General features: G+C 62.9%; 68 protein-coding genes and 2 pseudogenes (1 of these 70 cut by a window edge). 46 read left to right on the plus strand and 24 right to left on the minus strand.

Annotated features, from left to right (window positions below; translation table 11 throughout):
* Positions 1 to 640: pseudogene (locus L284_RS47640) on the minus strand (IS3 family transposase); the annotation flags it as partial.
* 14 nt (positions 641 to 654) lie between these two features.
* Between L284_RS47640 and L284_RS48855 the strand changes: the two are divergent.
* Positions 655 to 1,725 (plus strand): hypothetical protein, encoded by a 1,071-nt coding sequence (locus L284_RS48855; RefSeq protein ID WP_235054547.1) that lies wholly within the window; start codon positions 655 to 657, stop codon positions 1,723 to 1,725.
* A gap of 294 nt (positions 1,726 to 2,019) precedes the next feature.
* Here the strand turns inward: L284_RS48855 and L284_RS49115 are convergent.
* Positions 2,020 to 2,385 (minus strand): annotated as a pseudogene (locus L284_RS49115) (DUF3037 domain-containing protein); the annotation flags it as partial.
* Positions 2,382 to 3,116, minus strand: a complete 735-nt coding sequence (locus L284_RS48075) for a HipA family kinase (protein ID WP_152524742.1) — start codon at positions 3,114 to 3,116, stop codon at positions 2,382 to 2,384. The gene L284_RS48075 and the pseudogene L284_RS49115, both read right to left, overlap by 4 nt.
* A gap of 677 nt (positions 3,117 to 3,793) precedes the next feature.
* Here L284_RS48075 and L284_RS42445 point away from each other — a divergent pair.
* Positions 3,794 to 4,447 (plus strand): SOS response-associated peptidase, encoded by a 654-nt coding sequence (locus L284_RS42445; protein ID WP_021235500.1) that lies wholly within the window; start codon positions 3,794 to 3,796, stop codon positions 4,445 to 4,447.
* 98 nt (positions 4,448 to 4,545) lie between these two features.
* On the opposite strand, the gene L284_RS48860 is transcribed toward L284_RS42445, so the two are convergent.
* Positions 4,546 to 4,926: a hypothetical protein gene (locus tag L284_RS48860; RefSeq protein ID WP_235054549.1), complete on the minus strand. Its 381-nt coding sequence runs from the start codon at positions 4,924 to 4,926 to the stop codon at positions 4,546 to 4,548.
* A 97-nt stretch (positions 4,927 to 5,023) separates the two neighbouring features.
* Between L284_RS48860 and L284_RS48425 the strand changes: the two genes are divergently transcribed.
* A complete protein-coding gene (locus L284_RS48425) occupies positions 5,024 to 5,197 on the plus strand; it encodes a hypothetical protein (protein WP_021235502.1) in 174 nt (57 codons plus the stop codon).
* 332 nt (positions 5,198 to 5,529) lie between these two features.
* Here L284_RS48425 and L284_RS42455 read toward each other — a convergent pair whose 3' ends face one another.
* From L284_RS42455 to L284_RS42465, 3 genes are read right to left on the minus strand one after another with little or no spacing between them, the layout of a single operon-like run.
* Positions 5,530 to 5,820, minus strand: coding sequence for a hypothetical protein (locus L284_RS42455; protein ID WP_031342916.1), 291 nt, complete (start codon positions 5,818 to 5,820; stop codon positions 5,530 to 5,532).
* Between the two features lie 39 nt (positions 5,821 to 5,859).
* Positions 5,860 to 6,915: a phage portal protein gene (locus L284_RS42460; protein ID WP_031342917.1), complete on the minus strand. Its 1,056-nt coding sequence runs from the start codon at positions 6,913 to 6,915 to the stop codon at positions 5,860 to 5,862.
* On the minus strand, positions 6,912 to 8,798 hold the full coding sequence (locus L284_RS42465; protein ID WP_021235506.1) for a terminase large subunit domain-containing protein: 1,887 nt from the start codon (positions 8,796 to 8,798) through the stop codon (positions 6,912 to 6,914). The genes L284_RS42460 and L284_RS42465 overlap by 4 nt, the downstream gene beginning before the upstream one ends.
* Before the next feature lie 128 nt (positions 8,799 to 8,926).
* Here L284_RS42465 and L284_RS42470 point away from each other — a divergent pair, with 128 nt between their 5' ends.
* The 11 genes from L284_RS42470 (at position 8,927) to L284_RS42515 (ending at position 15,200) form a co-directional block, all read left to right on the plus strand.
* On the plus strand, positions 8,927 to 9,748 hold the full coding sequence (locus L284_RS42470; protein ID WP_021235507.1) for a GPO family capsid scaffolding protein: 822 nt from the start codon (positions 8,927 to 8,929) through the stop codon (positions 9,746 to 9,748).
* A 42-nt stretch (positions 9,749 to 9,790) separates the two neighbouring features.
* Positions 9,791 to 10,843, plus strand: a complete 1,053-nt coding sequence (locus L284_RS42475) for a phage major capsid protein, P2 family (RefSeq protein ID WP_021235508.1) — start codon at positions 9,791 to 9,793, stop codon at positions 10,841 to 10,843.
* A gap of 42 nt (positions 10,844 to 10,885) precedes the next feature.
* Positions 10,886 to 11,740: a phage terminase small subunit gene (gene gpM, locus L284_RS42480; protein ID WP_031342920.1), complete on the plus strand. Its 855-nt coding sequence runs from the start codon at positions 10,886 to 10,888 to the stop codon at positions 11,738 to 11,740.
* A gap of 118 nt (positions 11,741 to 11,858) precedes the next feature.
* Complete coding sequence (locus L284_RS42485) at positions 11,859 to 12,341, plus strand: head completion/stabilization protein (RefSeq protein ID WP_021235510.1); 483 nt, start codon at positions 11,859 to 11,861, stop codon at positions 12,339 to 12,341.
* Entirely contained in the window at positions 12,341 to 12,571 is a 231-nt protein-coding gene (locus L284_RS42490; protein ID WP_021235511.1) for a tail protein X, read from the plus strand. Before L284_RS42485 ends, L284_RS42490 begins: the two co-directional genes overlap by 1 nt.
* Before the next feature lie 3 nt (positions 12,572 to 12,574).
* Positions 12,575 to 12,907, plus strand: a complete 333-nt coding sequence (locus L284_RS42495; protein WP_021235512.1) for a hypothetical protein — start codon at positions 12,575 to 12,577, stop codon at positions 12,905 to 12,907.
* A gap of 4 nt (positions 12,908 to 12,911) precedes the next feature.
* Positions 12,912 to 13,484 (plus strand): hypothetical protein, encoded by a 573-nt coding sequence (locus tag L284_RS42500; protein WP_021235513.1) that lies wholly within the window; start codon positions 12,912 to 12,914, stop codon positions 13,482 to 13,484.
* Complete coding sequence (locus L284_RS42505) at positions 13,475 to 13,879, plus strand: hypothetical protein (protein WP_021235514.1); 405 nt, start codon at positions 13,475 to 13,477, stop codon at positions 13,877 to 13,879. The genes L284_RS42500 and L284_RS42505 overlap by 10 nt, the downstream gene beginning before the upstream one ends.
* Positions 13,866 to 14,033: a hypothetical protein gene (locus L284_RS0124750; RefSeq protein ID WP_021235515.1), complete on the plus strand. Its 168-nt coding sequence runs from the start codon at positions 13,866 to 13,868 to the stop codon at positions 14,031 to 14,033. Before L284_RS42505 ends, L284_RS0124750 begins: the two co-directional genes overlap by 14 nt.
* Entirely contained in the window at positions 14,017 to 14,535 is a 519-nt protein-coding gene (locus L284_RS42510) for a phage tail protein (RefSeq protein WP_021235516.1), read from the plus strand. Before L284_RS0124750 ends, L284_RS42510 begins: the two co-directional genes overlap by 17 nt.
* On the plus strand, positions 14,532 to 15,200 hold the full coding sequence (locus tag L284_RS42515) for a phage virion morphogenesis protein (RefSeq protein ID WP_021235517.1): 669 nt from the start codon (positions 14,532 to 14,534) through the stop codon (positions 15,198 to 15,200). Before L284_RS42510 ends, L284_RS42515 begins: the two co-directional genes overlap by 4 nt.
* 3 nt (positions 15,201 to 15,203) lie before the next feature.
* On the opposite strand, the gene L284_RS48080 is transcribed toward L284_RS42515, so the two are convergent.
* Positions 15,204 to 15,767, minus strand: a complete 564-nt coding sequence (locus tag L284_RS48080; protein WP_152524743.1) for a hypothetical protein — start codon at positions 15,765 to 15,767, stop codon at positions 15,204 to 15,206.
* Positions 15,768 to 15,943: 176 nt separating this feature from the next.
* Between L284_RS48080 and L284_RS42520 the strand changes: the two genes are divergently transcribed.
* From L284_RS42520 to L284_RS42590, 18 genes are all read left to right on the plus strand, one after another.
* Positions 15,944 to 16,951, plus strand: a complete 1,008-nt coding sequence (locus L284_RS42520; protein WP_031342926.1) for a baseplate assembly protein — start codon at positions 15,944 to 15,946, stop codon at positions 16,949 to 16,951.
* Entirely contained in the window at positions 16,948 to 17,499 is a 552-nt protein-coding gene (locus tag L284_RS42525; protein WP_021235519.1) for a phage tail protein I, read from the plus strand. Before L284_RS42520 ends, L284_RS42525 begins: the two co-directional genes overlap by 4 nt.
* 11 nt (positions 17,500 to 17,510) lie before the next feature.
* Positions 17,511 to 19,688, plus strand: a complete 2,178-nt coding sequence (locus L284_RS47015) for a gp53-like domain-containing protein (RefSeq protein ID WP_021235520.1) — start codon at positions 17,511 to 17,513, stop codon at positions 19,686 to 19,688.
* A gap of 12 nt (positions 19,689 to 19,700) precedes the next feature.
* On the plus strand, positions 19,701 to 20,084 hold the full coding sequence (locus L284_RS42535; protein ID WP_021235521.1) for a tail fiber assembly protein: 384 nt from the start codon (positions 19,701 to 19,703) through the stop codon (positions 20,082 to 20,084).
* 10 nt (positions 20,085 to 20,094) lie between these two features.
* The gene (locus L284_RS42540; RefSeq protein ID WP_021235522.1) at positions 20,095 to 20,358 is read left to right on the plus strand and encodes a hypothetical protein; all 264 of its coding nucleotides are present in this window, start codon (positions 20,095 to 20,097) and stop codon (positions 20,356 to 20,358) included.
* 174 nt (positions 20,359 to 20,532) lie between these two features.
* Positions 20,533 to 21,348, plus strand: coding sequence for a DNA adenine methylase (locus L284_RS42545; RefSeq protein ID WP_031342928.1), 816 nt, complete (start codon positions 20,533 to 20,535; stop codon positions 21,346 to 21,348).
* Between the two features lie 138 nt (positions 21,349 to 21,486).
* Positions 21,487 to 21,849: a helix-turn-helix domain-containing protein gene (locus L284_RS47020; protein WP_021235524.1), complete on the plus strand. Its 363-nt coding sequence runs from the start codon at positions 21,487 to 21,489 to the stop codon at positions 21,847 to 21,849.
* On the plus strand, positions 21,833 to 22,447 hold the full coding sequence (locus L284_RS42550) for an ImmA/IrrE family metallo-endopeptidase (protein ID WP_081674125.1): 615 nt from the start codon (positions 21,833 to 21,835) through the stop codon (positions 22,445 to 22,447). Before L284_RS47020 ends, L284_RS42550 begins: the two co-directional genes overlap by 17 nt.
* A 131-nt stretch (positions 22,448 to 22,578) precedes the next feature.
* Positions 22,579 to 22,707, plus strand: coding sequence for a hypothetical protein (locus L284_RS48950; protein WP_268745358.1), 129 nt, complete (start codon positions 22,579 to 22,581; stop codon positions 22,705 to 22,707).
* A 153-nt stretch (positions 22,708 to 22,860) separates the two neighbouring features.
* Positions 22,861 to 23,415, plus strand: coding sequence for a phage baseplate assembly protein V (locus L284_RS42555; protein WP_021235527.1), 555 nt, complete (start codon positions 22,861 to 22,863; stop codon positions 23,413 to 23,415).
* Positions 23,415 to 23,762: a GPW/gp25 family protein gene (locus L284_RS42560; protein WP_021235528.1), complete on the plus strand. Its 348-nt coding sequence runs from the start codon at positions 23,415 to 23,417 to the stop codon at positions 23,760 to 23,762. The genes L284_RS42555 and L284_RS42560 overlap by 1 nt, the downstream gene beginning before the upstream one ends.
* Positions 23,763 to 23,777: 15 nt before the next feature.
* Entirely contained in the window at positions 23,778 to 24,950 is a 1,173-nt protein-coding gene (locus L284_RS42565) for a phage tail sheath subtilisin-like domain-containing protein (protein ID WP_021235529.1), read from the plus strand.
* Between the two features lie 39 nt (positions 24,951 to 24,989).
* Positions 24,990 to 25,502, plus strand: a complete 513-nt coding sequence (locus L284_RS42570; RefSeq protein ID WP_021235530.1) for a phage major tail tube protein — start codon at positions 24,990 to 24,992, stop codon at positions 25,500 to 25,502.
* A 71-nt stretch (positions 25,503 to 25,573) separates the two neighbouring features.
* Positions 25,574 to 25,924: a phage tail assembly protein gene (locus L284_RS42575; RefSeq protein ID WP_021235531.1), complete on the plus strand. Its 351-nt coding sequence runs from the start codon at positions 25,574 to 25,576 to the stop codon at positions 25,922 to 25,924.
* An 8-nt stretch (positions 25,925 to 25,932) separates the two neighbouring features.
* The gene (locus L284_RS47645; protein ID WP_021235532.1) at positions 25,933 to 26,073 is read left to right on the plus strand and encodes a GpE family phage tail protein; all 141 of its coding nucleotides are present in this window, start codon (positions 25,933 to 25,935) and stop codon (positions 26,071 to 26,073) included.
* On the plus strand, positions 26,074 to 28,596 hold the full coding sequence (locus L284_RS42580; protein WP_031342931.1) for a phage tail tape measure protein: 2,523 nt from the start codon (positions 26,074 to 26,076) through the stop codon (positions 28,594 to 28,596).
* An 11-nt stretch (positions 28,597 to 28,607) separates the two neighbouring features.
* Positions 28,608 to 29,021 carry a phage tail protein gene (locus L284_RS42585; RefSeq protein ID WP_021235534.1) on the plus strand — a complete coding sequence of 138 codons (414 nt, stop codon included), beginning with the start codon at positions 28,608 to 28,610 and terminating at the stop codon, positions 29,019 to 29,021.
* Positions 29,018 to 30,028: a contractile injection system protein, VgrG/Pvc8 family gene (locus L284_RS42590; protein WP_021235535.1), complete on the plus strand. Its 1,011-nt coding sequence runs from the start codon at positions 29,018 to 29,020 to the stop codon at positions 30,026 to 30,028. Before L284_RS42585 ends, L284_RS42590 begins: the two co-directional genes overlap by 4 nt.
* Here the strand turns inward: L284_RS42590 and L284_RS42595 are convergent.
* The 3 genes from L284_RS42595 to L284_RS47030 all read right to left on the minus strand — a co-directional run bounded on the left by L284_RS42595 (position 30,025) and on the right by L284_RS47030 (position 31,901).
* On the minus strand, positions 30,025 to 30,720 hold the full coding sequence (locus tag L284_RS42595; protein WP_160172149.1) for a zinc ribbon domain-containing protein: 696 nt from the start codon (positions 30,718 to 30,720) through the stop codon (positions 30,025 to 30,027). The two genes, L284_RS42590 and L284_RS42595, sit on opposite strands and share 4 nt — an antisense overlap.
* Before the next feature lie 92 nt (positions 30,721 to 30,812).
* Positions 30,813 to 31,229 (minus strand): HIRAN domain-containing protein, encoded by a 417-nt coding sequence (locus L284_RS47025; RefSeq protein ID WP_081674127.1) that lies wholly within the window; start codon positions 31,227 to 31,229, stop codon positions 30,813 to 30,815.
* Positions 31,230 to 31,238: 9 nt separating this feature from the next.
* Positions 31,239 to 31,901 (minus strand): XRE family transcriptional regulator, encoded by a 663-nt coding sequence (locus tag L284_RS47030; protein WP_021235538.1) that lies wholly within the window; start codon positions 31,899 to 31,901, stop codon positions 31,239 to 31,241.
* An 84-nt stretch (positions 31,902 to 31,985) separates the two neighbouring features.
* On the opposite strand from L284_RS47030, the gene L284_RS47650 reads away from it, so the two are divergent.
* From L284_RS47650 to L284_RS42630, 8 genes are all read left to right on the plus strand, one after another.
* On the plus strand, positions 31,986 to 32,315 hold the full coding sequence (locus L284_RS47650) for a transcriptional regulator (RefSeq protein ID WP_081674128.1): 330 nt from the start codon (positions 31,986 to 31,988) through the stop codon (positions 32,313 to 32,315).
* Positions 32,312 to 32,800, plus strand: coding sequence for a hypothetical protein (locus L284_RS42605; protein WP_021235539.1), 489 nt, complete (start codon positions 32,312 to 32,314; stop codon positions 32,798 to 32,800). The genes L284_RS47650 and L284_RS42605 overlap by 4 nt, the downstream gene beginning before the upstream one ends.
* 1 nt (position 32,801) lies before the next feature.
* A complete protein-coding gene (locus L284_RS0124770; protein WP_081674130.1) occupies positions 32,802 to 33,098 on the plus strand; it encodes an ogr/Delta-like zinc finger family protein in 297 nt (98 codons plus the stop codon).
* A gap of 109 nt (positions 33,099 to 33,207) precedes the next feature.
* Entirely contained in the window at positions 33,208 to 33,414 is a 207-nt protein-coding gene (locus L284_RS42610) for a hypothetical protein (RefSeq protein ID WP_021235541.1), read from the plus strand.
* The gene (locus L284_RS42615) at positions 33,411 to 33,626 is read left to right on the plus strand and encodes a hypothetical protein (RefSeq protein ID WP_021235542.1); all 216 of its coding nucleotides are present in this window, start codon (positions 33,411 to 33,413) and stop codon (positions 33,624 to 33,626) included. The genes L284_RS42610 and L284_RS42615 overlap by 4 nt, the downstream gene beginning before the upstream one ends.
* A gap of 59 nt (positions 33,627 to 33,685) precedes the next feature.
* Positions 33,686 to 36,379, plus strand: a complete 2,694-nt coding sequence (locus L284_RS42620) for a toprim domain-containing protein (RefSeq protein WP_021235543.1) — start codon at positions 33,686 to 33,688, stop codon at positions 36,377 to 36,379.
* Between the two features lie 16 nt (positions 36,380 to 36,395).
* The gene (locus L284_RS42625; RefSeq protein ID WP_152524744.1) at positions 36,396 to 36,893 is read left to right on the plus strand and encodes a hypothetical protein; all 498 of its coding nucleotides are present in this window, start codon (positions 36,396 to 36,398) and stop codon (positions 36,891 to 36,893) included.
* A gap of 17 nt (positions 36,894 to 36,910) precedes the next feature.
* A complete protein-coding gene (locus L284_RS42630; protein WP_021235545.1) occupies positions 36,911 to 37,150 on the plus strand; it encodes a DUF2312 domain-containing protein in 240 nt (79 codons plus the stop codon).
* Between the two features lie 28 nt (positions 37,151 to 37,178).
* Here L284_RS42630 and L284_RS48955 read toward each other — a convergent pair whose 3' ends face one another.
* Positions 37,179 to 37,310, minus strand: coding sequence for a hypothetical protein (locus L284_RS48955; protein WP_021235546.1), 132 nt, complete (start codon positions 37,308 to 37,310; stop codon positions 37,179 to 37,181).
* Positions 37,311 to 37,455: 145 nt separating this feature from the next.
* Between L284_RS48955 and L284_RS42635 the strand changes: the two genes are divergently transcribed.
* Together L284_RS42635 and L284_RS42640 are read left to right on the plus strand one after the other, a co-directional pair.
* The gene (locus tag L284_RS42635; protein WP_021235547.1) at positions 37,456 to 39,078 is read left to right on the plus strand and encodes a recombinase family protein; all 1,623 of its coding nucleotides are present in this window, start codon (positions 37,456 to 37,458) and stop codon (positions 39,076 to 39,078) included.
* A gap of 279 nt (positions 39,079 to 39,357) precedes the next feature.
* Positions 39,358 to 39,561: a hypothetical protein gene (locus L284_RS42640; protein WP_021235548.1), complete on the plus strand. Its 204-nt coding sequence runs from the start codon at positions 39,358 to 39,360 to the stop codon at positions 39,559 to 39,561.
* A gap of 226 nt (positions 39,562 to 39,787) precedes the next feature.
* On the opposite strand, the gene L284_RS42645 is transcribed toward L284_RS42640, so the two are convergent.
* Positions 39,788 to 40,501, minus strand: a complete 714-nt coding sequence (locus tag L284_RS42645; RefSeq protein WP_152524745.1) for a hypothetical protein — start codon at positions 40,499 to 40,501, stop codon at positions 39,788 to 39,790.
* Between the two features lie 341 nt (positions 40,502 to 40,842).
* Complete coding sequence (locus L284_RS42650; protein ID WP_040714110.1) at positions 40,843 to 41,496, minus strand: SOS response-associated peptidase; 654 nt, start codon at positions 41,494 to 41,496, stop codon at positions 40,843 to 40,845.
* A gap of 172 nt (positions 41,497 to 41,668) precedes the next feature.
* On the opposite strand from L284_RS42650, the gene L284_RS42655 reads away from it, so the two are divergent.
* The 3 genes from L284_RS42655 to L284_RS48085 are packed head-to-tail and all read left to right on the plus strand — an operon-like array spanning position 41,669 to position 42,664.
* Positions 41,669 to 41,920, plus strand: coding sequence for a hypothetical protein (locus tag L284_RS42655; RefSeq protein ID WP_021235551.1), 252 nt, complete (start codon positions 41,669 to 41,671; stop codon positions 41,918 to 41,920).
* A gap of 11 nt (positions 41,921 to 41,931) precedes the next feature.
* Complete coding sequence (locus L284_RS49040; protein WP_021235552.1) at positions 41,932 to 42,297, plus strand: hypothetical protein; 366 nt, start codon at positions 41,932 to 41,934, stop codon at positions 42,295 to 42,297.
* A 25-nt stretch (positions 42,298 to 42,322) separates the two neighbouring features.
* Positions 42,323 to 42,664 carry a hypothetical protein gene (locus tag L284_RS48085; protein WP_152524746.1) on the plus strand — a complete coding sequence of 114 codons (342 nt, stop codon included), beginning with the start codon at positions 42,323 to 42,325 and terminating at the stop codon, positions 42,662 to 42,664.
* A gap of 12 nt (positions 42,665 to 42,676) precedes the next feature.
* Here the strand turns inward: L284_RS48085 and lysC are convergent, their stop codons facing one another.
* From lysC to L284_RS42675, 5 genes are read right to left on the minus strand one after another with little or no spacing between them, the layout of a single operon-like run.
* Complete coding sequence (gene lysC / locus L284_RS49175; protein WP_152524747.1) at positions 42,677 to 42,964, minus strand: Rz1-like lysis system protein LysC; 288 nt, start codon at positions 42,962 to 42,964, stop codon at positions 42,677 to 42,679.
* A complete protein-coding gene (locus L284_RS42660) occupies positions 42,891 to 43,283 on the minus strand; it encodes a hypothetical protein (RefSeq protein ID WP_021235554.1) in 393 nt (130 codons plus the stop codon). Before L284_RS42660 ends, lysC begins: the two co-directional genes overlap by 74 nt.
* On the minus strand, positions 43,280 to 43,645 hold the full coding sequence (locus L284_RS42665; protein ID WP_021235555.1) for a phage holin family protein: 366 nt from the start codon (positions 43,643 to 43,645) through the stop codon (positions 43,280 to 43,282). Before L284_RS42665 ends, L284_RS42660 begins: the two co-directional genes overlap by 4 nt.
* A 16-nt stretch (positions 43,646 to 43,661) precedes the next feature.
* Complete coding sequence (locus L284_RS42670) at positions 43,662 to 44,255, minus strand: hypothetical protein (protein WP_021235556.1); 594 nt, start codon at positions 44,253 to 44,255, stop codon at positions 43,662 to 43,664.
* A gap of 10 nt (positions 44,256 to 44,265) precedes the next feature.
* Positions 44,266 to 44,568, minus strand: coding sequence for a hypothetical protein (locus tag L284_RS42675; RefSeq protein ID WP_235054552.1), 303 nt, complete (start codon positions 44,566 to 44,568; stop codon positions 44,266 to 44,268).
* A 53-nt stretch (positions 44,569 to 44,621) separates the two neighbouring features.
* On the opposite strand from L284_RS42675, the gene L284_RS42680 reads away from it, so the two are divergent.
* The gene (locus L284_RS42680; protein WP_021235558.1) at positions 44,622 to 44,909 is read left to right on the plus strand and encodes a hypothetical protein; all 288 of its coding nucleotides are present in this window, start codon (positions 44,622 to 44,624) and stop codon (positions 44,907 to 44,909) included.
* Between the two features lie 2 nt (positions 44,910 to 44,911).
* Here the strand turns inward: L284_RS42680 and L284_RS42685 are convergent, their stop codons facing one another.
* From L284_RS42685 to L284_RS42700, 5 genes are all read right to left on the minus strand, one after another.
* Positions 44,912 to 45,502 carry a hypothetical protein gene (locus tag L284_RS42685; protein WP_021235559.1) on the minus strand — a complete coding sequence of 197 codons (591 nt, stop codon included), beginning with the start codon at positions 45,500 to 45,502 and terminating at the stop codon, positions 44,912 to 44,914.
* Positions 45,503 to 45,585: 83 nt separating this feature from the next.
* A complete protein-coding gene (locus L284_RS42690) occupies positions 45,586 to 46,317 on the minus strand; it encodes a hypothetical protein (protein WP_152524748.1) in 732 nt (243 codons plus the stop codon).
* Positions 46,317 to 46,652: a hypothetical protein gene (locus L284_RS42695; RefSeq protein WP_152524749.1), complete on the minus strand. Its 336-nt coding sequence runs from the start codon at positions 46,650 to 46,652 to the stop codon at positions 46,317 to 46,319. Before L284_RS42695 ends, L284_RS42690 begins: the two co-directional genes overlap by 1 nt.
* Positions 46,652 to 50,344 (minus strand): beta strand repeat-containing protein, encoded by a 3,693-nt coding sequence (locus L284_RS47035; RefSeq protein ID WP_021235562.1) that lies wholly within the window; start codon positions 50,342 to 50,344, stop codon positions 46,652 to 46,654. The genes L284_RS42695 and L284_RS47035 overlap by 1 nt, the downstream gene beginning before the upstream one ends.
* A protein-coding gene (locus tag L284_RS42700; RefSeq protein WP_152524750.1) for a hypothetical protein crosses the window boundary here: on the minus strand, positions 50,341 to 52,561 show its 3' portion. Its footprint extends 878 nt past the window's final position; 2,221 of the gene's 3,099 nt are visible here — the last part of the coding sequence; its start codon lies beyond the right edge, outside the window; its stop codon occupies positions 50,341 to 50,343. The genes L284_RS47035 and L284_RS42700 overlap by 4 nt, the downstream gene beginning before the upstream one ends.

The raw sequence follows: 52,561 nt of genomic DNA on the forward strand, positions 1-52,561 counted from the left end.
CACACGTGCCCCGGATACTCGGGCCGCAGCCGGATGCACGATCCGTCATGGAGCCAGAGCCTTCCGCGCTTCGGCTGCTTTTGCGGCACCTTGAGCCCCTCGCGGCGCCAGATGCGCTCGACCCGCTTACGGTTCACATGCCACCCCGCATCGCGCAGCAGGGCGGTCACCCGGCGATAGCCGTAACGACCATATTGCCGGGCGAGAGCGATGATGTCCTCCGTCAGTGCGGCTTCGTCGTCCGCCCCGCGTGGCGCCTTGCGCTGCGTCGATCGATGCTGCCCGAGCACACGGCACACCCGCCGCTCGGAGACAGCCATGATCCCTCGGATGTGGTCGACACAGCGGCGGCGCCTGGCGGGGCTCAATAGTTTCCCCGCGCCGCCTCCTGCAGGATCATTTTATCGAGCGTCAGATCCGACACCGCCTGCCGGAGCCGGGCGTTCTCTCGCTCGAGATCCTTCATCCGCCGTGCCTGATCCATCTTCAGCCCGCCGTACTCCTTGCGCCAGCGGTAATAGCTCTGTTCGGTGACGCCGATCCGCCGGCAGGCGTCGGCCACCGTCCCGCCCTGCGCCAACACGATCTCCGCCTCACGCAGCTTGCCGATGATCTCCTCAGGCTTGTGCTTCCGAGCCATTCCATTCCTCCTTCGTGGTCAAGACTACGATAGTCGATGGGCCACTCAGAAGGGGGCAGATCAATTGCCCGGACCCACGCAGCTACTACATCGACGAGATCGAGGAACGGGTGCTCAGTCTTTTGCGGCGTGAACTTCAGCAGCCGAACGCGATCCGCGACTTCCTCGAAACATACGAGGCGGAAATGAAGCGGCTGCGGATGTCATCAACCACCCAACGGGCATCACTTGAAGCGGAATTGACGAAAGCGTCCGCACGAGCCGAGCGGCTCAATAATCTGCTCATGGATGGCCTTTGCGATCCCGTTCGCACCCAACCGGAACTGCGGGCCACGCTGGCGCATGAACGCGATCTACGGGAGCGGCTGGCGGCGATAGCAACTCCCAGCGTCGTCGTGCTTCATCCCGGCGCGCGTGAACGCTATCTCACTGCCGTTGCCCGCCTTCATGAAACACTTGGCGGCGATGGCGAAACCGAAGCAGCCAAGGTAGTGCGCGAGGTGATCGAGAAGGTCGTGCTCCACCCGGCTGGCGCGTCCCGCAACCGACACACGCCGCCGCCGAAGATCGAGATCATCGGCCGTCTTGAAGCCTTGATCGGCCAGCGCTTCCTGATGCCACCTGCTGTCGGGGGGATGAATGGTAGCGGAGGAGCGCTCTGGCTTGGAACAGACCCTTCGTCTCATCCGGCTGTAGCGAAGTTCCAGATTTTACAGCGCAAGGCGGCATCAACAGGGCGCAAAGCCACCGTCAATGCCAACGATCCATTTATGAAATTTCAGTTTTTTCAGGGGGCCTCCCGGTCTTATTCTGAACCGGACCAGAACTTGCCATGTGTGCATGCACCCATTTTACGGATGGGCGGCGTGAGAACGGCCGCCACCCAACCGAAAAGCGCTGAATTATCTGAAGAATGGCTTCGCTTCGACAGAATGCTTGGCGAAGTTGATTACATCCTGATTCACATAGCTGCCGTCCCGAACGTCGATCACCTTAAACGGGAGCGCGTCGAGATCTTTCCGCGCCACGTCAAAAGCCTCCATCGTCGAAATGTCAGCCCCAGCAGGGGGAGGCTCAACCGCTAACAGCACATTTCCTGGCGATATACGACGGCGGTCGAGAAGAAGACCTAATCGCCTGCGCCAATGAGCCCCATGATCGAGCACGCTCATGGGAGATTTCTGAGAGAACGCCAACGGTTTGATCGCTCTCAACTCCGCGCCTTGATATGCTAGCGGGAAACTTACGGGAACTACATCGTCATTCAGCTTCACAGACTTAAAGTAATTGATTCCTGCACGACGCAATTCACGCCGAATGTCTTTGACCAAAGACTCCTCGCGTGAATAAGTGACATTTTCCCTCTTAACAAACCTGTCGTAAAATTTCTCAACTATTTCCTCGAGGTCCATGTCATGTTCGGTAACTCGCGGATTGCTGAACAAAACACTCGATTCGCGGCGGCGAGTAACATCATTGAATATTGCCAACCCATCCATAGTAGAAAATGTCGGCAGGTATTCGGCGGCCCGACCTAACTCGATTTGCAAGTAAGAAATCACGTCATCATATGCATCGTATGCAAGCTGGTCAAAAAATTGACGAATGCGCGTAAACCGACGCGGGGCAAGTTTGTAGCCTATCTTGCCATCCATCACGCGCGTGACGATAACACCGATATTCGCGAACTCTTCCGTCTCAGCGAATGGCCGAAATCGGATTACGGAATATTTAAAGACGCTCACGCGAGTTCATCCCAAAATTCATTACCGCTAACGCGGTCAAGCGTTTCTAACGCATGATCGATCAAATCTGGTTCCTGCTCAAGCCACTCATCTGGCAAGCAATCCGCCACGACGTTCAGTTCGTCTTTAGCACGCAGCATACGCTCCCGAAGGCCGAATGAGAACTCTTTCCGCCGATCTAACGATCGCCATGATTGATGGCCAACATGAAGAGGTAGATCTGCCACAGCATATGTCGCTGAGAATGCTAAATTATGATCGATTACGACAAGCTCTTTTGTGGCTAAATTGACCAATAGATTAACATTACCACCATGGTCTGTCAGTGTCCTGTCGTCATTTCTAATCCAATGATCGAAAACATAGACGCTGGCAAGAAGTGAGGCGGGAAAGTCTTGGCGCATCACAATCAGAAAATCGCTGATCGGCTCTTTCCATAAGGAGGCGAAGCTTGGCTCACTGCCGATTCGACGGACGGTCGCATCGTAAGCACCTTGAGCAACCATTGCAGGTGACAGCGATGCGATTGCGAAGTCGGGTATTGGGAGACCGATTGAGCGCCCAAGGACTGCACAGAGAACCTCAGAAATTTTACCCCGAGCAAGCGCTCCCTTGCCTTTCACACAATACGTATTGTCATCATCGAGCACGCATAAAACAGGCTCGGTCATGCCGCTCTCAATGGGCCGGACAATCTCCGTGATGCGGTGATGATCTAAATCGAGGCTCATTAGGCCTCGCTAGCATCGATTGATACGGTCCGGGAGGTCTCATGCCATCTAAATAGGATTTTGTTCTTCGAGCTTGACGTGGGGGGGGTGCCGGAAAAAACGTAACATACGTAACCTTGGCGCAAATCCGCCGTTTTTCGCGTAACCGAAAGCGTAACATCAAGGTAACGAGATTACATTTTCAGAATGTAACTTTTAGGATCACGAAACCCTAGGATTTCTGCGGCTGTTACATTTTCAGGCGGGAAAGGTTGCAGCCGATTACACCGCCGACGTAATCCGAAAAACGCCGGCTTTCTGCGGGTTTCAGGCCGGAGTATCGTTCGCGATTACAGATGTTACGCTTTCCCGCCCCCTCCCTCAGCAGTCCACGCCTCCAACAAGCATTTTCTCGATCGACGACCGCTTCTTGATAGGCATGTCAGCTGCATCAAAGTGCATCAGCCCCCGCCCCCTCGCCATCGCCACCCGGCCTAGGAAGCCAGCCATTTTCCCAGCTGCGCCGATGTGCATCAAAACCGACACGAAAAGTGCGCGGGCGAGGCGGGGGGAAAAGCGCGCTTTGAGGGGGTGCCACTCCGTGTCGCGGCCGCGCAATATTGTTACCTCACCGAAGCTGCGAGGTCGAACAGCGTCGGACGATTGACGGGTCGTCGAGCCGGGCGCACGATGCCCACATGTGCAACTTGTACCGGATGACAGCGCCTGCGGAGGCGGTCGCGGGATTGTTCCGAGCGAGTACCGGAACCGCGCCGAACTTCGCGGCCGAGGTCTACCCCGGCTATCCCGGCCTTGTCGTTGCCGATGGCGCAATCCGAGCCATGAACTGGGGTTTCCCCCTCGTGCTCAAGAGCAAGAAGACCGGCGCGCCGCTCAAGCCAAAGCCGGTGAACAACACCCGCGAGGACAAGCTGCACACCGGCTTCTGGATCGACAGCTTCCGCAAACGGCGGTGCCTGATCCCTGTCACCGCCTGGGCAGAGGCCGAGGGCACGAAAGGCGCGATGACGCGGACGTGGTACTCGCTGCCCGATCAGGATCTATTCGCCGTCGCGGGCGTGTGGCGCCCTACCGCCGAGTGGGGCGACGCCTACTCCATGGTCATGGTGGATGGATGCGAGCAGATGGCCGACGTGCATGACCGCATGCCGACCATTCTCGCCCGAGAGAATTGGGAACGCTGGACAAACGGCGATCCGGACGAGGCCTTCGCGCTGTGCCGCATCTATGACGCCCCGCTGGTGGTCGATCGCACGGACGATCCTTGGTTCAAGAGAGCCAGCCCACCACCTGCCCCACAAACGCCGTCGCCATCAGCAACGCTACTATGATCATCTCGGCCTGTTTCAGCATTGGCCGCTGATCGTCTGCGATCGGCCGGTAGGCAACGCCGGATGGATCCATGCTGGACCCAACAACCGGACGCGCCTCAATAGCTCAGCCAATCGAGTTCCGCCTCGTCCAACGCCTCGAACATATCGCCTTCCGCCTGGCCGACACGCAGGCGCTGACGGACTGCCTCAGGATCACCGTCCTTGGGAAAGCCGCGATCGGCCATGGCACACTTGGCCAGTTCGCCGACCAGCCCTCCGCGCCCAACCTGCATGAGCAACCAGCGGCCGAATGCCCCGCGCTCTGCGGGCGATGCCGTGCGCCCACTTGGCCGCAGGCGCGGATCGGGTGGTGCAGGCACGAAAGCCCGGTAATCTGGCCCTTTCGTGAAATCGAGAAAGGAGCCCCTGCCCCCGGCGATCCTGCTGACTTCCCTACGTAAGTCGTCGAGCGTTGGCGTGGTGGGCTTCTGTTCCATGGCAATCCTCGCTGTCGAATCGGTAGCGGAAGCCTATCATGTTCTCTATATGTTCGCACCATGAGTCGGCGCTTGCGAGCGCGCAGGAGGACAACAGATGGAACAAATCAAGGAAATCCGCCGGGCGGTGGCGAAGGCGCTGGAGACACGAGGTCTCGATAACCGGGAGTTCCTGCGGCAGATCCGCGCAGGAGAGCAGGACGACGGCCCTTACATGACCGGCGCGCTCGCCTGTGCTGCGATGATGACGAAGCAGCCCGCGCGCAGCTGATGCCGTGCGCTATGTAGATGGCCTGCGGATCCCAACGCTGCTTTTCGAGGCCGCTGCCTGGCAATACTCGATCAAGGTTACATGCGCGTGCGGACGATCGGCGGTCTTCGATCCCCACGCGCTGTGGCATCGGTTCCAGCGCTCCCGGTGGGACGAGACCTTCGCTAAGGCGCGCGATCGCTTCTATTGCCGTGAGTGCTGGCGCACAAAATGCCGCAAGCTGCGGCCGGTGAAGTTCGAGACCTGCCGCGAAGAGCCGACCGTGCGCCTGCCGATGCCGGACGAGCGGGAATGGAAACGCGCGATCAATCGATTCCGAGGGTAGGCACGTCTCAGGCTTGGGTCATGATCGCGGCCAGCCCGCAAGTCACCGCGATCGGACCAATCCAGTCGAGCCATTGATCGAGTTTCGGCCAAACACGCATATCGAATACACCCCACCATGGCAGGTTCCGGCGAAGGCCGCCGCCGAACCGCTCGATCCAGCGGTACTCCGCCTGCGCAGCTTCCCGCCCGATGAAGTAGGCCGACGCAATCAAGGCACCGGCCCACCAATTATGAAATGCCAGACCGATCGCCACCTGAAGAACCAGCGCCATGGCTGGGTGCTGAAGATATTGCATGATGGCATAACCTGTCGAAGAGCAGGAGGATCCGGGCGATCAGGCGACTGCCTTCACCCGCTTCCTAAAGCGCACGACCTCGGCGCCCACGGCATCGTTCAATTCCAGAAACACCGACTGCAGCGGCTCGATCTCCAGTTCGAAGAACGCATCGGTCGCCTTCGTCACATCCCCGAAGCCCCCGGCATTGGCGGGCACAATGCCCAGCAGCTGGGGCGGCACTCGGTGCGCGGCCAGTACGTCGTCGCGCGTCGTGTTCTTGATCCCGAGAAACTCGTCCTTTGCGCCCGCCTCCGCAATCGACTTGATCTGGATCCCGGTATCCTTGCCGTTCGGCGAGTGGACGAACAGGTTTCGGAAATTCCCCGGCCCCTTCGATCGCTTCAGGGCATCGCGCATCTTGTCGACGTCGCCATCGGCAAACTCGCCGGTCACGTACATGATGTAGCCCGCGTGACTGCCGTTCTCGTAATAGCGACGGCGGAACAGCGTCGCGTTCTCGTTCAGCAGCGCCGACTGCAAGGCCGAGAGGTATTCCGGCAGGCCGTAAATTTCCTGATTCACGTCCGGCGCGATCAGCTGGTGAACCGTGCCCGGCGCGAACTCGACCTCGGGCTGATGGCCAGGCACCCACCAGAAATGCCCCGGCTCGACGCCGCGCCGGGTGTACTTGGCAAGCGCGTGGTCGAGTCGCAGCAGCCCGCCCAGGCGGTTGCGGGCCTCCTGCGCATAGGCGTTGCCCATCACCAGATAGTCCTGCGCCATGCCCTTGAATGCCGCGCGGCTGAGCCACTGGGTCGGTTCGAGGCTGGCGGCCAGCATGTTGCGCTTGAGGATGATCGCGCTGGAATGGTGCGGCGAGGCGCGGAACGCGCGGGCAAGGCCATGCAACGAGATCGGCGGCTCGTACCACCGCTGGTTGTGGTAGCATTCCAGCATGTCGAGCATCGTCGCCCGGCTGAGCACCGGCTCGGGATCCCCGAAGGTGAAGGCCTGCAATTCGCCGCGGTTGTCGTTGGCGGAGACGATCGCGCCTTGCGATGCCTCCGCCACTTCCTGTCGGCTCATATGGCGGGCACGGTTACGCTTGCTCATTCGATAATCTCCATCGTGCCCTTAGGCTTTTCCTTGCCGTCCAGCGGCTCATTCATGAGGATGTGCATGGTCGCCCAAGCCAAGTCGGCATGGCCATCGTCACCGCCGCGCCCGGCCTTAAAGGTCACGTTGCGCCCGCTGGTGGTCAGCGTCTTCTTGATCGAAACGAAGGCCGATACGATGTCGAGATAGCTGCTATCGAACGCCAGGCGCCCGCGCCGGATCACGTTCTGCGCTTTCATGATCATGCCCGCCTTCACTTCCAGCGAGTATTCGATCTTGGCGACGGAACAGCCGGGCAGCGCGCCGGACTTAGCCAACAGCTGATAGACACCGGCGCCAACACCAGTCGCGTCAACGCCGAGGTACGTGCAGTTGTACCGGCCCAGCATGGCCTGGATGAATGCCGCCTGCTCTTCGAAGTCCTGGCCGCGCAGCGGGTGGCGTTCGAGGATACGGAACGTCCCGCCCTCCGACAGGGGCGGCGCCGCGATCACCAGCCCCGCGTTGTCGCCATTCTCACTCGACTGCGGATCATAGCCCGCCCAGACCACGCGATTGCCATAGGGCCGCGCGGCCTCCGGGTTGAAGTCCTCCCATTCGACTAGGCTGTCGCAGCCGCAGGCGATCAGATCGTTGAACTTGAAGGCGGACAGGCTGTCGTCGACGAACTCGCACATGTAGAGGTTCGCGAACTCGTCGGCGGCGTATTCGTCCTCAAGCTCTTCGATATCGAACAGGTCGCAGCCTGCGAGGTCCGCGTCGCGGATGTTGACGATGTGGCGCCACACCCGATCCGGCCCGACGTTGCCAGCGGCAAGCGCCGCGTGGCTGACGTCGATCTCGATCCGGTCGGCCTTCTTCCGGCGCTTGTTGCGCCGCTCGCCGGTCCAGTACGGGTAGGCCGGGTGCGCGATGGTCGATGGCGTGGAGAAGTAGGTTTTCCGCCACTTCTTGTGCGTCGCCATACCTGAGGCGACCTTGTTCAATTCCTCGAATGAGTGGACCCAGAAGAATTCGTCGAAGTAGAAGTTGCCGCTACGGCCCTGCGCGGTGCGGAAGTTGGTGCCGAGGAAGTGCAGTTCGGCCCCGGCCTCTTCCGGCGGGCGCAGGTCGGACGTGATAACCATCGGGTCGCCCGCCAGCGATACGCCCACCAGCTTGGCGAAGCTGACGATGTAGGAGCGGAACTGGTGGGCCTGCGCCTTCGAGGCCGACAGGAAGATCTGGTTACGCCCGGTCTCGATCGCGTCCATCAGCGCTTCGAAGGCGAAGAAGTAGGTCGCGCCGATCTGGCGCGACTTCAGGATCATGCGGGTGCGCTGATCCTTCTCCTTCCACCAGCGCAGCTGATAGTCGAAGCACCCGTCGAGGAAGATGCGCTTGAGTTCCTCGGCCTGCTCTTCGGTGAAATGGTTCTTCTTCGGCGCCTTGCGCGGCCCGGCGTTGCGATTGCCGACCTTCTCGTTGAGGTCACCGCTATGGCCGCCCGGCTGTTCGAAGCGGCGGACGCGGGCGAGGCTCTCGATCGAGCGGTTGAGCGCATCCATCTCGACGAGGTCCGCGCTGGTCTTTTTCTCCTTCGCGATCAGCGTCAGCAGCCGGATCTCGATGCCGTCCTCGATCTTCTTGATCGACGGCGCCTCGTCCCACTTGTCGCGTTGGCGCCACGATTCGATCGTCGGGCGCGGGATCGGTTTGCCCTGATCGTTCGTCACGCCGTGCAGTGCGAACTCGTCGGCGATCTGCGTCACGCCCCACCCGCGCCAGTAGAGGCTGCGCGCATGGCGACGCGGATCGAACTTCCATGCGGAAGCCAGCGGGTCGGGCAGGGTCGCGTTCGTGCTCATGCCGGCGACCATGCCGCGCGTTTTCGCCGTCAATCACCGCTATCCATTTGGCCCAGCGGCAGACCAAATGGATGCCCTTGAGATGATGCGCCTCAGCGGTCCTTTTGGCCGGAACAACACCGCTGCCGAACCCGCCGCACCCTCAAGGAACCGGACCGATCATGGCCAAGAGCAAGTTTTTCCGCGTCGCCGTCGAAGGCGCAACCGTCGATGGCCGCACGATCGAACGTGTCTGGCTGGAACAGATGGCCGCCAACTACAACGCAGACACCTACACCGCTCGCATCAACTGCGAGCACATCGCGGGCTATAGCCCGGACAAGCCGTTCAACGCCTATGGCTCGGTCCTGTCGCTGAAGACCGAAGAGGTCGAACTGACCATCGGCGGCGAAAAGAAGACGCTGCTGGCGCTCTACGCCGAGATCGACGCCAACGATCAGCTGCTCGCAATCAACAAGGCAGGGCAGAAGCTGTTCACCAGCTGCGAAATCCATCCCTCCTTTGCCGACACCAAGGAAGCCTACCTTGTCGGCCTCGCGATTACCGATCAGCCCGCATCGCTCGGCACCGAACCGCTCAAGTTCGCGGCCATGTCGCGCCCGAACGTCTTCTCCACTGCGCACGAGACAATAATCGAAATCGAGCCGTCGCTCGACGGCGCGACCATCGCCGAAGCGACCAAGTCCGGCTTCATCGCCGCGTTCGCCACGCTCTTCAAGTCGGACAAGCCCAAGGAACCGGTCACCCCGCCTCCGGCTCCGGCACCCGCAAACGACAACGCGCCCGACATCGAACGCTTCGCTGCCGTCATGGGTGAACAGGTCGCACTGGCGGTCAAGCCCGCCAACGACGCGATTGCCGCCCTGCAGGCCGACTTCGCCGACCTCAAGTCCACCCTCGAAACCACCGAAGAGCCGGGCAACTTCACGCGCTCTCCGGCGACCGGCGGCAGCGGCAACGCCCAGTACCTCACCGACTGCTGATCAGCCCCGCCAGCCCCCGCCACCCACCGGAGTATCTTTCCCATGCAGACTTCCACCCGCCTGCTGCTCAATGCCTTCGTCGCGCAGGTCGCGAAGCTCAACGGCCTGCCGCAGGAATTCACCGCCACCCCCGGCAAGCTCGACAAGTTCAACGTCTCGCCCGCCATCGAGCAGAAGCTGCAGGCCAAGCTGCGCACGATCAGCGATTTCATGTCGCGCATCAACGTAATGCCCGTGGTCAACCAGCAGGGTAGCCGCGTCAGCGTCGGCGTGAAGCGCTCGATGGCAAGCCGCACCAATCGCGCCGCCGGAAATCGTCGTTTGCCGCAGGACATCACCGGCTCCGATCAGATCGACCAGTACCTCTGCAAGAAGACCGACTTCGACTACGCCTGGTCTTACGAAACGCTTGATGCCTGGGCGCACATGCCCGAATTCCAGCAGCTGTGCCGCGATGCCGTGCTCGCCCAGAAGGCCGAGGACATCATGTGCATCGGCTTCAACGGCGTCGATGCCGCCGTTGAGACCGACCGCGAGGAATTCCCGCTGCTGCAGGACGTCAACTACGGTTGGCTCCACAAGATCCGCACCTATGCCTCGAGCCGCGTCATGGCGCACGGCGCCCTGGACAACGCCAATATCTACGTCTCGGACACTGGCTCCGCCGACTACTCGAACCTCGACGCGCTGGTCTTCGATGCCATCCAGACCCTGATCCACGAACGCTACCGCACCGCGACGGACCTTGTCGTGATGGTCGGCGGTGACCTCGTCCACGACAAATATTTCAAGATCGTCGAGGAAGCCGGTAACACCGCCACTGAGCAGGTCGCGCGCGACGTCCTGATGTCGAGCCGGCAGCTGGGCGGCAAGCCGACGGTGCAGGTGCCGTTCTTCCCCGCTGGCAGCATCCTCGTCACCAGCTTCAAGAACCTGTCCTACTACTGGCAGATCGGCACCGCGCGCCGCGCCATCCAGGACAATCCGGCGCTCGATCAGATCGATAACTTCGAGAGCATCAACGACGCCTTCATGGTCGAGGAATACGGCAAGTGCGCCCTCCTCGAAAACATCAAGATTGGTCCGAAGGCGTAAGCCTTCGGCCATCGCCCGCCCTCATCGAGCAGGAACGACATCATGACACCCGCACGTCTCCATCGGGAGCGCATGGCTGCCCTTGCTGCCGCCGCCGTTGACCCGAAGCAGGTTGTTTCCTCCGATAAGGGCGGGCAACCCTCTCCCGCGCCTGCCGACCGCACGCCCGCGATGATCTATCGCGAGCGGGCGGCGGCAACCGCCATTGTCTCTGCGCCCGAAGGCGCTGTCACGGCGGAAAACCGTATCGCCGCCGAGATCGCGCTGCGTTTCACCCATGACCTGCGCCGCCTTAAGGAAATCCGCTCGATCGACCGGAAGATCGAGGCCAAGCGCGAAATGCTGCCCGACTACGCGGCATGGATCGAAGGCCTGCTCGCCGCCGACGCGGGTGCCGGTAACGGCACCGTGGCCGAAGTCCTGCCTACCTGCATGGTCTGGTTCATCGACATCGGCGAATTCGACCAGGCGCTCGATCTCGTGCCTTTCATCTTCCGCCACAACGTCGCGATGCCCGCGCGTTACCAGCGCGACGCGGCGACGATCGTCGTCGAGGAAATCGCAGAAGCCGCGCTCAAGCAGCAGAACGCGGGCAAGGCCTTCCCGCTCGACGTCCTCACCCGCACCGGCGAACTCACCGACGATCTCGACATCCACGACGAGGTCCGTGCCAAGCTGCTCAAAGCGATCGGCATCGAACAGCTGCGCGTGTGTGAGGGCATGGTAGCCGAGGATTCCGCCGAAGGCCTGGCCGCTACCATCGCCACCTTCCGCGAAGCCCAACGGCTGCACGATCGCATCGGCGTGAAGGATCGCGTCAAGCGCGCGGAAAAGCTGCTGGCTGCTGTTACCGCCGCCGCGCCCCCCGCCGACACCGGCGGCATTCCTGCCGCGTAACAAGCTCGCCCCCGGCGCTCAGGGGCGGATCGCGCGCTGCGGGAGGCTATCGAGCCGTAGGGCCGCCAGCTGACCCGATCCCCACCCCTGTTAGCCGGGCGGGCCGACATGAGGATCCATGACTTTCATCGCCACCCCTCCCAGCGCCGCGATCGAGGATCCTCCCGCCGCCGAAGGCGTGATCACCAATGACGGCTTCTTCCCCGACATCACGCCCGCCACCGTCCGCGCAGATGCCCGCATTTCCGCGAACGTCACCGCGCCTCGGCTGCGGGCGGCGATCCTGGGCGCCATCATGTCGGTGGAGCACGACCTGCGCGCCTACGCCGCGCGGTCGATTGCCGCCGGGTACGCCACGCTCGCCGATGTGCCGTCGCCCCAGCTTGACGGCCAAAGCCAGCAGCTGATCCGCTATCAGCGCGCCGTCAGCCTCTACGCCAAGGCCGAACTGGTCGAGCGCTACCGTGACTTCGATACGACCAGCGCGGGCGGCAACCAGGCGGACGATCTCACGCCCTCGATCGGCGAACTGCGCCGAGATGCCCTGCATGCCGTGCGCGACATCCTCGGCGCATCGCGCACCACGGTGGATCTGATCTGATGGCCGCCGCGCAGAGCCTCCGGTCCAAACAGGGCGACACGCTCGATCAGCTGCTCTGGCGCGAAGCCGGGCTGGGACCGGGCGAACTGACGCGCGTGCTCGATGCCAACCCCGGCCTTGCCGACAGCGCAAAGGTGCTGCCGCTCGGCACCGTCGTCCTGATCCCGGCGACCGCGACGACCTCCACCAGCGCGAACCGCGTGCTGCCCCTCATCCAGCTTTGGAGCTGACACATGGAACTGCGCCCCGTTCTCGAAACCGCGGCTGAATTTCTTGGCTCGCTTTCGCCCTCGCTGATCGGCTCGGCCGTCGCCCAGGCATGGAAGCCCGGCCTCTCCTACCGCCAGCGCTTCGCCCAGTGGGCGATCGGTTCGACGGTCAGCTATTACGCCACGCTGGCCATCGTCGCGCTCACCGGATGGGGCGGCCTCGTCTCCCAGTCGATCGGCTTCGGCATCGCCCTGCTCGCCTACGACGCCACGCCCAAGCTGGCCAAGGCCGCGATCGACACGCTCGCCAGCCTCCCGGCCCGCCTCGCCGACCGCTTCCTCCCCAAGAAGGACTGACCCGATGACCGCCAAGCCGCGCCGCGCGCTCGCCAATCCTGCCGCCTTCTTCGCTTCACTCCGCTCGATCACCGGCGGCCTCGATCAGAAGCAGGTGAACATCGTCAACGCCATCATGGCATCCGCCGCCGCATGGCCGGTGGGCTGGCTGGCCTATGCACTCGCCACCACCTGGCACGAGGCCCGCTTCACCCCGCAGCGCGAATGGGGCCTCGGCAAAGGCAGGCCCTACGCCGCCCCCGGCAAGTACGGTCAGCCGCAGTACGGACGCGGCCTCGTCCAGCTGACGTGGGACCGCAATTACGAGTGGGCGGACAAGGCGCTCGGCCTCAAGGGCACCCTGCTCAAGAACTTCGATCTCGCCCTCGATCCCGTCCTGTCGGTGCGGATCCTCATCAAGGGTATGGAGGAAGGCGCGTTCACCGGGCGTAGCCTCAGCCGCTATATCTCCGACACCGGCACCCACGAACAGTTCGTGCAGGCCCGCCGAATCATCAACGGCACCGACCGCGCCGACGACATCGCCGACATCGCCGACAAGATTCAGGCCGCGCTGATCAGGGGCGGATGGGCGTGAGCCTCGGCCTCTCCCACGTCATCCTTGCCGGGGCGCTCACCGCGAGCGCTGCCGGTATCGGCGGTTTCTTCTACGGCACGGGCGTCGGCGCCGCACAGGAACAGGCCGCCCAGAAGCGGGCCCACGATGCCGCGCGCGCTGAGCGCGACCGGCTGCAAGGCCAGATCGACGCCTCCACCGAGCGCAGTCAGACCGCCGAATATGCCCGGCAGACCAACGTCAGGGAAATTTACCATGAAAGCCAGAAGGTCATTGAGCGGCCCGTGTATCGCAATGTCTGCGTTGATGCTGATGGCGTCGGGCTGCTCGACCGCGCCGCATCGGTCGCCAATGGCGAGAGTGTCGCCAGCGCTGCTGGCACCGCCCCCGGCGCTGCCGAAGGTGCAGCGCGGTAGCACCGGCGAGATGACCGGCGCCGACGCGCATGCCAGCCTAACCGCGCTCTACGACGTCGCCGGGCAGATCCGCGCGGCCTTCATCGAATTGCAGGGGCAGGTTCGCGCCATGCAGACGCCCGGCACGGGAGGCACCGATGCGCAAGGCAAATGATCTGCGGCGCTGGCTCACGGCCTATCTGCCGGACCTGAAGAAGAACCCGGAGAATCTCAGCATCTACATCGACGCGGGCCAGATCAACGCCCGCCGGTCGAAGACGCTGTCGTTCTCCTACAGCTACGCGCTCAAGGTCACGATCTTCGACTTCGCCGCCGATCCCGACACGCTGATGGTCCCGATCCTGGCATGGATCGAGAAGGAACAGCCGCAGTTGTTGCAGCGCGCCGACAGCCGGCCCTTCGGCTTCGAGGCACAGCCGCTCGACACCGAGAAGTTCGATATCGAGATCTCGATCGACCTGACCGAGCCGGTACTCGTGATTCCTCGTCCGGACGGCAGCGGCTACGATGTAGACCATATCCCCGAACCCAAATTCCCCGACAGCTTCGCGGGTGTCCATGCCTCGTTCCTGCAGGGCTTCGGCAATACCGAACTGCTGGTGGAGACCGAGGATCCTGAAGCCGTGCTCACGCCTGCCGTACCGCCCGCCGCATGAGCGACGATCTCGCCGAACTGGAGCGGGTAGCTGGCGCGCTCCTGCGCAGCCTGTCGGCGGCCGAGCAGCGCGGCCTGATGCGGCGCATGGGCCGCGACCTTGCCGCCAGTCAGCGCCGCCGCATCGCCGCCCAGCAGCAGCCGGACGGCAGCGCCTTCGAAGCGCGGCGGGAGAAGGCACCCGCGCAGCCGGGGCGCGGCCCGGCCTGCTTCCTCTATCCGGCGGGTGGCGGCGGTGAACCCCGCCGCGTCCTGATGAAGAGTTTCACATGGGGCAGCGGCCACATGCTGACCGGCTTCGACATCGAGGCCGGTGCCATCCGCTCGTTCGAGCGCGACAAGATCGTGAAATGGCTCCCGGTACCCGAGGAGCATCGCGGCGGCAGCGCCGCGCGGAAACGCCCCGCCCGCATCCGCCGCCGCGCGATGTTCCGCCGCTTGGCCACAGCGCCATTCCTGCGAAGCGGCGTGGACGATCAGGGCGTCTGGGTCGGCTTCACCGGCAAGGTCGCCCAGATCGCCAGCGTTCATCAGTATGGATTGCGAGACAAGCCCTCGCTGCGGGCGAAGGCTGTACCATACCCCAAGCGCGAACTGCTGGGCGTGACGACGGCAGATTGCGAGAACTTGCTGGCTTTACTCTTCGCTCATTTAGATCCCGCATAGCTCTTATGGCGGGGTTGATCGTCCTGGAAGCGTGGAAGGGCCGCTTTCGGTCGCCGCTGGCGGCTTCGCTCCGATAGCGGCAAATGCCAAGTTGGTTGCTGACTTGAGCGCTTCCAAATACTCTTTACCCGTGATCGATCCGTCTTGATATCGCTTGCAATAAGCATGTTCCACGTCCTCGAACAGCCTAACGGCGGCCGCGCGCGCATCAACCGCTTGGATCGTGGCGGTTACTGCATCTTTGGCTTCACCGCTTCCTGTCACTGACAAAGAAGATGACGCTCCACGTACTGTCATCGCTCCGGCGAAAGGCTCAGCACATACAACCAATCGAAGCGTCAGTTTCCCTTCGATGTATTCTTGCCGTTCAAGAAAATAAATAGCTCGACGATCACCTGTCTGTGTACGCATTTTGTTGCGATCATGAGGTTTATTCAGATGATCTGACATTACACCGCGCGATGTAAGTGTCTCAATCGTGGAAGCGCACCCTGACAACCCGACGATGAGCATTAATAGTGTAAAACAGCGAACCATCGCTAGTACTCCCAAACGATCGATCTTCATGTGTCCAACGGATGCATCCGACTGCACAATTCGGAAAAATCTGCATCTATCCGTTAGCTAAACCCGCTCTTCCGGCGTGACGGAGACTGTGCCTATCCAGGCGCTGCACTTGGCCTAACGCCCAGCCAAATGCAGCCCGGTAGCGCTGCCCCCATGCCTGCCGCGACATGGGCGGCATGGCCGATGCAACCTTCACCGCCGTAGACCTGTCGCGCATTCCGCTGCCTGACGCTGTCGAGGAACTCGATTTCGAGACTCTCTTCGCGCGGGCGCTTGCGCGCATGAAAGCGCTGATGGCGGAAGAAGGCGTCGAGTTCGACGGCCGGGAGAGCAACCCTTCCACCCGCGTCCTTCAGGTCTTCGCCTACGAGGTCCAGCTGCTGCTGCAGCGCCTCAACGAAGCCGTGCGCGCCGTCATGGTCGCCTACGCCGTCGAGAATGACCTCGACAATCTCGCCGCCGGTTTCGGCGTGGTCCGCCGGACCATCACCCCCGCCGACGATGTGCTCGGCATTCCGGCCGTGATGGAGAGCGACACCGAATTTCGCCGCCGCATTGTCCTGGCACCGGAAGGCTATTCGGTTGCCGGTCCCGAGGGCGCCTACATCTACCATGCGCTCTCGGCCCATCCCAATGTACTCGACGCCAGTGCCACCAGCCCCGCGCCTGACGACATCCGCGCGATCGTGCTGGGCGTCCTGCAATCCTATGCTGCCAGCAATGCGCTGGTGACGGCGATGACCAACGCGCTCGACGGCGCGATCTGGCCCGGCGAAGTCATCGTCTCGCTCCTGTCCCGCGTCGATAGCGGCGCCGCCAGCGCGGATCTGATCGAGGACGTCGGCGCGTACCTGTCCAGCGAGGACATCCGCCCGCTGACCGACCATGTCATCACGCAGTCTGCCGAGATCGTTCCCTACACCGTCGAGGGCACGATCAAGACGTTTTCCGGCCCCGATGGCGGCGTGGTCATGGATGCCGCGCTCGCCAGCGCCAAGGCCTATACCGACGAGAGCCACCGGCTCGGCCGCGATATCACCCTGTCGGGCCTGCATGCCGCGCTGCACGTCGAAGGCGTCCAGAACGTTCAGCTGACTCAGCCACCGGCCGACATTGTCATCTCGCGCACGCAGGCGCCGTACTGCACCAAGATCGACGTCACTTACGCGGGCATCGACGAATGACCTTCGCGTCGCTCCTGCCGCCCGGCTCCACGGCATTGCAGAAGGCCCTCGAACGGGTCGGCTCGGAGATGCTCGACATCCCGATCCTCGTCCGCGCGGTGAAGTCCGCCGACGACAGCCCGCTGCAGTTCCTGCCGTGGTTGGCGTGGGAGCGCTCGCTCGACAACTGGTCATCCGACTGGCCCGAGGCGATCCGCCGCGAGCGCGTCCGCCAGGCGATCCCCATCGCGCGGCGCAAGGGCACGGCGGCGTCCGTGCGCGCCGTGGTCCAGAGCTTCGGCGGATCGGTCGCGCTGCGCGAATGGTGGCAGATGGAGCCGAAGGGCATTCCGCACACCTTCGATCTCGTGCTCAACCTCGAACAGAAGGGCGCGCCCGCCAGCGCCGCCTTCGTCGATCAGGTCATAGCCGAGGTCAGCCGCGCCAAGCCGGTGCGCAGCCACTTCACCTTCACCCAAGGCATCAACGCCGCCGCAGATGTCGGCTTGATCGCGACCGTTCGTCCCACCCTCTTCGCCCGCCTGTCCTGCACGGCCACGGCGGTTTGACCGGAGCACCCATGGCCCTCACCATCACCGTCACCAATGCGGGCCGCGCCGCGCTTGTGAACGCCGCCAACACCGGCACCGCTGCGGTCACGATCGCGCAGGTCGGCGTTTCCGGCGTCGCGGTGGCCCCCAGCCCCACGGCCACCATCCTGCCCGGCGAAAGCAAGCGCATCGCCACCCTCTCGGGCGACGTGGTCGCGGACGATACGATTCACATGATCGTCCGAGACGAAGGCACGGCGGTCTACACGGTGCGCAGCTTCGGGCTCTACCTTGCCGACGGCACCCTGTTCGCGATCTACGGCCAGGCCGATCCGATCCTCGAAAAATCCTCGCAGGCGATCATGCTGCTCGCGATCGACGTCCAGTTCGCCGACGTCGCCGCCGCGCAGCTGACATTCGGCGACACGAACTTTCTCAACCCGCCCGCAACCACCGAGACGATGGGCGTGGTCGAACTGGCGACCCTTGCCGAGGCCATCGCCGGTCTCGATTCCTCGCGCGTTCCAGCCGCCAAGATGATGAAGGATGCCGTCGCCGCGTGGATGGATTCCCGGTTCGGCGCGAACAATGCGGGCATCTGGCATCCGGGTAACGATGGCGCCGGTTCCGGCCTCGACGCCGATTTGCTCGACGGTCAGCATGGCAGCTACTACGCCAATATTCCCGCGCGCCTCGGTTTCTGGCCGGTGCAACAGGGCACCGGCTACAGCCAGACGACAAATACCGTCAAGATTGGTTGGAGCAACGCGAGCCGTCTGAAGGCGACCGTTGACACCACCGATCTCGGCAATGTGGTTTTCGACAGCAACATCGCAGATGTCTGGCGTTCGTCGAACGATGGCGCCGGTTCCGGCCTTGATGCCGACCTGCTCGATGGGCAGGACGGCAGCTACTACACGAACATCATCGCTCGGCTCGGCTACCAGCCCTCGAACAGGGCCGGTGACACCTTCACCGGAACGGTCACGGTGCCGAGCCTCCGAATCAACGGCTCCGCCGGGTCAAACGGATTTTCAGCCGGAACGGGTGACGGTGCCACTTACAGCGTCTTCAACCTCGCCATGGAGTGTTGGTACGGCCTCGGCATCCGGACCTACGACGGTTCGGTGAACGGATTTTACGATGCTCGCGCCGGTCGATGGGACGTTAAGTCGGGCTATCGCATCAACGGCGTGGACGTCTGGCACCCGTCGAACGACGGCGCCGGTTCGGGGATGGATGCCGATCTGCTCGATGGGCAGGACGGTAGCTATTACACCGCGATCCCGGCCCGGCTTGGCTTTACCCCGGTGCAGCAGGGCACAGGGGTCGGGCACCTGTCTAACGTCATCAAAATCGGTTGGAGCGGATCACGGGTAAAGCTGACTGTCGATTCAACCGATATGGGCGGCCTTGTTACCGATGCCCACCTTAACAGCGCGGGTTTGCCGCACAACGGATCTGCCATGCGCCGCAATGGCAATGACCTTTGGGGGCCGGATAACGATGGTTCGGGATCGGGCCTCGACGCCGACTTGCTCGACGGGCTGCATGCCGGGAGCTTTGCGCGCGTCGACCTTGGCTCCGGCGCCGCATTCGCAGGCGGCGTAACCGCACCCTATCTGAAGTCGAGCGGGACGGCAGATGTCTCTCAGCAAATGAGCGTGGGCCATCTTGTTGTAACTTACGGCGACCTGGTCATCGCTCGGACGAGCAGCGCGTGGGGTTATGTCGTCCGGCCAAACGTCGCAGGCGCCCGGAACTTGCAGTTTGCCTGCGAAGGCGCGGTTACGCTCGATAACTGCGAAATCAACGCCTACAATGTGACGACGCTCGGCAATAAGGTTTGGAACGCGGGCAACGATGGCGCAGGCTCGGGGCTGGATGCCGATATGCTGGACGGCTACCACGCCAGCGCCTTTGTCCCTGTCGGCGACCTGTCGGCAAGAGGATGGACCCGCCTGACGAATGGCCTGCTATTGCAGTGGGGAACCCAAACGTTTGGGGCAGACTCCTATGGCACAATCAACTTCCCGATCGCGTTTAGCTCGGCCTGTTTTTACATCGGATCGGGCTGCGCAACCGAAGTGGGCAACGGCAACGCCCAGGCTAATGGCCCGCTCCCCTACTCCGTAACCACCACCTACGCGAGCATGTACAACGCCGCCCCCGCTGCAAACGCCTGGTGGCTGGCGATCGGCGTGTAAGGACTAAAAACCATGGCCCTCTTTTTCAGCGCCGCGACCCTCGGCTTTTATGACGACACCGTTCACGCCACCATGCCGCCCGACGTGCGGCCGATCACCCGCGACGCGCATACCGCCATCATGGACGCCGCGAGTTCGGGCATGATGATTGCGGCAAACGACAACGGCGACCCGATTGCCGTTCCGCCGCCGCCCCCACCTGCGGATCAACTCGCCCGCCAGCTGCGCACCAAGCGCGACAAGCTGCTCGCCGCGTCGGACTTCACGCAAGTACCCGATAGCCCCTTCACCGCCGCCGAGCGCGAGGAATGGCGGCTCTATCGGCAGGCCCTGCGCGACCTCCCCGAAACCACCCTCGATCCGTCCGCCGTCGCTTGGCCGAACGCTCCCGCCTGAAAGGAACACAATGTCCGACCTGAAGATCAAGATCGGCGCCTACGACGCCACCACCCGCTCCGTGCCGGTCACGTTCACCAGCGGTGACATCAAGCACATGCGCTCGGTGAACGCCGTCCTGAAGGACGACGGGGCTTACGACAAAGCGGCTACGAAGGCCCGCGTCGACGAAGTGGCGCGCGGTGTGGCTCACAAGATCATCCTCGGCGTCCTGACCATGCCGGTTGTGGAGGAGGCCGCAACGTCGGTCGCCGATTCCGCTGCTGCTAAGTAAGTGATCGGCGGCACTTCACGCCGCCATAATTCCCCTTTACGGAAGGGGGTCTCGGATGTTCCCGCATCTCGAAACCAGCGAGCCTGCACTCGCACTCTCCGGGCAGCGCGCCTACCCCTTCAAGCACCCTTCCGCGTCTCAGGCGCGGAAGGGACATCGTGCAGGATCAATCACATGTCTACCCCTTTTGTTCTCGTTCGACCTGTTTCTCCCCCGGCCGGTTATATCGGGGGAAAACGGAACCTCTCCAAGCGCATCTGCGCCATTCTCGACCGCACTCCACACACCAGCTACGCCGAGCCTTTCGTGGGCATGGGCGGCATCTTCCTGCGCCGTTCGCGGCGCCCGAAGGCCGAGGCGATCAACGATATTTCCGGTGACGTAGTGGGCCTGTTCCGCTGCCTCGCCGAGCACTATCCCTATCTCGTCGACATGCTGCGCTTCCGCATTACCAGCAGGGCCGAGTTCGAGCGCCTGCTCGGACAGGATCCCGAACGGCTGACCGACCTGCAGCGCGCGGTGCGTTTTCTCTACCTCCAGCGCCTGGCCTTCGGCGGCAAGGTCTCGGGCCGCACCTTCGGCGTCAGTGCCTCGGCACCCGCCCGCTTCGACGTCAGCAAGATCGAGCCGATGCTCGCCGACATCCATGACCGCCTGCAGTCGGTTGTGATCGAGCGCCTGCCCTACAGCGACTTCATCCGCCGGTATGACCGCGAAGGCGCCCTGTTCTACCTCGATCCGCCCTATTGGGCCTGCGAGAAGGACTATGGCCCCGACGTCTTCACCCGCGAGGACTTCGCCGCGCTCGCCGACCAGCTGGCGGGCATCAAGGGCAAGTTCCTGATGTCGCTCAACGACAATGAGGGTGTGCGCCAGACCTTCGGCCGCTTCATCGTGGCGCCGATCAACACGACCTACAGCATCGGGGCAGCCTCGCGCCCGGCGCGCGAGGTGTTGATCAGCAACTACCCACCGGCCGCAAACGATTGAAACTAAAAGTTAGCTGACCGACAAAATTCCGCTTGCAGTTTTGCTGGCCAGCTAATATTTAGCTGACCAGCAAACTTTTCCGGCTCGTCGGCGTTGGGACAATGAGCGGAGGGTTTGTCGGTTCACTAGGAGAAGATCATGAACCAGTTTGGGAAATTGCTTCGGCAGGAGCGCAAGGAACGTCAGATGACGCTCGGCGATCTCGCAAAGAAGCTGGGCATGAGTGTTCCTTACCTCAGCCAGATCGAAACTGGAATTAAAGCTGTACAGGAAGATTTGGTCGAAAAAATCGTCCGAGAATTGGGGTTGATCGGCGATGACGCAAATAAAATTCATCGCGCCGCTGCGCTGACAAGAAGCATGTTTTCGATCCGATTGGCAGGTAATGCCAAAGCAGAAGACCGAGTGCTTGCGGCTTCGTTAGCCTCCGGCTTTGCTCGCTTGTCGCCGGAACGGAAAGAAGAGCTTCGCCGGATCATGGAGGATGTCACTCGTGGATAATGGTCGTATTGTGGCTCGTCGCACTCGCCGTGAAATCGAACGTATTGCTGCTGAAGCGCGCGCTGACTTGGGCCTTTCGCCCGATGGCAGAGTGTCGATGCTTCCTATCCTCGAGCAGGTTCTCTACGAAGTTATCGAAGGTTACGATTTTCGCGTCTGCGAGGACCGCGAGATGGGTAACATGGAAGGTCTTACCGACGACCTTAAGCCGATCATCTATCTCAAAAACAGTACGTACCTTGCGCTCGAACGCGGCGAAAATCGGCCCCGCATGACCGCTGCGCACGAGTTTGGGCATTTGTTGATGCACTGTCAGATGCCCACTTATCGTGCATTCTCGACCGAGTACGACCCGCTCTACGACCCGGAGCGCCAAGCCAATGTTTTCGCAGCAGCCTTTTTGATGCCGGAGGATGCGTTTCGACGCTGCACAACGGTCAAGGAAGCGATGAAGGCATTTGGCGTAAGCGCCGACGCAGTTCTGGTCCGCGCACGCAACCTCGAACACAAGCTTACGCAGGAACGCGCAATTCTGACTGTTAAGCCGGTCCGGAAATTGAACAAGAAAAAGGGGACTAGCAAGCGCAAGTCCCCCTAGGAAAAGCCTGGATCAGAAGCGGCCCCTGAAAAGGGTGAGCTATCCTAAACCGACTCAATGCAAGCGCCGAAATAGGCGCAAACGGTTACGGAAGCAAGAACGAGCGGCCGCAAAAAAGTAGGAGACCCATTGTGGCCACCACTCCTCCCCCTGGGAAGAAGTGGGTGTTCGTGAAGTGGACGACTACCAAGAGCGGAAAGCGCATCCATGCCAGCTGGTATGGCAAGAAGGCTTTCCCGATCTTGGTGGACGACATCTGACGTACACCTAGTTCGATCCTGACTTTCAAACTGGCTCTGAGCGCAAGCTCAGAGCCAGTGGCTTATTGTCGCTGCAGTACTTGGGCATTTGGACAGCCGCCCAGCCAAATGCAGCCCCGCGAAAGCTGATGCTTCTCGCGCCATGGTCGCACGATGGCACAATCCAACGACCATGAGCAGCTGACCGGCGAGGTCATTCAGGTGGGCACTGTTGCGTCCATCGACCACGCCGCGCGGACCTGCACCGTCCAGCTGGGCGATCTCGAAACCAGCGATTTGCCATGGGTCGCCCTGCTCGCCGGGCGCGTGAAACTCTGGTGCCCGCCCTGCGCAGGCGAACAGTGCGCCGTCCTGTGCCCCGAGGGCGATCTCGACAACGGCCTTGTCCTGCCTGGCATCTACTCGGACGCCAATTCGCCAAGCACGTCGGACCCCGACGTCTTCGAACTCGAATTCCCTGATAGCGCCGTCATTTCCTACAACCACGCGACGCACGCGCTCACCGTCACCCTGCCCGCAGGCGGCACCGCCGCGCTGACCGCGCCCGGCGGCGTCACGATCGAGGGCGACGTCGCGATCAAGGGCAATGTCTCGATCGAGGGCAAGGCCGAAGCGTCCGAGGACGTCATCGGCGGCGGAATCAGCCTCAAGAGCCACAAGCACACCGGCGTTGCCGCTGGCTCCGCCCAGAGTGGAACCGCCGTCTGATGGCCGCCATGGACGAGACCACCGGCGAACTGATCGAGGGCGACGACGATATCCGCCAGTCGGCAGGAATCATCCTGCGCACCCGCATCGGCTCGTGCGTCGGCCGCCGCGAGTTCGGCTCGCTGGTGCCGGACCTGATCGACCAGCCCATGACCCGCGCGAACATCCTGCGGATCTACGCGGCCACCGTTATCGCCCTCACCCGCTGGGAAGACCGCATCCGCCTAGATCAGGTCGGCCTCATGGCCGGTGCCACGCGCGGCTCTGCCGTCGTCGTTCTCGACACCCGGCACACCGGCACCGCGTCGAACGCCCGCTCCCGCCTTCTCGTGCCCGTCTCTCTCTAACCAAGGATCCTGTTCATGGCCTTCAAGCACGGCATTACCCTCACCGAGATCAGCGACGGCGCCCGAACGCTCACCGCAGTCTCCACTTCCATCATCGGCCTGGTCGCCACCGGCGCCGACGCCGATGCCACCACGTTCCCGCTCGACACCCCCGCGCTCGTCACCGACATCGAGACGGCGATCGGCAAGGCGGGCACGGACGGCACGCTGGCCAAGTCCCTGCGCGCTATCGCCGACCAGACCCGTGCGGTTGTTGTTGTCGTGCGCGTCGAGGAAGGCGTGGACGCGGCCGAAACCGCCAGCAATGTCATCGGCACCACGACGCCCGAGGGCAAGAAGACGGGCATGCAGGCCCTGCTCGATGCGAAGTCGCATGTGGGCGTGAAGCCCAAGATCCTGGGCACCCCCGGCCTCGAAACGCAGGCGGTGACCAGCGCCCTCGTCGTTATCGCCAAGAAGCTGCGCGGCTTTGCCTACGCCCGCGTCGTCGCCGATACCGTGGCCGAAGCGTCGCTCTACCGCGCCAACTTCTCCGCGCGCGAACTGATGCTGCTGATGCCGGACTTCCTGCTGTTCGACACCGCAACCAGCACCAACGTCACCGGCTACGCCGCCGCCTATGCCATGGGCCTGCGGGCGCTGATCGACACCCAGACCGGCCCACACAAGACGCTCTCGAACATCGCCGTCAGCGGCGTCGTCGGCGTCAGCCAGCCCATCCGCTGGGATATCGAGGATGACACCAGCGAGGCCAACCTCCTCAACGCTTCCGAGGTCACTGCGCTGGTCCGCACCGATGACGGCTTCCGGTTCTGGGGCAACCGCACCTGCTCGGACGATCCGCTGTTCGCGTTCGAAAGCACGGTGCGCGTCGCCCAGCTGCTCGCCGACACGGTGGTCGCGGGCATGCTCTGGGCCATCGACAAGCCGCTGAACCCGGCGCTCGCCAAGGATATCGTCGAGACCGTCAACGGCTTCGGCCGCCAGCTGAAGACGCAGGGCATCGTGCTCGGCTTCAACGCCAAGTACGACGAGGCGAACAACAGCACCGCCAGCCTCAAGGCGGGCAAGCTGCGCATCGACTATGACTACACGGTGCCGCCGCCGCTCGAAGACCTCGGCTTCAACCAGCGCATCACCGACAGCTACTTCGCGGACTTCGCGAACCAGCTGGCCGAAGCGGCCTGATCCGGCCGCCCTTCCCCAAATCGATCATAGGAGCCAGCCATGGGATTCCCCCGCGTCCTCAAGGATCAGATGCTGTTCAACGAAGGCAATGACTACCAGGGCGATGCCAAGACGGTCGGCCTGCCCAACCTCACCCGCAAGATGGAGGAGTATCGCGGCGCCGGTATGAGCGGCGCCGTTTCTCTCGATATGGGCCAGGAGGCCATGGAGGCTTCCATGACCTTCGCCGGGCCGATGCGCGACATCATCCGCCAGTACGGCACGCCCACGGTGGACGGCGTCTACATGCGCTTCGCCGGGAACTACCAGCGCGACGACACCGCTGAAATCGACACCGTCGAAGTGATCCTGCGCGGCCGGTTCTCGGAGATTGAGTTCGGCGATCAGGAAACCGGCGAGGTCGGCGACTTCAAGGCCACCATGGCCGTCGCTTACTACAAGCTGGTCTGGAATGGCCGCACCGAGATCGAGATCGACCCGATCAACATGGTCGAAGTCGTCAACGGCATCGACCTGCTCGCCGCGCGCCGCAACGCCCTCGGCATGTTCTGATCCCTTGGCCCGGCCACACGCCGGGCCGCCTCCCCTTCCCCGCCGAACTATTCTGACATCGGAGATCCACAATGACCCGTACCAAGGCAAATCTGGCCGCATCGACCGCGATCGCCACCGCCGCTACCCCGGAAGTTCGCACCGTCACGCTCGACGCACCGTTCACGCGCGGCGAAACCAAGATTGAGACCGTGCTTGTCCGCAAGCCCAAGTCCGGCTCGCTGCGCGGCCTCTCGCTGTCGGGCCTCCTCAACCTCGAATACGGCGCGCTGGAAACGCTGCTGCCGCGCATCACCGATCCAATGCTGTCGAAGCAGGATATCGCCAACCTCGATCCCGCCGACCTCACCCAGCTGGGCAGCGAGGTCATGGATTTTTTGCTGCCGAAGGGCGCGAAGCAGGATCTCTCCCAGCGGACGTAACCGACGCCATGGCTGACATCGCCAGCGTCTTCAGCTGGCCGCCGTCCGAGATGGACGGGTGGCCGATTGCCGAACTGATGATCTGGCGCGCGAAAGCCGAAAAGCGCGCCGGGTCTGCCGGCACCTCACCGAAGCACGGGAAACGATAAGTGTCTGACAGGAATCTGCGCATCCGGGTGCTCATGGAAGGCGCCGACCGGCTCACCCGGCCGATGCGGGACGCTGCCTCCGGTTCGTCCCGGCTTGCGCAGACCCTGAAGGCCACCCGCGACCAGCTGAAAGGCCTGCAGCGCGCGCAGGCCGACGTCGGCGAGTTCCGCCAGCTGAAACAGGGCATGCGCGAAAGCGAACGGGCCATGCAGCAGGCCCGCGCCCGTGCCACCGAACTCGGCCGCGCCATGGCGGCAACGACCAATCCCACCCGCGCCATGCGCAGCGAGTTCGACCGCGCGCGCCGCGAAGCCGAGCGCCTGACCGCGCAGCATCGCCAGCACGAATCCCGTCTCAGCGAGGTCCGCAGCCGTCTCGCGGCTGCCGGAGTCTCGATCCGCAATCTTGCTTCGGAAGAGCGCCGCCTGCGCAGTGAGATCGAGCGGTCGAACGATAGCCTGCGCAATCAGGACCGCCGCCTTCAGGAGGTATCGGACCGCGAACGCCGTTTCTCCGCTGCCCGCTCGCGCTTTGCGCAGGTGCAGGGTTCGGCGGCCGGTCTCGCTGCTGGCGGCGCCGCCGCGATCGGCACCGGCATGGTCATTGCGCGGCCGCTGGAAGGCGCCGCGCAGGACGCCATGGAATTCGAGTCGGTGATGACCGACATCAACCAGAAGGTGAACCAGAGCCGCGAGGCCGGACGGCTAATGGGTCTCGACCTGCGCCGGGCAGCGCTGGCGGTCAACCAGCTGCCCTCCGATCTGCAGAAGGGCGTGGACACGCTCACCGGCTTTGGCCTCGGCGCGCAGCAGGCCGTGGACATGATGACGCCGATCGGCCGCGCGGCCACCGCGTACAAGGCGGAAATCGACGACCTCGGCCGCGCGACCTTCGCCTCCTACGACAACCTCAAGGTGCCGATCGCGCAGACCGGCAAGGCGCTCGACGTGATGGCCCAGGCGGGCAAGAGCGGCGCCTTCGAGGTCAAGGACATGGCGCAGTACTTCCCCGAACTGACCGCCAGCATGCAGAGCCTCGGCTCCAAGGGTATCCCGGCCGTCGCGGACCTCGCCGCCGCGCTCCAGATCACGCGTAAGGGCGCGGGCGATTCCGCCGGTGCCGCGACCAACCTTCAGAACCTGCTCTCCAAGATCAACGCCGGGGACACGATCAAGAACTTCAAGAAGTTCGGCATCGACATCCCCGCCGCGATGAAGAAGGCCGCCAAGGAAGGGCGCAGCCCGATCGAGGAGATCGTGCGGCTGACCCAGAAGGCTACCGGCGGCGACCAGGCCAAGCTATCCAGCCTGTTCGGCGACATGCAAGTGCAGCAGGCCCTGCGTCCGCTCATGTCGGCGTTTCAGGAGTACCAGAGCATCCGCGCCGAGGCGCTCGGCGCGGACGGCACGGTGAACACCGACTTCGCCGACCGCATGCTCGACAGCGCGGAGAAGGTGAAGCGGCTGCGAATTCAGGCGAAGGATCTCTCAACCACCGTGGGCGATCAGCTGCTGCCCATGATCGCCTCGGCATCGGACTACATGTCGTCATGGGCGGGCCGCATCGCCGACTTCGCGAAACGGCACCCTCAGCTGACCCGCGCCCTTGCCTTCGCCACTGCGCTGTTCGCCGGGCTGTTCCTGATCATGGGCGGCGGCGCCATCATCCTCGCCGGGCTTGTCGCCCCGTTCGCTGTCCTGTCGGCCGCCGCCACGGCGCTTGGCATCGGCATGCTGCCGCTGATCGGCATCGTCGCCGGTATCGTGCTGGGCATCGGCCTGCTCGCGGCGGCGGGATACCTGATCTACGAGAACTGGGGCGCGATCACGACGTGGTTCAGCGGTATCTGGACCGAGATCCAAGGCTATTTCAACGGCGGCATCGCGGGGATTTCCGCCATGCTGGTCAATTTCTCACCGATGGGCCTGCTCTATGCTGGCTTCGCGGCGCTGATGAACTGGCTGGGTATTTCCATGCCGTCGCGGCTGTCGCAGGCGGGCAGCGACCTGATGCAAGGTCTCATCAACGGCATCACCGGCCGACTTTCCGCGCTAAAATCGACTATCGTCGGCGCCGCCAACTCTGCGGTCAGCTGGTTCAAGCAGGTGCTTGGCATCCACTCTCCGTCGCGCGTCTTCGCCAGTCTCGGCGGCTTCGTCATGGCTGGCCTAGACGAAGGGCTGGCCAATAGCACGGCAGGCCCACTGCAACGCGTCGGGGATCTTGGAAGCCGAATGGCAAGCGCCTTCTCGGCCGATGGGCTGGTACCGCGCCTCAACGCCATGCCCGGACAGATGGCGGGCGCGCTTGCTGCGGGCGCCGCCGGAACCGCCTTAGCCGCGACCCCGACAGCGGCGCAGACCGGCGCAGCTGGCACAGCGCCGACGCCCGTCTCCATCACCTACAGTATCAAGATCGAAGTCACCGGCGGCGCGCAGGGCGGGGACATTGCCGACGAGGTCCGCAAGGCGATCGAGCAGATCGAGCGCGACCGGCGCGGACGCGGCTTCGGCGACGACTGAGGAATCACACCATGCATCTGCTCGCCCTTGGCATGTTTCTGTTCGAGATCGGTACGCTCGGCCCCGACGAATTGCAGCGCAAGACCGACTGGCGCCACGCCCGCTCGGGCCGCGTCGGCGCGCGCGACGCCACGCAGTTCGTCGGCCCCGGCGATGAAACGATCAGCCTTTCCGGGGCGGTCTACACCGAGATCGCGGACGGCCGTGTGTCGCTCGACGAACTGCGCGAAATGGCGGACGCAGGCGAAGCGCTGCCGCTCATTAGCGGCAACGGCACCGTGTTCGGCAACTACGTCATCACCGCGATCGACGAGCGCCATGCGGTACTGATGGCGGACGGCACCCCCCGCCGAATTGACTTCGGCATCGACCTTCTCCGCGTAGATGATCCCGCGCCAACCAATTCCACGGAAGCCGCGGCATGAGCAAAGCCATCAACAACATGGCCGACTGGCGCGTGACGCTGGACGGCAAGGACCTCTCCAACCGGATCAATCCGCGCCTGGTCTCGCTCACCCTGTCGGAGAAGCGCGGCGACGAGGCCGACCAGCTGGACATCGTGCTCAGCGACACGGACGGCATGCTCGCCATCCCCAAGGAAGGCGCCGTGCTCAAGCTGCAGCTGGGTTGGAAGCAGGGCCGCGACGTGACAGTGGGCCTGATCGACAAGGGCAGTTTCAAGGTGGACGACGTCCGGCACAGCGGCCCGCCCGATCAGATCACGATCCGGGCGCGCGCGGCCGACTTCACCAGCGCCATTCGCAACCGCCGGTCGCAGTCGTGGAAGAAGACGACGCTCGGCGCTGTACTGCGCGATGTCGCTGGACGGAATGGCTTGGCCGCGCGCATCACCGCCTCGCTCGCCTCGATCGCGCTACCGTCGATCAGCCAGAGCCGCGAGAGCGATATCGCCTTCCTTCGCCGCCTCGGCCGCGAGCACGATGCGGTCGCGACCATTAAAGACAAGAACCTGATCTTCGCGCCGAAGGGCGCCGGGCAGACCAGCACCGGCAAGGCCCTGCCCACCCTCTCGATCACCAAGGCCAGTGGCGATGGCCACAACTGGCAGCGCCAGAAGCGCGACGGTCAGGCGGGCGTTACCGCCTCTTGGCACGACAAGAAGGCCGCGAAGCGCAAGACCTTCACCGTGGGCAAGGAAGATGGCGCGAAGAAAATTCGGAAGGTCTACCCGGACGAGGCGTCGGCCAAGCGCGCCGCCGTCGCCGAGCGCGACCGCCTGAAGCGCGCACCAGCCACTTTCGATATTCGCCTCGCGCTGGGGCGGCCCGACGCGTTCCCCGAAGCCCGCGTCAGCGCATCAGGCTTCAAGGAGGAAATCGATGCTACGACGTGGCTGATTTCAGAAGTGACCCACCGCCTGGATAATCGGGGTGGGTTCACGAGCGATCTCAGGATGGAAACTGCGCCCTAGTCGGCGTCGAGATCCTCAGATTTTGCGCCTAGGGCCATTATTTCTCCGACTAGACCGGTCGCGCAGACAATTGTACCAGTTTGCACTAGGCTTGCCGCCTCTTTCAGTTCTGCAAGCGCGCTGATTTTGCCGTCGCTATCCAGCGCGGCCTTCATCTTTTTTGCGGCAGACCATTTTTGCACATAGGCGTTCTCGCATACTTCACGGGTCTTAGTGAGTTTGTCGAACGAGGCTTTTCCAACACTCACAGGAACCTTAACTTCCCTGATGCCAGAAGGCGTCTTCAAGCAAGCTGTCTCCATTTCATTCGCTGCACTGAACAGGTTGACCAGATCTCCGGCCTTGCTTGCCTCAGCTACGCCCGCCCCCGCACGATCGCAGGGGCCAATCACCTGCATGATCCCGCGATAGAAGGCGATCGCATCGGCCTTTGCTGATGCCGTAGGCCTATCGGGTACTTCTGGAGCAGGCTCTCCCTTCCCCGCGATGTACGTGCATGTGCCAAGTGCGAGGACGAGGAGCAGGCACCCAATCCCTCCATACTTGGCGCCCTTCTTCGCATCTGCTTTCGCGAGCGAGATTTCTTCAGGCGTAAACTCCGTTCCGCAATGCTTGCAGAGAGACGCGTCCACTTTGATCGTCTCTTTACACTTAGGACAGATCCGTTGCCCTAGTTTCGTACCCTTTGCCAATGTAATCCCCCTGCTCATAAATACTTGCGCTCGCCGTATCTAATGCCCGAAACAGCAGCGCTTAACCGGATTGTCGGTTAGAACTTCGATCTTCAGTCGTCCGGCCAGATTTCATCCGGATAGAACGGCTGATCTTCATCTATAGGCGCGTCAGTCTGCTCGACAGCCTCTGCGAGCATTGCGCTTGTGAGATGCGGCTCTCGACCCTCGAACCCAATGCGGATCCACGCGCCGAAGTTCGCGCGACGTTGGAACACTGCACGGATCATTTCACCACCTAACTGCGGTGAAAATTGGCGCGCCCTCTCTGCGCTGATGTACCCGATCTGGACCTCGCGACACGAAAAAACCGCGACCGCATTACGATCGTGTACGTTCGTGGGTTCGGGAACCAACGTCACCGGCTCGCCAGGATGGCACAACAGAATTTCGAATTGGCGGTTAGAGCCATCAGCGTTCGGATGAGCGGCCCCTACAACCGCGAGCGACATCTCAGGAATCGAAGTCATGGTCGGCGGTCAGGTGCGGCGGAATACGCCAGCTACGCGGCCGATCACGGACACTTCGCCATCTGCAGCGACCTCCGGTGGAACCTGCGGATTATCGGCCATCAGCTTGTACTTCCCATCCGGCAACACCCGGACGCGCTTGATCGTGCCAAGCCCGCCATAGTTCAGCGCCCAGATCCCTTCCTGCCGGTCGATGATCTGCTGAGACCGGTCAATCATAACGATGTCCCGGTCGTTGATGGTCGGGTACATGCTGTCCCCTTGGGGCTTCACGATCGATAGATGGGCCACGGCCGAATGGGTGAAGTTCCGTACCCAGTCTTCGGGAATCCACCGATCCACCCGCTCCATCACATTCTCATCGAGAAACCCCAGGCCCATGCCAATCGAGAGGTCAATCTCTTCGACCTTAACGAGCCCCATCTGCGCCGCGATCTCAGCTGGCGTCGGCGGTATAAACGCGTCTTCGCGGGGATCATCGATCTCGCCTGTCAAATAGGCAGGGGAGGTTTGCAGTACGCGAGCAATCTTGTGCAGATGTGAAGAATTTGCGGACTGCCCGGTAACGACCTTGCCGATCGTCTGCTGTGTCACACCAACCTCACGCGCTAAGGCAGACTGAGACATACCCAGTTCACGCATTCGTTCGGCAACACGGTCGCTTTTGATCATCCTGCGTACCTACAACTTTGGTTATCGGCGAAAAGGTAATTTGATGCGTTGACATGCCCACAACTCGGGTTGTAGGTAACCCGCATGAAGCAGGATCTGACACCATTCGAAGCATTGGAGTTGGCAGTTGCCATTGCAGGCGGCCAGTCGGCAACCGCGCGCCTTTGCAAGGTATCTCAGGCTGCTGTGTGGAAATGGCTTCAGAGCGGCAAGCGTCTGCCCGCCGAGCAAGTGCTTGCGGTTTCATCGGCAACCGGCGTTTCGCCTCACTTACTTAGACCTGACATCTATCCGCTTTCGCTTGTCATTGAAGAACCAGACTACACTGAAGAGTGTGGGCCGGTTCTACCGACGCGAGTGGATCCTGTCGTTTGCGATCACCCGACGAAAACGCAACGGAAGGGCATCGCATGACGAAGCTGCGCGCCCCTCTGTCGTTCTCCCTCGCCATCACCACTGTCTGCGGCAAGATCGGTTGGGAAGCCGCTGCCAAGGTGACCGGGCGCTCTATTCGGACGGTTCGCCATTGGAGCGAAAGCGATCGGCACGGAACGCCGACGCTCGACCAAGCTATGGCCCTCGATCGCGCTTTCATCGAAGCGGGCGGCGATCATGGACCGATCCTTTCCTGCTACGCGCTGCAGCTGGACGTCGCGATGGTTGATGCCGTCGCCTGCCGCACCGCGCTGGCAGATGACGTCGCCCTATTTTCCCGCGAAGCTGGCGATGCCGTCGGCCGCTGCATTCAGGCCCTCGCGCCGGGCGCTTCGCCCGCGATGATACAGGCCGCCATTCTCGAAACCGAAGAAGCTGACGCGATCGTTCCGCGCCTTCTCGGTCGGTTGAAAGCACTTCTGCCCGGCAATGGCGCCGGGGCCGAAGCTAGGGGGCAAATCTAGCATGTCACGTCACGCGAAACTTCCACACGTAACCTGCCCGGCTTGCGGCGGTCGCGCTTTTGCACGGTCTTCCGGCAAGTCGAGCGCGACCTTCCGGGAGGTCTATTACGACTGCCGGAATCCGGATGCCTGCGGGCTCCGGTTCGTCGTCGAGATGCAGGCCGTCCGCACGGTTCGGCCCAGCAGCTACCCGAACCCCCTGCACACCCTGCCGATGACGCAGTGGCGCCCGGCCGCGAACGATCGCGCCGACAATGACAACGGCTCAGAGCCGGAAACCACCGCCGCCGGCACCTGACCTAAAGGCCGCGCTGGCCTGACCTGACACTTCCGAATGCCTTCAGCCCGGCTCGCTTCCGGGAACGCCCCCGCTTTGCCTTTTTCCTGCACTCCACCGGAGCCATCCCATGCTGCACATCCCGTCCAGCCAGTTCCGCACCGTTCACGCTCCACAGCCCGCCCGACCGGACGTGAGGCGCTCCACTCTCGCCACCTGTCGCGATTTCTGGCGCACCGCGCCGCGCGGGGTTCGGAACGACGTTCTGATCCTCACCGCCGTCACGCCGGTCCTGCTCGCCGCCTTCGCCCTCCTCTGGATCATGGTGCCAGCATGAGCGCGCGCGCCCCGTTCTTCATCGGTCAGTCGGTGATCATCTCGTCGCAGCGGTGGACCCCGAATGGCTGGGTGCCCGCCACCGAGTTCGGTCTCGTCCTCACCCCCAACGTCAGGCGTCACCAGCGCCGGGGCTTCGTCGAAGTCTGGCGCGGCAGCGGCAGGCTTCCCGAAGTCGAAGTTTACCCGCGCGACGCCGTGTCGCCCGCCTGATCCCTGCTGAAAGTCCAGAATTCCCCATGCAAATGCGAGACGATATTCGCCGCGAGCTAATGCCGCTCCTGAAAACCGACTTCCAGTGGAAGAAGGATCAGGGCGAATGGCTTCAGGGCGGCAAGTGCCCCGAGTGCGACGGGCGCGAGGTCTACACCCGCTCCGAAAGCCCATGGGTGCTCAAATGCGGCCGGGCCAACCGCTGCGGTTGGGAATCCTCCATCCGCGACCTCTATCCCGAGATCTTCGATACGTGGTCCAAGCGTTTCAAGAAGACGGCGCAGAACCCGAACGCAGCGGCCGATGCCTATCTGACTGATGCCCGCGGCCTCAACCTCATGGGCATGCGTGACGCCTACTCGCAGGAGTACTTCCGCGACGAGGCCCGCAATGTCGGTTCCGCCACCGTGCGCTTCCCGCTGCCGGGCGGCAGCTGGTGGGAGCGCCTGATCGACCAGCCCGGCCGGTTCGACCGCAAGGCGCACTTCGCGCCGCGCAGGCCGTACAAGGGGCAGGCATGGTCGCGGCCGGACGTCACCATGGAAGACTTCGCCAACGCGCCCAGCATCTGGTTCGCGGAAGGCATCTTCAACGCCTGGGCGCTTGAGCAGGCTGGCCAGCGCGCCGCCTCCACCATGTCGAGCAACAACTACCCCAGCGAGTTCCTGAAGCAGCTGCGGACGCACATCGCATCCTCGGATCGGCCGCACCGCAGCCCGCGCATCGTGTTCGCCTTCGACGTCGGCCCCGCAGGGACCAAGGGCAACCGCGATTACGTCAAGCAGGCGCGAAAGGATCGCTGGGACGCATCCGCCGCGCTGCCGATGGGCGAGGACGAGACCGGCAAGGAACTCGACTGGAACGACCTGCTCCAGCTGGAGCGGCTGACCGAGAAGCACCGCGCCGAATACCTCTGGCACGGGCAGGTGCTGCTCGCCGAGACCGCACAGGAAAAGGCTTACCTGATCTGGGAGAAGCACCGCTGGAACAGCTTCCACTTCAACTTCGGCAACCGGACGTACTGGTGCGGCATCGACATCTCGATCGTGCAGGAGAAGATCGACGAGTATCGGCGCGGACGTACCCGTGAACTGAAGGAAATCGACAGCGAGGAAGAAGCCAAGATCCGCATGGAGGCTTCCCGGGAAGCGCTGGCCGTCGAGGAAATCGCCAACTGCGCCTTCCGCGTCCTGTATCGCCAGCGTGACGAGGCGACGGACGAGACCAAGTTCTTCCTGAACATCCGCTACCCCAGCGGCAAGCGCCCGGCCGTGAAAGGTGACTTCACCGCCGCCCAGCTGCGTAAGGCCTCGAACTTCGAAGATCGCCTCTTCGCCTTCGGCGGTGTCTGGACCGGCAACGCCCAGCAGCTGACCCGCATGCTCCAGCACCAGACGCCGGACCTGCCGGACGTGCGCCCGCTTGGCTTCACCGGCTACTGCCGGGACGCGAAGGCCTATGTCTTCGGCCAACTGGCCGTCGCGAACGGCCGCGTGTTCAAGCCGAACGACGACGATTTCTTCCAGATCGGCAAGCAGGCCCTGAAGCTGGGCACGTCCGAGCGCCTGCTCGACATCGACTATGACGCGGACAATCTCGACACCAGCTGGCTGGCCGACCTCTGGACGGCCTACGGCGCCAAGGGCCTCGTCTGCCTGACGTTCTTCTTCGGCTCGCTCTTCGCCGAGCAGGTCCGCGCCGAGATGAAGAGTTTCCCATTCCTCGAAATGCATGGCTTGCCCGGCACCGGCAAGACCACGCTGGTCGAGTTCCTCTGGAAGCTGCTCGGCCGCGAGAACTACGAGGGCTTCGACCCGGCCAAGGCTACGCCCGCCGCCATGGCGCGCAACCTCGGCAAGGTTGGCAACCTGCCCGTCGTTCTGATCGAGGGCGACCGGCGCGAGGAAGCCAGCCACGCCCGCAAGTTCGAGTGGGAGGAACTCAAGACGGCTTACAACGGGCGCACCGTGCGCTCACGCGGCGTGAAGAACGGCGGCATGGAGACGTTCGAACCGCCGTTCCGGGGCGCGATCGTCATCGAGCAGAACGAGCCGGTCAACGCGAGCCGGGCCGTGCTCGAGCGTATCATGTCGCTGGGCTTCGACATGGCGGGCTGGTCGGCGGACACGAAGACCTCGGCAGAGCGGCTTGAGCAATGGCCGATCGAGAGGGTCTCGGGCTTCATAGTCCATGCCGCCAAACGCGAAAACGAGGTCATGGCCCGCTTCCGGCAGGCCTTCGCGCAATACGAAAGCGAACTGCTCGCTATGCCGGGCATCCGCACCAACCGGTTGGCGAAGACGCATGGCCAGCTGCTCGCCTTCCTCGACGCCATGCGCGCGCTCCTGCCGCTGACCGACGAGCAACAGGCGGCCACCGCCAAGTTCATCGTCGAGATGGCGACCGAACGGCAGCTTGCGGTCAACAGCGAAGACCCGATCGTCAGCCTGTTCTGGGAGCGGTTCGATTACCTTGAAGAGAACGAGGATCCTGCGGCCCTCTCCGGCCACATCAACCATCACCGCCGCCATGCCGAAGGCATGATCGCGGTCCGCCTCAACGAAATGGAGGCTCGCTGCGCCGAGAAGCGCCTGGCGCTGCCTACCCATGCCGAACTGATCCGCGCGCTGAAGACCTCGAAGTCGCGTCGCTTCATCGAACAGACCGCCGTCAATTCTCGGAACGACGGCGTTCCGCCGGTCCGCTGCTGGGTCTTCCACGACCGCTCGCGCGCGACCTCCACCAATTCCTGAAATCGAAAGGACGAACATGCGTAGCGTTCCCTCCCTTCTGTCCATGATCGACGAACCCAAGGCCCCGGCGCCGACGGTCCTGCCCTGGGACTACATCCGGATGCGCCGCGAGGCCGCTGGCCTCTCAATCGAGCAGGCCGCGCGACCATACTGGCACCGCCCCGAGCACCGCGAAGACGTGGAGCGCAATTTTAGAACCCTCGAACAGCCCGGTTATCGTGCCGCGCGCAATCGGTTCGGCGGCGATAAGTCCCGCTCATACCGTGTCAGCGAGGCGATCTATCGCCAGCTATGCGACGGGCCGCCGGAGCAACACCCCCGCCTCTGCCTGGCATGCGGATGGGACGAATGGTCCGCGCAGCTCGATATCGAAGGGTTCGACTGCACATGGTCCGACGCGGATCCGCAGATCTGCACCCTCTGCGAACAACTGCGCCGCCCCCTGTTCAAGCCCCGCCTGCCGAAATTCCACCCGACCCACACGACCCACGGCGGGCACCAGATCGCCGCCTGAGTACCAAGGAGCATCCAATGTCCAGCAGCACAGCCGCAGACAGCCTGCGCAACCACATCGAAGCCATCGAGAAAATGGAAGAAGAAATCCGCGATATGCGCAGCGACGTCAGCGAGCGATACAAGTGGGCGAAAGCCGAGGGCTACGACGTCAAGTGCATGAAGCAGATCGTCGCGATCCGCCGCATGCGCCCGGACGATCGCCACGAGATGGAAAACATCGTCGATACCTACAAAGCCGCGCTGGGGATCGACTGAACATGGCTCCTAGCAGCTCGAACAACTTTCACCCGATAGGCTGTTCATGCCGGGCCTGCTCGCCCGTCGCGGAACGCCACCGCCGCGCCAGACTCGCGATCAAAGGCGCGTCGCGCGCCTTGTTTCTGATCGCCGCGCTGATCGCGATACCGTTCATCATTGTTCACGCGCTCTCCAGCGCAAAGGATGTCGCCAACAAGTGAACTTTTCTGAGGCCTTTGATGCGATTGCCATCGCCATTGCGCACTCTCTAGCGCGGCAGCACCATGCCGAATCGATGGCTAATTGCACCAAGGAAGTTTCGAATGCGCACGGCGATCTACGCCCGTTTCAGCAGCCAACTGCAAAAGGACTCCTCGATCGAGGATCAGGTCCGCGTTTGCACCGAGCGCGCTGAGCGGGAAGGATGGACGGTTACGGCCGTCTTTTCGGACTATGCGATGTCCGGCGCCGTGCGCGATCGCCCCGGTCTGAATTCCCTCATCGAACATATCAGGGCCGGTGGCGCCGACCAGATATTGGCCGAAGCCATCGACCGCCTCTCTCGCGACCAAGAGGATCTCGCTGGCATCCATAAGCGAGTTCGCTTCTTGGGCGCACGCATATTCACGCTATCGGAAGGCCCGATCGACGAACTGCAGATTGGCTTCAAGGGCACGATGGCCAGCCTGTTCCGGAAAGATTTGGCCGATAAGATCAAACGCGGTCAGGGCGGAAGGGTCGCCGCTGGCCGTACCCCCGGCAACATTGTCTACGGCTATCGGAAAGTTCATCGCCTGGATTCTCGTGGCGAAGCCGAGCGCGGACTGCGCGAGATCGATCCCGAACAAGCGGAGATCGTGCGCCGGGTATACGCCGAATACATCGCTGGCGAATCACCCCTCGCAATTGCCCGGCGGCTTAATGCGGAAGGCATCCCCTCCCCTTCCGGCGGCACTTGGAACGTCAGCGCCATCAACGGCGACGCTGTGCGCGGCAACGGCCTGCTCTGCAACGAGATCTACATCGGCCAGCTCGTTTACAATCGCACCACGATGGTTCGCGACCCCGACACGCGTAAGCGCGTGCCCCGCGTGAACCCGGCCGAGCAATGGCAGCGCCAGGACGTTCCTCACCTCCGCATCGTCGATGATGAAAGCTGGGAGGCTGTTCGTCGGCGAAAGTCGCTGAGAGAGAACTGGGACTTCAACAAACAGCGCAGACCGAAGCGCCTGCTTTCGGGTCTCGTAAAGTGCGGCCAGTGCGGCGGTGCCATAGTCGTGATCGGCAGCGAGAAGTGGGGCTGCGCCAACACACGCCGCGCCGGGACATGCACGAACCGCCGCACGATCGACAGCACCGTGCTGGAATCTCGCGTGCTCGCAGGTCTGCGGAAAGAGCTACTCAGCCCGGAGCGGGTTAGCCTGGTCGTGAAGGCGTATCACCAGCATCGAGCGCGGCTTGACCGGGAAGCGTTCGAGGCCGCTGCGACCAACCGGAAGCGGATCGACGAACTGGAGAAGCAAATCTCAAACCTCGTCAGCGCGATCGCCGCCGGTGCCGCCGACGTCCCCGAAATCGTGGAAGCGCTTCAACGCGCCAAGGCCGAGCGCGAGCAACTGACTGAAGCGATCGGATCAGCGAACGCCGCCCAAGTGATCAGCCTGCACCCGGCCATTGCCGAAGCATACCGGAACGCTGTCGAGGACATCACCCGGCACCTGAATGGCGAAGAGGAAAGCGCCCGAACCGCCCGGTCTGCGCTGCGTACTCTGATAGATGCGGTCATCCTCACTCCGAAGGAAAACGGTCGCGGACTGCACATCGATCTGCAAGGAAGGCTCGAAAACGTCGTGAGCCTCGCTACCGGCGAGGCTCCGATGGAGCGTGAAGGTATGTTGCAGGTGGTAGCGGAGGAGGGACTCGAACCCCCGACACGCGGATTATGATTTCTTGATTGGTACTGATTTATAAGGGTTTTTCTGTAAACACAACCCCATAGAAACCGCAGATTTCCGTGACCTCTCCGGGCGTCTGTAAACTCGAAAAGCGCCCTCCCCGGCATCGTTTTTCCGCGACGGACATCGGCCGCGGCTACTTGGGGACCTCGCACCCTAAGCCTGCCATTGTTGGTTGCCGTTGGTTGAGCGGATCAATCTGGACGGCAGCAATCCGGAATTTTAACCCTCGCCTGATTACGAATGCCCAGCCAACTGCGAGGACGCGGAATGTATCAAATCATCGGCCTGCAACGCGATCAAAAGCGTGTCCTAGTCGCCACCCCGAAGAACGCCGAAATGGCCCTCAACAGTTTCCGTGCTGCGCAGAATCTGTTTCCCCGCGTTGTCGTGCTGACACCCGAGGGAGTGGAAATTAGCGGCTTCGAGCTAAGTCGGCGCTACCACGAAGAGGAAAGAGATCGCTACGACTAGCGGCCGGGAAGCCCCATTTGCGAAAGTCTCCCCTGCCTCCCGAAGAGAGTGGCTAAGCCTGTAAGGCGCAGATTTCGGGGCTTTGGGCTTATTACAGAGTCGGAACAGCCCTAGAACAAACCGGTTTTTCCGGTGCGCTTCACCGGAAACGCACCGGACAGAAGTCTGGGGTAATTCGCCTACGTCTTGCTCCCAGCGTCAACCGCCCCGAAAAAAATGCCGCAGCTTAGTTGAAGTCGACGGAAGGGCCGTTTGGACCATTGCTGATCACAACGCCTCCTCCTACGTGCGTGACTCCGGTCGCCCCGCCGCCCGAACGATCATTGAAAGTTGTTTGCCCGCCGTTGAGACGAACATTGCTTCCTGTCTTCACAGAGGTTTCCACCGAGGAATCAGCACGGCCGAAAAAGGCATTATTGAGGGTCTGCTTCGCCCCCCGCCCGGTTGTGAATTGCGCTTCCGCGCCAGTGTGTCGGAGGCCGCTAAAATCAGCCAAGCCGCCGTCTTCCGCTTGTGAGTGAAGCGGTCGCCCCTCGATCGTCACATCACGCGCAACCGTTTCGCCCCCGACCGTCAAGATGCGTACGATCTGTGAATCATGCTCCAAACGCGTCGTGAGCTCTGACAACGCTGAAACGTCTGCGATCTTGGTTTGAGCCGCCTCCAAGATCTCAACACGTTCCCGCAGCGAATTTGCGGAGACAACATCTGGCACCAAAGCTTGAACCTGGACGGCGACCCCCTTCATCAGCCCGAGGAGATCAGGCTCTAACACTCCGTTCTTGAAGCGATCAAGAATGACAGCACACAACGGGCCAATGGCTGGAATGCTAGAAATGTAGGCAGCAGCAAGCGAGGTTGCTATTGACGGTGCTGCCGATTGGCTGTCCGCCTTTGTGAGTTCCTCTACCAGGACATCGATTTCATTTGCATCTACCATTGGCACCTCCTCGGATTTGTTCCTCGAAGTTGGGAGTTTGCTGAAAAAAAAGGAAGCTCCACCTTTATCGATGATCCTGAACTTTTAGAATTCTCCCAATATGGAACAGTTTTAAACGCACCCGTATATTTCTCCTGCGACTCCGAGCCGGGCTTCGCAAACTGAGGATTTCCGCCCTTCTCGGGCGTCTAACCTACCCCGAACCGCCTACGCATTCCTGCCGCGTCCCGTGGGCAATGTCTAACCTTCTACCAAGCGCATCCATATCGGTAGCAACCCAAATTGCTGCCCTCATTTCGACCGGCAAACATGGGCGATGGCCGGACGAATCGAGCACTTCCTCATAGCAGCGTTGATGGCGCTGGGCTTTGTGGCGCAGGCAGTGAGCTGGCTTTCTTGAACCAGGGCTCGTCTGTGCGATCGACAAGCAGCGGGCCGGTCCAGATCTGACACAAAGCGAAAGCCTCGTCCGGACTGCCGGCGACCCACTGCTCCCAATCGTTCGCCGCCAGGATAGTTGGCATTCTGTCGTGAACGTCGGCCATCTGTTCGCAGCCATCGACCATGACCATGGAATAGGCGTTGCCCCACTCGTCAGTGGGGCGCCAGATCCCGGCGACGGCGAATAGCTCCTGATCAGGGAGGGAGTACCAGGTGCGCGTCATGCGCCCGGCGGCGCCTTCTGCCTCCGCCCAAGCCGTGACCGGGATCAGGCAGCGACGATCACGGAAGCTATCCCGCCACATCGGATTGCCGCGCAGCTTATCGTCTCGCGCATTGTTCGTGGCGGTGGGCTTCAGAGGCTTGCCGGTCTTCTTGCTGACGGCATGGCGGGGAAAGCCCCAGGTCATCGCGCGGACCTCGCCCTCGGCGACTACGAGGCCGGTGTATTTCGGATAGACCTCGGCCGCAAAGTTCGGAGAACCGGCTGCCTTGGCCCGGAACAGCTTCGCCACGGCATCGGCCGGCGCGGTCATTCGGTAGAGATTGCACATCCCGCGAGTGTCGCCGAGCGGCCGGGTAACTCCCAGCAAAATCTTGCGAGCGATGTGAACGCGTTATCGCGGAATCCGTCCGCTCGCATCCATCTTCGCGCCTTCGGCTGTATGAGAACAAACTTAGAACATGCTATGAGCGATGGCTCGATGAGTCGCGAAAGGAACTCCCATGGCAGATGATCAACTCACCCTTCCATTGTCCGACGATGACCTGATCCGCTTGGCGCGGCATCGGTACGACCAGGCAGACCGGGACGGCGCGACGGAAGAGGACTTTCGTCAGCTCTGTGACATCTTTCCGGCCGTGCTCCAGCGATTGCAGGACAAGGGAGAGGCCACGCGCGATATCGTTGAAATCCAGCACATCGACCTCAGGCGCCCCGAGTCGTGGCGGCATCTGATGTCCGAGCCGGCGGAATAGGCAGCGCACCGATGACAGATATCCAGAAGAGCACTCCCGACGATCTGCGACGGGAAATCACGCGCATTCTCGGTAGCAAGGGAGTGTTCGCGGGCGCGGACTATGGCGCGTTCACACCGGCCGCGCCCGACGAGCGCCTTCGAGAGACCGGCCGCACGCTGTCGCCGGCAGAGCGCGGCGCCTTCGGTCGATGGCTGGTCCGGCAGACGGATGCGAAGGGCCTGCTCGGCAACCTGGTGAAAGCTGCGAAAGCCGATCCTCGCTTCCCGCTGGACGGAGACCCCGAGGCCGTTCGAAAGCGCCTGGGCGAGTGCGGCGCCGATGGCGACATGTTCGAGGCTGTGGATGAGGCCGAGATCGATTGGCTCAGCTACTGAGCCTGGACCAGCGGCATGATCGACCATGCGCTTTAACAAGGGCGGATTTCATGAGCCCACATCGATCACGGAAGCCGCGTTGCTCAGCTATGCGATCGTGCCGGTGTGCCGCTGTGGGCATCGGTGTTCGTTCGATCCCTGGGGGCTCTGGTATCATTTCGAGCGCCGGCGGTGGGATGGCGAGTTTTCGGCGGCGAAGGTGCGCTTCTGGTGCCGGGTCTGCGCATCCAGGCAAAAGGCGCCAGGCAGAAAAGACCGGGTAAGGCCGATTCGCTTCGACTTGGAGCATCCCCCGAAGGTGGATGTTCGGCTTCCCCGGCCGCCTGAGCATGAGTGGAAACGCGTGGTGAACCGGACGCGCTGCTGACCGCGCTCTTACCTATTCAGAGACGCGGCCGCTCCCGGCTCGAGCCTCCGCGTCGTGCTCGCGGATCGCGTCGACCTTCGCTGCGCACTTGTTGAACGCCTTGATGTAGATGCCGCGGCTATCGATGATAGAGGCGACCGTCTCCTGGGGCACATCCTGCACGGTGCAACGTTCCAGCAGACCGGCCGGGATTCCCTTGTAGGCAGGCGGCGGCGCCGAGGCGATCTCACCTTTGCTGTTCGAGCAGGCGGCGCAGGTCAGGAGGGAGGCGGCGAGCCATAAGTTCGCGAACTTCCGCATTGCTTTTCTCCAGTTCCTTGATTTGGGCGGACGAGGCGACGCCCTGCTGTTCGATGAGCGCGAGCTTGTCCTGGAGCAGCAGGACGTTCTTCTGCTCCAGCGCGCGCAGGCGGTCCTGCTCCGCGTACCGGTCGGCCCAGCCTCGGTTCGCGCTGACCAGATCGCCGACGCGGGTGTCGAGCGTGGCGATCTGGTCGTTTTGCCGTTGGATATGCAGGTATGCGGCAACGGTCGCACCGATGCCGCAGATCGCCAGCACGCCGATCATGGCGAGCAGCTCGGACTTGAAAGGCGTGATCAGGTTCGAAAGCCATTTCACAGCTGTTCCTCCTCTTGAGCCTTGGCGGCCTCGACGCGCTTGTCGGTATTCGCGCGCAGCTTGATCCCAAGGCGTTCGTAGACGATGCGCTCCAGGAGCCGGATCGAGACATTCGCCCCGAGCCAACCGAAGATGCCAACGATGAACCCGCTATAAAGTGGATCGACCTCCATCGCGCGGCACAGGAGCATGACCAGAAAGCCCACGAGACCGGACGCAGCGACCTCCGTGAGCGCCCGCCACCCGTTCAGCTTGTTGCCCTTGTCGTTCTCACGCATGACGTAGCCCAGGCCGCCGGCAACGGCGGACAACAGGACATAGCCGAGTGACGTGAGCCAGTCGGATAGCGAGAAGTGTTCCATTGCGCCCCCAAACTCCTTAGCGCGCCCAGGCGCCGGTTTTGCCGTGCAGCCAGGTGAGGAACTGGCCCACGGTCTTGCCCTTCAGTATCGAAGGATTTGCTTTCGTCGCGGCCTCGCCGGCGATCGCGTCGGCGCGATCGTCCACGTCGGCAGCGATGACCTTTGCCGCGGTTCCGGCGCCGAAGAAGTGCGCCGCATAGAGCGACGCCTTGTTGATGGGGATGCCCTTGGCGCGCAGGGCCGCTGCGTTCTTCTCCGTGAAGGTTTTCGCGCGAGCAAGCTGCTCCGAGACGGGAGGCTTCAAGCCGCCGAAAGCGAGGTTCATGTTCGAGCCCCAAGAGCCGCCTTCGCCAATCCAGGTCGCGCGAATGAACTGGTAGAGGCCCGAGGCGCTGGAGGTGCTGGCCTTGATGTAGGGGCGGTCGCCGCTCTCGATCTTGGAGAGCATGGGCCAATAATCGTCGGGGATGCTGCTCGTTTCAGACATGCGCGGGGCTCCAAAAGCGTCGAGAAGATTGTCGAGGGCGTGGACGTTGCCGGGATCGTCGAAGAGGCCAGGCCGCGCGATGGCCCGGACGGCGTCGAAGGCGGCTTTACGGGGATCGGTCATGACACGAGGTCTACTCGGCCGCCGGGCCGGTCTGAGCGTCCGCGAGCGCCTGGACTCGCTCGACCTCGCGATCGAACATGTCGGTTACGCCGCGCACGACGCTGATCAGCGCTGTCGCCTGCTGGAACGGCGTGCCCATCGTGTTGTCGGAAGCGAGCTGCGGCAGCAAAGCGGCGAGATCATCGGCGAGGGTCGCCACCTTGCCGCTCGCCAACGCGGCCTTGAACGCCTTCAGGCCGGGAAGGTTGGAGACGGCAATCTGCTTGTCGAGTTCTGCCCGCTGGGCGAGCAGCTGGTCTGGCGTGAGGGCCATGGTCATTCTCCTGTGGGGTGGTATAGTCGCGGCCGAAGCAGCGGAGTGAAACGGTGTCGGAAGAAAAGAGCAGCCCGGTCGATCAGATGAAGGACTGGGCACGGCGCGCGCCGACGCCTGACGGTCCGGTTCCTGACACGGACAATCTGGGCGATTACCTGGGCGCCAAGCGAATGGTCGTGGTGTTGATGGATGATCGGGGGCAGGCCTTCGCGATCAACCATGTCGATCTGAAGGGCGCCCAGCTGACCCGCTTGGAGCAGCCTCGCAGCGCGATGAATGAGCTGATGGACCAGCTCGGCGTCCATGACGGTCCGAACTGGAGCCAGATCAGCGACTGAGACTACCTGGTGCGGCGGCCCCGCGGCTTCGAGGCGGCGGGCACCTCGGCCGGGATCAGGTTGCCGTCGTCGTCATATTCCTCGCTACCGTCGTCTTCGGACACCTCGACGGTGAACCGGTCCAGCAGGTCGGCGGCGCTGTCCTTCACGAAGAAGTCCACAGAGCCGGCCGCGCTGCGCAGCGTTGTCTTGAGCACCGTAGCGTCAGAGCGCACCAGTTCCTCACCGCGCTTTTCCTTCAGAGCGGCGGTTTCGGCCGACACCAGCTTGCCCCGGCCGTCCGTGATTCGCTCGCTCTCGATCGCGTAGGAGAAGGCGGAGCGCGGCATCGAGATCCGCTCGCCATCCGCGCCCTCGATCACTTCGCGCTCCGACGAGCTGCCGCCCGCCTTGTTGAGGATGAAGCCCATCCGCTCCCGCACGAGCGCGCTCTGCGCCTGGCCGTCGAGCACCAGCCAGACGAACGCGGCGCCGTTCGGATTGGCTTCTTTCTCCCTGTCCGAGAGCGAACGGACGATGCCGCCCGAGATGGCACTTGCGGGCACGACGAGGGCTTTGCCGCTGGCCTGGACCAGCTTCACGAGGTTGTGCATGCGTTTTCCTTTGGAGGTAGGATGGTAGGGAATTGGGGGCCGGTATGCCCAGTCAGCTAGGCAGAACCGGCCGATTACCGCAGTTATGGAAAAGCGGAGTTGTCGATCATGGTGATCGGAGCTGAGACGTTCCCGCCAACATATCGTCGGACGTTCATGTTGCCGCTGCCGGGGCCAGTCCGGGTAGCAAAAGCGGTCCAGCTGTTGACCAAAGTGGCGCCGTTGATCCGCCATGACGGCTTTTGGAACATAGTACTGGCTGTCGATTGGCCGCCCCCGATCGAAACAGAGTTGTAGCTCCACTTGATGAGGTTCGGCTGCCAGTTGATGCTTCGGCCGTTCGGGTCGAGCGGAGGGGTGACGGGAAGAAGGTTCTCCGGGTCGCTCGGGTCCATCACCAACTCAAGGTTCGTGTAAGCTGTCCATCCCGCGAGCTTCAACATTCGCAGGCCGCTATCGAAAGTCACCTTCTTGTCCGACACGCGGCGGAGTCGCACCGCCCAATTCGCGGATGTACCTTCAGGCCAATTGAGGTCTACGCGGCCGAAGATCCGGATAGGATTGGAGCCCAGAGCCAGAACTCGCCACGTATTCGGCGAAACTTCATCCAATCGGTGAATACCCATCGCCGCGCTTGCGTTCAGCTCGTAATAAAGCAGCGGCCGACCGACACAGGCAAAGGTTGCCTGCGGATTTCCTATGCCGGAACCTGGGACGAACGCGGGCGTAACCTTGCCGACATATGCATAGGCCGATTTTTCGCTGTCGACCACGCGGCGCGACCCGCTATTCAATGCTGAAAAGCCCCAAGGCATCAGCTTCCTCCGACCGTGAGTATTTCGATCTCCGCCGCAACCGACTGGGTGACGCCTGCGGGGTGGGTGGCGGTGATCGTGGGCACACCGCCAGGGAAGGATAAGGCGATTTCCTTCCCCACGATGGTAGGCGGAGTGCTGTTTGCACCGCCCGACGGATCAGCAACGTCCGAACGGACGATGGCGACCTTCTGATTGACAAGAGCCGGGTAGCTCCAGGAGCCTGTCGCATTGGCCGGGATCAACAAGGTGTCGTAATAGAACAGCGTCTCGTCGGTCCAACTATCGTATGTCACTTCGCCAGCGGGAGTGCGGCAGCGGAAAACCCACGGCATCAGTCGCGCCAGCCCATTTCGACCACCCGGACGCCTTGGTAGAGAATATAGTCCGTGGTTCGGCCATTCCCGTCGACGACGATGTACTTTCCGTCGGAACCATTCCCGCCAGGTGGGACCATCTTGAACCGGTCGGCGCGAATCGCGAAGTCGGCCCGCGCGCCGTTGTTGTTCAACGCAATGCCGCTGACATAGCCACTTGCGTCGATCTCCACGCCCCAGCGGCCCATGATCGAGGTGATGTTGTTGTTGATCGTCGTGATCGCGGTGGAGTGCTGAGACACCGTCACGCCCTGGGTGCTGACGGTGGTAGAGAGGGAGGCGTATTGGGTGGTTAGGGTGGAGAGGGCTTGGAACGATTGTGTGATACTGGCTTCGGCCGAATAGGGTGTCCACGACGCGTAATTTTCCAGCTTCACCAACCTGGCGCCTGTGAGGGACAGTCCCGAAATGCCATACCAGCTGATTTGTACGATTATTGCGGTCGTCCCATTCGGGGCCTGTCCCGTTGCGGCATTCAGCGCCCGACCCTGATTGGCGTTGTCGAAGCTGTGTCCGCCACGCTCCGCGCCAAGGACTCGCCCAATCTCCGAACCAGAGGAGTTGATAAACACCAGCGACATCCGCATGGCACCGGCCGACGCACTTAGAAGGGTGTCCACCGCAGCAGTGTAATAACCTCCCGCATCTGCAGGGACGCTCGCGCTATTAAGGAAGAAGCTCGATGCCGACGAAACGACGCGCAAGTATCGCCCAAAACTCGATGAAAAATCGCTAGTCAGCGCACCGTCGCTGTACCAGCCTGTGGTGCCGTTATCGGGTCCGCCATTAGCCAACAGGTTCTGCGATCCGGACGCGACGCGCGTGGTCAGCGTCGCGGTCTGCGCTTGCAATGTTGAGATTGCGGACTGAGCCGAGGTTATCGACGACCCTTGCGCTGAAACTGTGCTGCTGAGGTTGGAATAATTGCCCTGCAGCGTGGAGATCGCAGTGGCTTGGCTGGCGATGGTCGAGCCCTGCGTGCTCACCGTACTGGAGAGCGACGCGTACTGCCCGTTCAAACTGGACAGGGATGTTGCGTGGATCTCGATAACCGAACGCGCGCTGCCGGGCGAGTACGGCAGCGGCGAGGCTGACACTTCGCGGGTGTCTGCAAACTGCGGGCGACAGAACCATGCCCAGCTGTCTGCTCCAACATTGGTGGCAAGTTTGCGAAGATAGAAAACCGCACGGACGGCCTCTGCGGGTGCCTGCGCCTTGACCGACAACAGTTGATAACGGTCGACGTACATGCCGCCGCCGCCTGCTGCAGTCGTCGGAGTTTGGGGGACTCCAATGGAGTTGCCGCTTACGTTTAGCCATTGGACAATAAGTTGGACGAGGCAACGATTCGTCGCCGCGAGTACCGATGCATCGTACCAATTTCCGCCTTTGACCGAGACGGCTTGCGTCCAGTCGCAGTAACCGCTGGAGGACGATGTGCCCTGATAGCTCGTCAGGTTGTTTTCGCCGATGATCTGCCAGTTACTGTCCGGCGCATTTCGCGAGCCGGTTGCTATTTGGTCCACGGCATAGAAATTCCAGGCAGATGTCCCAGCTGCAAGGTCTGTATTCACTAGCAAATTGCCGCCACCAGCCACTATCTGCGTGCGCAGCGTGGCGATGTCGCCGCCCTGGGCGCTAGTGGTCGACTGCAGGCTGCTGATCGACGCCCCTTGCGCCGACACCGTACTCTCCAGCGTCGCCGTCCGACCCGAAACGCCGCTGATCGCCGTCGCGTTTTGGCTGATCGAGCTTTCCGCCGTGCCCACACGCGTCGTCAGGCTGGCGATGTTCTGGTTCGCCGTCGTGATGGCCTGGGCGTTCTGCGAGATCGAGGCGCCCTGAGTAGACACCGTGCTCGACAGCGAGGCGAGATCGCCCTGCACGGCGCTGATGGCCTGGGCGTTCTGATTGATGGAAGCGCCATTCGCCGTGAGCGTGGTATCGATCGACGCAAGCCGCCCCGTGTGGTTGCTGACCGTCTGCGCCAGGCTGGTGATCGACGCGTTCTGATCGCCCAGCGTGGTCTCGATCGTGTCGATCCGGCCGCCCGCAGCAATGATGTCGGCCTGCGCGGTGGCGAGGCTGGCTCGGGTCACTGCGGCATCGGCCTGGATTTGATCGGCCGTCGCATTGATCGAGGCGATATCGGCTTCCAGCTCGGCCTTCGTCTCGGCCGCGACGGTCTGCATCTGGACGATCGTCGCCTGAGCCGCCGCGATGTTGATCGTGGCCTGCGCAACATCGATGTCGAGCTGGTCGAGCTGCTGCTCCTGCTCCTCAAGCTGGCCGACCACTTCCTCGGCAGGCTTTCCGGCAACGTCCGTTCCGGCCGGGGCGCCGACCGTCGCGTTGTCCTCCGGCTTCGTGCCCGCCGGGTCGCCTACGTCCGGCCAGTCCACGCTCGCAGCGAGCGGCTCAACCTTGCCCGCGGTGCTCAGGCCCTCGATCGACAGGGATAGCGTGCAGATCGTCGAATCGACGGCAATCGAGAAGTCCTTGAAGAACCCGTAGACGGTGAGGGTTTCCATCCCCTCCTTGCCGATCCACAGCGAGGGCTTCGCGCGCACCGCGGCGATGCGCCCGGCGACGAGATCGATGGCATCGCGGCGCAGCTTGGCGGGCAGCGTCATGCGCTTCGCCCAGGCGCGCTCCACGATCTGGATGTCACCGAACTCGTCCGCTTCCTTCCGGCTAAAATCCGTGATCCCGGCCTTGGCGTCGTCGGTGGTGGAGCCGAGCCCGACCAGCTTGCCGACCAGCAGGGTGCCGACTTCGACAGTCCCCGGCCCGGTAACCGTCACCGTGACCTGTCCGGCCGTTCCCGGAAGATCGAGGAAGGTGACAGTGCCGGCCGCATTCGGCGCGACGGTGCGGTCATAGCCGGCGGCCTGGACGCGCACCGTGGCTGCCTTCACGTCGAGCAGCGCCGCCGCGTCGATCGCGCCCGCTGCCAGCGTCACCGCGATCTGGCCGGGGGCTTCGGTGGTCGAGCCCAGCGCCTGGTCGAACATCGCCCACCGGTTCGTCGGGCCGATGTCGCGCCACTTGCCCGACACCCCGGCCGGGTCATTGCCCTTGTTGCCGATCGCGCCGCTTTCGTAGATCCGGTGCGTCGCCGCCTTGATGACGCGGGCGCCGAGCGGATAGGTCGTGCCCGCCGCCCATTCCGGATAGTCGTTCTCCGGCACGGACGCCGCAACCAGCGCGCCGCCCTCGATGGCGGCAGGCTGGAGCAACTGCAACGTGGAGGCATGGCCGAGCGGCGCGGGATCGCCGCCGGGATCCGCGAAAGCCTCCGTTGCCGTCAGGGCCTCGACGGTCAGGGTGCAGTAGGCCTTCGGCGGCACCGGCAGGTCAATCTCAAAGTCCTTGAAGAACCCCCGGAAGTCTAGCCAGTCCACGCCCTCGTCAGCGATCCAGCGCGCCGGCTTTGCGCGGATGGCGGCAAGGCTCGCCTGGAGCGCGTCAGTCTGGTCGAACGGCACAACCAGGCGCACGGACATGCGCCGCGCAAAGCCGCGCTCGACGACGGTCGTCACGCCATAGTCGTCGGTCACCCGGCGGCTATAGTCGACAATGCCGATCGTCGGCGTGGCTTCGGTCTCGCCCAGGTCCAGCGTTTCGCCGCTGTCGAGAACTACCCTCACTTCGCAACTCCCGAAACAGCGAACGCCCGGCCGCCCGAATCCGCGCTCGTATCTTCCAGCACCCGCGCGGAGCGGTTGACGCCGTTGACGATCGCCGCCTGACCGTTGTTCAGATCGGCGCGCAGCTGAGCCACTTCCGTGCGGAGCGCCCGCAGCTCAGAGACATTGTCGTTGCTGCCGCTGGTCGATGACGTTCCCGCCGTGGCGCTGGTGGCCGCGTCGATGGCGGAGGCCGCCGTGGCCGAGGCGGACGACGTGGAGGAACCACCCGCGTAACCCTTGGTCGCGTCGATGACGCCTTCCAGGCTGGCCGCCGTCTCCGCCTTGATCCGCTCCAGCTCCTGCCGGCTCGTGGCGACGTTGCCGGCGACTTCGAGCAGCGACTGGCTGAGGTCGGCCAGCTTGGCAGCCGCCTCCTGATCGCCGCCCCGCGCCGCGAGCACGGCGGCATTGAACTGCCCCTGCAAGGTGGCGAAGCTGGCGGCATCGCTGCCGCCGGTGAGGCCGCGAATGCGGTTCACTTCGTCCACCAGGCTATCGCTGACCGATTCCCACGCCTGGCGCAGCTGCTCGGCCGCCGTGGCCGCCGCTTCCTGCGCCTGGGTGAGCTTCTCCTGCGCGGCGTTGGCGTCTTCGATCGCGTAGAGCTGCTGGAGCAAGGCGCGCTGCGCGTCGCTGGTGGCGTCCCGCAGTTCCTTGGCGCGGGCGATGGCCGTCGCGGTGCCTTCGTCGCCCTGGGCCTCGGCGATCCGCGAACGGATGTCGTTGAGGGCATCCGCCTCCTTGTTCATCGCCTCCTGCCGCTTGATCGACAGAAGCTGTTCGAGCTGGGCGTATTCCGCCGCCGTGGCGCCCGCCTCGGCGAAGATCGAGCGCAGGTTGGCGAATTCCTTGTCGATCGTGTCGAGCTCGGCGCCGACCGGATCGAGGTACGTCTTCAGCTCGGTGAACACGTTCTCGAAGCTGAGCGCCTTGTTGATCTGCGCGGACAGATCGTCGCCCGCCTTCAGCAGGTTGTTCGTGGAGGCGCGGATGCCGTTGATCGCGCCGCGCTCGATCGCCAGTTTCATCGCGTAGGCCACGGCGGCCTCGGCGTCGTCGTTGAAGTCGACGGCGCCCTTCTTGACCTTGAGCGAGGTGCCCCCGGCGTTGACACGGTAGTCACCGTGCCGAACGCCGACGCTGATGTTGCCGAAGTTGCCGATGGAGCCACCGAACTGCGAGGCGAGATCGGCCAGGCCGCCATAGATGCTGTTGCCGGCGGCCAGCGCCGCCTTCTGCGACGATCCGCTGTTTCCGGACGTGCCGGAGACGCCCGCTGCCGACAGGTCGACCCGGCCCCACTTCACCTTCGTGAAGGCGCTGCCCAGAGCGCTGCCGAGCACACCGCCGAGCACCGAACCGAGCGGACCGGCGAACTGGCCAAGGCCCTTGGACAAGCTCTCCAGCCCCTTCGACAGCGTCTTCTCCACGACCTTGCTGCCGCCAAGCGCGCCACCGATCGCGGAGCCGGTCTGCTCGGAAGCGGACTGTCGACCAAATAGTGCGCTGCCGGCAACAAGGCCCATGCCTGCACTTTGAACGAGGGAAGTCATCAACTTCCCGAATTCACCGCTCTTTTTGAAGACCTTGGAGAGTTCCGACCCGATGGTCTTCGAAAGGACGTTGCCCTGGCTATCCTTTTCCGTTCCCAAACCAATGTTGAGCAGATTGCCGAACTTCCCGCCAACCGCAGACGTATTGCCAGTCAGCAACCCGAACAACGTACCGAGCCCTTTGCCAGCGCCGCCGAGGTTGCCCAAGGTGTTCACAAGATCGCGGTATTGGTCGTCGAGCAATGCGACGGCCTCTTTCTCTCTTGCGAGATCCTGCATTCGTTCATCCCAGCGCGCCTGGGACATGTTGCCGACCTCCTTCTGGAAGTCGGCCCAGTCTTGTTCCTGCCGCTTGGCAAGCTGCTCCGCCACATCCAGCACCATCCGGCCGGTCGCGTCCTGCAAGAACTTGTCCAGGTCGAATGCGTCCTTGGCAGCCTTTGCTGCCGCAGAACCGGCCTCTTTGCCGGCCTTTTTCGCGTCCCTTTTCATACGGGCGATGGCGCGGGCCTGCGCGAAGGGGCTGATCTTGTCTGCCAGTTCGCCGATAAAGTCGCGCTGGATTGTATCGCCCAGCGTCTTGGCGACCCCCTTGCCCAGCTTTGCCGCCGCGCCGGTGTAG

Origin of the sequence: Novosphingobium lindaniclasticum LE124 (assembly GCF_000445125.1) — a bacterium.
GTDB classification, from domain to species: Bacteria; Pseudomonadota; Alphaproteobacteria; order Sphingomonadales; family Sphingomonadaceae; genus Novosphingobium; species Novosphingobium lindaniclasticum.

Bases quoted from the DNA above. Each gene is read 5' to 3' on its own strand.
- L284_RS42675 (WP_235054552.1), bottom strand. From the start codon at position 44,568: ATGGCCCTCACGCCAGACCAGCTGCTCGCCCAGCGGGCAGAACTCGAC.
- L284_RS42570 (WP_021235530.1), top strand. From the start codon at position 24,990: ATGGGATTCCCCCGCGTCCTCAAGGATCAGATGCTGTTCAACGAAGGC.
- gpM (WP_031342920.1), top strand. From the start codon at position 10,886: ATGACACCCGCACGTCTCCATCGGGAGCGCATGGCTGCCCTTGCTGCC.
- L284_RS42490 (WP_021235511.1), top strand. From the start codon at position 12,341: ATGGCCGCCGCGCAGAGCCTCCGGTCCAAACAGGGCGACACGCTCGAT.
- L284_RS42635 (WP_021235547.1), top strand. From the start codon at position 37,456: ATGCGCACGGCGATCTACGCCCGTTTCAGCAGCCAACTGCAAAAGGAC.
- L284_RS0124770 (WP_081674130.1), top strand. From the start codon at position 32,802: ATGTCACGTCACGCGAAACTTCCACACGTAACCTGCCCGGCTTGCGGC.
- L284_RS42455 (WP_031342916.1), bottom strand. From the start codon at position 5,820: ATGCAATATCTTCAGCACCCAGCCATGGCGCTGGTTCTTCAGGTGGCG.
- L284_RS42630 (WP_021235545.1), top strand. From the start codon at position 36,911: ATGTCCAGCAGCACAGCCGCAGACAGCCTGCGCAACCACATCGAAGCC.
- L284_RS42470 (WP_021235507.1), top strand. From the start codon at position 8,927: ATGGCCAAGAGCAAGTTTTTCCGCGTCGCCGTCGAAGGCGCAACCGTC.
- L284_RS42685 (WP_021235559.1), bottom strand. From the start codon at position 45,502: ATGCACAACCTCGTGAAGCTGGTCCAGGCCAGCGGCAAAGCCCTCGTC.
- L284_RS49040 (WP_021235552.1), top strand. From the start codon at position 41,932: ATGACAGATATCCAGAAGAGCACTCCCGACGATCTGCGACGGGAAATC.
- L284_RS42505 (WP_021235514.1), top strand. From the start codon at position 13,475: ATGGGCGTGAGCCTCGGCCTCTCCCACGTCATCCTTGCCGGGGCGCTC.
- L284_RS42670 (WP_021235556.1), bottom strand. From the start codon at position 44,255: ATGACCGATCCCCGTAAAGCCGCCTTCGACGCCGTCCGGGCCATCGCG.
- L284_RS42500 (WP_021235513.1), top strand. From the start codon at position 12,912: ATGACCGCCAAGCCGCGCCGCGCGCTCGCCAATCCTGCCGCCTTCTTC.
- L284_RS42510 (WP_021235516.1), top strand. From the start codon at position 14,017: ATGCGCAAGGCAAATGATCTGCGGCGCTGGCTCACGGCCTATCTGCCG.
- L284_RS48080 (WP_152524743.1), bottom strand. From the start codon at position 15,767: ATGAAGATCGATCGTTTGGGAGTACTAGCGATGGTTCGCTGTTTTACA.
- L284_RS42460 (WP_031342917.1), bottom strand. From the start codon at position 6,915: ATGAGCAAGCGTAACCGTGCCCGCCATATGAGCCGACAGGAAGTGGCG.
- L284_RS42690 (WP_152524748.1), bottom strand. From the start codon at position 46,317: ATGCCTTGGGGCTTTTCAGCATTGAATAGCGGGTCGCGCCGCGTGGTC.
- L284_RS42640 (WP_021235548.1), top strand. From the start codon at position 39,358: ATGTATCAAATCATCGGCCTGCAACGCGATCAAAAGCGTGTCCTAGTC.
- L284_RS42655 (WP_021235551.1), top strand. From the start codon at position 41,669: ATGGCAGATGATCAACTCACCCTTCCATTGTCCGACGATGACCTGATC.
- L284_RS48955 (WP_021235546.1), bottom strand. From the start codon at position 37,310: ATGATGAACGGTATCGCGATCAGCGCGGCGATCAGAAACAAGGCGCGC.
- lysC (WP_152524747.1), bottom strand. From the start codon at position 42,964: ATGCGGAAGTTCGCGAACTTATGGCTCGCCGCCTCCCTCCTGACCTGC.
- L284_RS42475 (WP_021235508.1), top strand. From the start codon at position 9,791: ATGCAGACTTCCACCCGCCTGCTGCTCAATGCCTTCGTCGCGCAGGTC.
- L284_RS42550 (WP_081674125.1), top strand. From the start codon at position 21,833: ATGTCACTCGTGGATAATGGTCGTATTGTGGCTCGTCGCACTCGCCGT.
- L284_RS48425 (WP_021235502.1), top strand. From the start codon at position 5,024: ATGGAACAAATCAAGGAAATCCGCCGGGCGGTGGCGAAGGCGCTGGAG.
- L284_RS42610 (WP_021235541.1), top strand. From the start codon at position 33,208: ATGCTGCACATCCCGTCCAGCCAGTTCCGCACCGTTCACGCTCCACAG.
- L284_RS47650 (WP_081674128.1), top strand. From the start codon at position 31,986: ATGAAGCAGGATCTGACACCATTCGAAGCATTGGAGTTGGCAGTTGCC.
- L284_RS42555 (WP_021235527.1), top strand. From the start codon at position 22,861: ATGGCACAATCCAACGACCATGAGCAGCTGACCGGCGAGGTCATTCAG.
- L284_RS42625 (WP_152524744.1), top strand. From the start codon at position 36,396: ATGCGTAGCGTTCCCTCCCTTCTGTCCATGATCGACGAACCCAAGGCC.
- L284_RS42615 (WP_021235542.1), top strand. From the start codon at position 33,411: ATGAGCGCGCGCGCCCCGTTCTTCATCGGTCAGTCGGTGATCATCTCG.
- L284_RS42515 (WP_021235517.1), top strand. From the start codon at position 14,532: ATGAGCGACGATCTCGCCGAACTGGAGCGGGTAGCTGGCGCGCTCCTG.
- L284_RS42695 (WP_152524749.1), bottom strand. From the start codon at position 46,652: ATGCCGTGGGTTTTCCGCTGCCGCACTCCCGCTGGCGAAGTGACATAC.
- L284_RS47015 (WP_021235520.1), top strand. From the start codon at position 17,511: ATGGCCCTCACCATCACCGTCACCAATGCGGGCCGCGCCGCGCTTGTG.
- L284_RS42565 (WP_021235529.1), top strand. From the start codon at position 23,778: ATGGCCTTCAAGCACGGCATTACCCTCACCGAGATCAGCGACGGCGCC.
- L284_RS42520 (WP_031342926.1), top strand. From the start codon at position 15,944: ATGGCCGATGCAACCTTCACCGCCGTAGACCTGTCGCGCATTCCGCTG.
- L284_RS42575 (WP_021235531.1), top strand. From the start codon at position 25,574: ATGACCCGTACCAAGGCAAATCTGGCCGCATCGACCGCGATCGCCACC.
- L284_RS42645 (WP_152524745.1), bottom strand. From the start codon at position 40,501: ATGGTAGATGCAAATGAAATCGATGTCCTGGTAGAGGAACTCACAAAG.
- L284_RS42605 (WP_021235539.1), top strand. From the start codon at position 32,312: ATGACGAAGCTGCGCGCCCCTCTGTCGTTCTCCCTCGCCATCACCACT.
- L284_RS47025 (WP_081674127.1), bottom strand. From the start codon at position 31,229: ATGACTTCGATTCCTGAGATGTCGCTCGCGGTTGTAGGGGCCGCTCAT.
- L284_RS47020 (WP_021235524.1), top strand. From the start codon at position 21,487: ATGAACCAGTTTGGGAAATTGCTTCGGCAGGAGCGCAAGGAACGTCAG.
- L284_RS42665 (WP_021235555.1), bottom strand. From the start codon at position 43,645: ATGGAACACTTCTCGCTATCCGACTGGCTCACGTCACTCGGCTATGTC.
- L284_RS48085 (WP_152524746.1), top strand. From the start codon at position 42,323: ATGCGCTTTAACAAGGGCGGATTTCATGAGCCCACATCGATCACGGAA.
- L284_RS47645 (WP_021235532.1), top strand. From the start codon at position 25,933: ATGGCTGACATCGCCAGCGTCTTCAGCTGGCCGCCGTCCGAGATGGAC.
- L284_RS42650 (WP_040714110.1), bottom strand. From the start codon at position 41,496: ATGTGCAATCTCTACCGAATGACCGCGCCGGCCGATGCCGTGGCGAAG.
- L284_RS42620 (WP_021235543.1), top strand. From the start codon at position 33,686: ATGCCGCTCCTGAAAACCGACTTCCAGTGGAAGAAGGATCAGGGCGAA.
- L284_RS42585 (WP_021235534.1), top strand. From the start codon at position 28,608: ATGCATCTGCTCGCCCTTGGCATGTTTCTGTTCGAGATCGGTACGCTC.
- L284_RS47030 (WP_021235538.1), bottom strand. From the start codon at position 31,901: ATGATCAAAAGCGACCGTGTTGCCGAACGAATGCGTGAACTGGGTATG.
- L284_RS42495 (WP_021235512.1), top strand. From the start codon at position 12,575: ATGGAACTGCGCCCCGTTCTCGAAACCGCGGCTGAATTTCTTGGCTCG.
- L284_RS42535 (WP_021235521.1), top strand. From the start codon at position 19,701: ATGGCCCTCTTTTTCAGCGCCGCGACCCTCGGCTTTTATGACGACACC.
- L284_RS42540 (WP_021235522.1), top strand. From the start codon at position 20,095: ATGTCCGACCTGAAGATCAAGATCGGCGCCTACGACGCCACCACCCGC.
- L284_RS42445 (WP_021235500.1), top strand. From the start codon at position 3,794: ATGTGCAACTTGTACCGGATGACAGCGCCTGCGGAGGCGGTCGCGGGA.
- L284_RS42485 (WP_021235510.1), top strand. From the start codon at position 11,859: ATGACTTTCATCGCCACCCCTCCCAGCGCCGCGATCGAGGATCCTCCC.
- L284_RS42545 (WP_031342928.1), top strand. From the start codon at position 20,533: ATGTCTACCCCTTTTGTTCTCGTTCGACCTGTTTCTCCCCCGGCCGGT.
- L284_RS48860 (WP_235054549.1), bottom strand. From the start codon at position 4,926: ATGGAACAGAAGCCCACCACGCCAACGCTCGACGACTTACGTAGGGAA.
- L284_RS42525 (WP_021235519.1), top strand. From the start codon at position 16,948: ATGACCTTCGCGTCGCTCCTGCCGCCCGGCTCCACGGCATTGCAGAAG.
- L284_RS48075 (WP_152524742.1), bottom strand. From the start codon at position 3,116: ATGAGCCTCGATTTAGATCATCACCGCATCACGGAGATTGTCCGGCCC.
- L284_RS42590 (WP_021235535.1), top strand. From the start codon at position 29,018: ATGAGCAAAGCCATCAACAACATGGCCGACTGGCGCGTGACGCTGGAC.
- L284_RS42560 (WP_021235528.1), top strand. From the start codon at position 23,415: ATGGCCGCCATGGACGAGACCACCGGCGAACTGATCGAGGGCGACGAC.